This window comes from Rheinheimera gaetbuli, assembly GCF_054781935.1.
In genome coordinates, this window is record NZ_BAAGTL010000025.1 from 57,672 (window position 1) to 115,342 (window position 57,671).

Genomic DNA, 57,671 nt, shown 5'->3' on the forward strand with positions numbered 1-57,671 from the left:
GTCGAACTGCCACTGCAAGGCAATACGTTGCGCACAGTAAGCCCGGGTTAACACTGTCACAGCCGCAGGCATATTATTGCCATTTAGTACGGCATAGGTTAGTACCAGTTTACGACTTAGCTCCAGCCCAAGCCGGGTAACAACGTCTTTAATTGAATTGACTTCTCGCACTTTACGATACAGCGGGCTGTTCGCCACTTTTAGCATGCCCATTACTATACTGGGTTCATCCTGCAACGCTTCAGCCAGTTTGTTTAAATCTGGATCTGCAGCAAACAAACAACTGATAATATCAGCCAGTTTCAATGCACTGGGCTCAATTTTCTTGCCTGCTATTTCCAGTTTATCCGGGAAAAAATAGCCCTGAAACAAGCCACAACCCAAGCTTTTACAAATGGCAAACTGAGCATCGGTTTCTACCCTATCAGCCAGCCACAGCAGCCCGGGCCGGCCGTATAGCGCTTTGTGCCGTTCTGCATCTGCCAGACTGGTATGTTTCATGTCGATACGGATGATATCAGCCAGTGCAATCAGTGCCTCACTGCCAGTATCGCTACCGTTATCATCGAATAAAAACCGAAAGCCTTGTTGTTTATAGTAACCAATAGCGGCCAGCAGTTTATTTGTCTGCCGGAATGCCCCCGACAAGGCAATAATCACTTTAGTTGCATCCAGTGGCAACGCCACCTGAGACAAAACAAGCTCGGGACTAAGGCGGATAAAAAGTGCCGTTTGATACAGGGTCAGATAATCGGTAAGCTGCTGACACAACACGGCCAACGCCGCGGCATTACTGTTAGTAATAGTGAGTACGGAAGCGCCCTCTTTATTGCGATATAACAGCTCTACCGCCACCCGCTTTTTATTGGCATCAAATACCGGCTGCACAGCAAACTGCTGCTGTAAATCAATAGCGTTATTGTTTTCCACGTTCAGACGTGTCACCTCTTGTCCTTACTACTAAACGACGAGCTTAGGCCCGCCAAGATAAAAGCCACTTGTTACGCTGTCCAGCCTCACAACAAAGCATGCAAGGGCATCATAACAACATTTTTATGGCGGCATTTAGGCCAGCCAATGTTAGAGGGTACATCCGTTTTTGCATGATTCGCTCAATGATGCCAATAGAATAATAGTGCTCCCACCACGGCTGTGGTTGGGGGTTTAGCCACACTGCTTTAGGATATTGCGCCAAAAGACGCTGCAACCATACTTTGCCCGGCTGTTCGTTATAATGCTCAACACTGCCGCCCGGGTACTCAATCTCGTAAGGCCCCATAGTGGCATCACCGACAAATATCAGCTTATAGTCGCTGCCGTAGGTATGAATAATATCGTCTGTTTTAATCTGCTCGGTGTAACGACGTTTGTTGTCGCGCCATACGCCTTCATACACGCAGTTGTGAAAATAGAAAAACTCCAGGTGTTTAAATTCGGTTTTTACCGCTGCGAATAGCTTTTGGCACTGCTCGATATGATCGTCCATTGAGCCGCCAACATCAAAAAAAACCAACAACTTAATAGCGTTGTGCCGCTCGCGTACAAAGCGTAAATCCAGCCATCCGGCCTGCTCTGAGGTGGCCTGAATAGTACCGTGTAAATCCAGCTCGGTCTCTGCGCCACTGCGGGCGAATTTGCGCAGCTGTTTCAGTGCCAGTTTAATACTGCGGTTGTTAAGCTCGCTATCGGTGTCCAGATCTTTAAACTCGCGTTTATCCCACACCTTTACCGCACGGCGGGCACCACTGCCCTGCTGGCCAATACGCACGCCTTCCGGGTTATAACCATAAGCGCCAAAAGGTGAAGTACCGCCGGTGCCTATCCATTTATTGCCACCGCTATGCTTTTTTTGCTGCTCAGTCAAACGTTCAAGCAGGGTTTGCAGCAGTTTATCCAGCCCGCCTAATGCCTGCAGTTTGGCTTTGTCTTCCTCGCTGAGTTTACGCAGTACCTCCGGCACCAGCCACTCAGGCGGGATACTGGCAGCGATGTCTACCTGCGCTACCCCCTCAAAGTAATCGGCAAAGGCGCGGTCGAATTTATCATATTGGGTTTCATCTTTTACCAAACACAGCCTGGACAGCTGATAAAAGGCTTCGGTGTCGGCGAAAATCACCTGCTGTTTCAGCGCATTAAGCAAGTCCAGCAGTTCGGTAATACTGGTTTTTAAGCCGTATTTGCGCAGCGTAAAAAAGAAATCAATTAGCATGTGCCGGCTCCGCAGTATTGTTGCCGCTGCGGCTCACAACACTTGCCCCGGCTCGTCACAGCAACTCGTTCGGGCTGCCGCCCTCGCTCAGACACTCTGTGCCGACCGAAACAAGGTTCTGATCCTTCGCTGGCATGATTGCCAAAGTCGACCCCGGCGAACAAAGCACATACTGACGACATATTTCAGCGCCCTTGCCTTTTCGCCAAAAAAGCCAGTTTTTCTACCAGGGCGACATCCTGCTCGTTTTTAAGCAAGGCACCAAACATCGGCATTAACCCGCCTTTCTGCTGCTTATCGGTTAATACCTCAGCGGGAATATCTTCAGCCAGCAATAACTTTAACCAGTCGAGCAGCTCTGACGTGGACGGCTTTTTCTTTAAGCCCGGCAGCTCGCGCAGCTCAAAAAACACCTCTAACGCCGTGCTTAACAGCTGCTGCTGAATATGCGGGTAATGCACCGCGACAATAGCGCGCAAGGTATCGGCATCCGGAAAACGGATATAGTGAAAAAAACAGCGGCGTAAAAAGGCATCCGGTAGCTCTTTTTCATTATTTGAGGTAATGATCACAATTGGCCGCTCAACCGCGCTTATCTGCTCGCCGGTTTCGTGCACGTAAAACGCCATCCGATCCAGTTCGTGCAGCAAATCGTTGGGGAATTCAATATCAGCTTTGTCTATTTCATCAATCAGTAGCACCGGGCGTTTAACCGCGGTGAACGCCTGCCACAACTTACCCGGCCGGATATAGTTATTAATGTTGTGCACCTTATCGCTGCCCAGCTGGCTGTCGCGCAGGCGGGACACTGCATCGTACTCGTACAAGCCATGCTGCGCCTTGGTGGTCGACTTTATGTGCCATTGAATAAGCTCAGTACCCAAGCTTGCCGCCAACTCTTCGGCCAGCCGTGTTTTACCAGTGCCCGGCTCGCCTTTTATCAGTAGCGGTTTTTCCAGCGTTACCGCAGCATTTACCGCTAATGCCAGTTCATCAGACACGATATAGTTATCGGTGCTTATAAAGGCCATAAGTCCCCTCTATGTTTAGTGTTTAAACCCAGCGCTCTTGTGGTGAAACGTAATATCTTATAGCCAAATGCTACTTTAATTTTTGCCACGCCAGCGTATTCTTATAACCAATTTATCATTTACGGAGTTTTTTTATGGCAAACGTCTATGCTGACAACTCATTGTCTATCGGTCGTACCCCGCTGGTCAAATTAAACCGCACCATTGAAGGCGGCGCTAACGTCTACGCCAAAATTGAAGCGCGTAACCCCAGCTTCAGCGTAAAGTGCCGATTGGGCGCTGCGCTGATATGGGATGCCGAGAAAAAAGGTACCTTAACGGCAGACAAAGAAATTGTCGAGCCTACCTCGGGCAATACCGGTATCGCTTTGGCGTTCGTTGCTGCCAGCCGTGGTTATAAACTCACGTTGACTATGCCAGCTACCATGAGCTTAGAGCGGCGCAAGCTGTTAAAAGCTTTAGGCGCCAATTTAGTGCTGACCGAAGGCCCTAAGGGTATGAAAGGCGCAATTGAAAAAGCTAAAGAAATTCAGGCGTCTTACCCTGATAAATACTTAATTTTGGGCCAGTTCGAAAACCCGGCTAACCCGCAAATTCACTTTGACACCACCGGGCCGGAAATTTTTAATGATTTAGACGGTAAAGTGGATATTTTTGTCGCTGGTGTCGGCACCGGCGGCACTATCACCGGTGTTAGCCGCTATCTGAAAAACGAGAAGAAGCTGGCACTGTTAAGCGTAGCGGTAGAACCGGCAGAGTCTCCAGTGATCACTCAGGCCAAAGCCGGTGAAGAAATAAAACCCGGCCCGCATAAAATTCAGGGCATTGGTGCCGGTTTTATTCCGGGCAACCTCGACTTAGCCCTGGTGGATGAAGTGGAACGTGTCACCAGCGAAGAAGCTATCGCCGGCGCTCACCGTTTAATGCGCGAAGAAGGTATTCTGGCCGGTATTTCATCTGGTGCAGCCCTGGTGGCAGCCCAGCGCTTAGCATTAAAGCCTGAAAATGCCGGCAAAAACATTGTGGTTATTCTGGCCAGTGCTGCAGAACGTTATTTAACCAGCCCACTGTTCGCAGAAGTTTTTACTGAACAAGAATTGCAAGCTTAATCAAATAGTTAAAAATTGTATTCAGGGCTGCTTTTGCAGCCCTTTACTTTACAGCTGAAAAAAAAAGCGCCACACTATTCGCACATGTCCTTTGTGAACGCCGCTGTTATGAAATTTATCTGCTTATTGTTACTGCCGCTGTTACTGCTGGGCTGCGCTGAAGACAAACCCGCAGTCAATGCGCAATGGGGTACGCCCGAATACAACGCCAGCCAGTTCTTTCATGCCTTGTACAATGAAAAAGATCTCGAAAAAGCCAAGCAGATGAGTACGGCAAAATATGCTGATTTAATGGAATCCTATGGCAGCGTGCGTCAGGTTGGCAGAACCCTGATGAACATGTCGTTTGATACTGTGGAAATTCGCATTAACCGCAGTGGTGGTAATTTGCGTGAACAATATGGTGACATGGCAGAAATCGCTATTTTACTTACCGGCGTCCACGACGGTAAACAAATTGACGAGCTTCGTAATGTACAGATGGTAAAGCAAAACGGCCGTTGGCTGGTACATATGGTTAAAGTAGATAAATTCAGCAGCAGTGCCCGCTGAATTTACGACTAATTTAACGTTAAACGTTTAGCGTTTAAAAAACGCGGCGATACGTTGCTGACAAGCATCACCACTTAGCAGCCGCTGAAATTGCACCAGCTCAGATGCTATCGTTTGCAGCGTTAGCTCGTTACTATGGCGTTTTAACAAGGCCCGGCTGCTTTGCACTGCATCAGCGGGTAATGCCGCAAGTTTTGTCGCCTTATCGCGTGCCAGTTCAAACAAAGTGCTGCTGTCCACCACCTGATTTACCATGCCCATTTGCAGTGCCTCCGCCGCGCCAAAGGCTTCGCCCAACAGCAAATATTGTGCAGCACGCTGATAACCAACAAGTTGCGGTAACAATATACTGGAGCCAGCCTCCGGGCATAAACCCAATTGGCTAAAGGGCAGCTGAAAGCGGGCATTGTCTGCAGCATACACCAGATCGCAATGAAGTAAGGCGGTAGTGCCAATGCCAATAGCCAACCCCGCTACCGCCGCTACCAGAGGTTTATTAAACTGCGCCAGTTGATACAAAAATTGCACAGTGGGATGCTCGCTGTTTAACTCGCCTGCGCCGAGAAAATCCTGTAAATCATTACCAGCACTAAAGCAATCAACACTGCCGTGCAGCATCACCACATTAATACAGTTATCTTCAGCCGCTTGTGCCAGCGCAGCAGTCAACTGACGGTACATCTGCTGATTTAAGGCGTTCTTTTTCTCTGGCCGGTTAAGGCCCAGCTCAAGTACTGCGCCCTGTTGTTGCACTAATAAATCTGCCATACAAAACCTCAGTTAAACTACTTGCCCGCAGCCAGACCTTCACGACGCGGATCAGCAGCGCCGGTTAACGCGTCGCTGGACAGCATAATGGCATGCAAACCGCTATTTAAATCCTGCAACTGCACCTTGTAACCCATGTCCTCCAGAATCGGGGCCTGTTGTGCCAGTGCAGTACCCTTTTCCAGTGCCAGATAGTCATTGCGATGGGTAATACGCGGTAAATTCAATGCTTGTTGTACATCCATTTTCCAATCTAAAATGGCAACTATACTTTGCGCCACATAGTTAATAATGCGGCTGCCACCTGGCGAACCGATAACCAGCAGCAACTTACCTTGTGCATCAAACACCATCATTGGTGCCATAGAAGAACGGGGCCGCTTGTTGGCCTCAACCCGGTTGGCAACCAAGTGGCCATTGTGTACAGGCGTTAAACTAAAGTCGGTCAGTTGATTGTTCAGTACAAAACCGCCCACCATCAGGCCCGAGCCAAATACGTTTTCAATACTACTGGTCATACTCACGGCATTGCCATCGGCATCAACAATAGAAAAATGGCTGGTATTAGGTAGCTCCGGTGACGCAGCGGGTATTAAGGCTGGAGCCCCCTGCGGTACACCGGCAACCACCGGCGCGCCGGCCTTGGTTAAATCAATTAAAGCTGCACGCGAAGCCAGGTAGTCCGGGGCTAACATTCCGCTAACCGGTACCTGTACAAAAGCCGGATCAGCCAAATAAAGCTGACGATCGGCAAACGCCAGTTTGGCAGCCTGGGCCAGCAAATGCGTAGCTTGCACACTGCCCGGGGCAACTTTATCCAGATCAAACTGCTGCAATATACCCAGTATTTGCAGTACCGCAATACCACCGGAGCTTGGTGGTGCCATACCGCACACCCGATAAACCCGATAAGTGATACACACTGCATCACGTTGCACCACCCGATACGAGGCCAGGTCATCCATTGTCATAGCGCCCGGGTTAACCGGTGCACTTTGCACCCGCTCGCTAATGGCTTTGGCAAGTTCGCCCTTATAAAAGGCATCTGGCCCTTTACTGGCGATGGCGGCTAAAGTTTCGGCATAAGCCGGGTTCTTTAGCTGTTGCCCCTCGACTACCGGCTTACCGGCAGGAAAAAAATACTGCTTAGATTCGTAGAATTGCGATATGCCTTTATTCCAGCCCATTGCCAGCTGACGCGCTGTACGGCTGGACACATTAAACCCCTGCTCGGCGGCTTTAATGGTATCGCTAAACAGCTCGGCCCAGGCCAACTTACCATGCTGCTGATGCGCGCTATGTAACATAGCCACAACACCGGGTACACCAACCGATTTGCCGCCAACATACGCATCACGCCAGTTCATGACGTCGCCGTTGTGACTAAACAACAGGCCATCAGCAGCTTCAGGAGCGGTTTCCCGGCCATCAAAGCCGCTTAACTGTTGCTGTTTTGCCTGCCAATGCAACATAAAGGCACCGCCACCGATGCCTGAGCTTTGCGGTTCAACCAAGCCCAGCATCAGTTGTACCGCAATAGCAGCATCAACCGCACTACCACCTTTAGCTAAAACGTTGAGCCCGGCCTGCGTCGCCATTGGATGCGCAGCCGATACCATATAGTTTTTTGCCGTTACCAACTGCTGCTGGTAAATACCGGTTGCGGCTTCAGGCTCACGGGTTTCTTGTTGCGCCCAAAGCGAAGTACTCGATAGCGTGACTAAGGCTGCGATAAAAAGCGTAAGCGGCAAGCGTAAAGCAAATGAGCGCATAACTACGGCGTTCCTGTTAAACCACAAACTGACACCCTACCCAGATAGCCAGCTAAGATCAATATCAACTGGCAGCAATACTGCACGTCGGCCAGCAAAATATGCTTGACGTTAGCGCACGGATGGTTTTGCATAGGGCCTTTGTTTTTTACAGGCTAAGCCGTTAATGTTACTGCGCCGCTTTCATCTGCCTTATTTATTCCTCGCACTACTACTGGTATTGCTATTCTTGTTGCCTGACACTGTGCAGCAGGCGCTGCAGTATCAACGTGATGCTATCAGAAATGGTCAGTTATGGCGTTTGCTCAGCGGCCATCTGCTACACAGCAACCATTGGCACTTAACAATGAATCTGGCAGGCTTGCTGTTGGCTATGTTACTGCATAGCCATTACTATCAGGCGGTAAAACTTTATAGCCAGTTGGCACTAAGTGTCGTGCTTATCAGCCTGGCCTTGTATTGTTTCTCTGCCAATATTGTGGTCTATGTCGGGCTATCCGGTTTGTTGCACAGCATGTTAACCCTGGGGGCACTGCGAGATATTCAACTGAAAATGACCACCGGCTGGTTATTGCTGGCAGGGTTAATTGTTAAGGTGGGCTGGGAGCAGTGGCAAGGCCCGGATCAGCAACTGGCCAAGCTGATTAATGCCAATGTTGCCACTGATGCACATTTATATGGTGTTATCACCGGTTTGGTTGTTGCCGCACTGGCACGGCTAATGCGGCTCAGCTCAGAAAAAAAATAACCAGGCAACCAGGCTGGCGGCCAAACAATAGTAAAGCATAGGTAGCAGCGTATAGCGGATTATCTCGCCTTCACGCCCATTGAGGCCGACCACGCTGGCCGCAGCCACCACATTTACCACACAGATCATGTTGCCGGCATTGGCGCCCAGCATTTGCAACGCCAACACCAGTTGCGAGCTTAAACCCGCATCTGCTGCCATCGCCTGTTGAAAACTGGCAAACATCAGGTTCGAAAAAGTAGCCGAGCCGGCAATAAAGGAGCCAAGCGCACCAACCAACGGTGCCATTAATAGCCACATATTACTTAATTGCATTGCCGCCAACTCTGCCAGTGCCATTGGCATAGCCTTCAGGCCAGTATCATTAACGCCAGATTGCAAAAAAACCCTCACCATTGGCACCGACGCACACAGTGCCACTACCGAGGGCCATAACATCTGGCTACTCTGACGCAACGCGACGCCCAGGTGCTGTAAGTTACCGCGCTGGATTAGCAGCGCCAAAAATGCCGTCAGCACAAATAAAGACCCGGGCAAATACAGCGGCATAACCGTTACCGAGATGGCCGAGCCAAAAATATCAGCCCAAACCATACTGACACTTTGCAGCAAGGCTTTAAACGGCAGGTCAGGGATCCGGCTTAGCACCAGCAATAATGCCACGATAAGATAAGGCGACCATGCACACAGTAAACCGAATGGCTGCGGGCGGCACTGCACTGCCGCTGTGCTATCTGGCTCAAAAGCCGCAGGCAATAAAATGCCCCGCTTGGCCAGGCTGCAAACAATAACCAGCCCGCTAAGCGCTCCCAGCACAGACGGGAACTCCGGCCCCAGTAACACCGCCACAATATAGGCCGGCACGGTAAACGCCAACCCACTTAGCAGGGCAAAAGGTGCGATGGCAAAGCCTGAGCGCCAACTGGGGTTGGCAGCAAAAAATTTGCAGTACATCAACACCATTATTAGCGGTAATAGGGAAGCCACAACAATATCAATGCTGATTGCCGTTATCGCAATCTGCGATAACTCCGCCACACTGATACCCGCTGCGCCCTGTGCCAGGCCAACCAACACCGGTGTGCCGACAGCGCCAAAAGACACCGCACTAGAATCAGCTATAAGCGCCAGCACTACAGCACTAAGCGGGCTAAAGCCCAACGCTACCAACAGCGGCGCCGCTATCGCCGCCGGGGTGCCGAAACCGGCCGCCCCCTCTAAAAAACTACCAAATAACCAGGCAATAATAATCAGTTGCACACGTTTATCGTTACTTACCTGGCTAAAACCCTGTTTAATAACCTCAATGGCACCGGTTTGCTGTAATACTTTTAGCAGCAAGATGGCGCCAAACACAATCCAGACAATTGTCAGCGCAATTACCACCCCTTCTGCCATTGCCGCGGCAAGCTGTTGCAACGGCATCTGCCACACCAGATAAGCCAGTAAAACAGTACACACCAAGCTAAGTGGCATGGCCTGCCGGGCAGGTAAGCGCAGCAGTACCAGCAAAACAAACACACTAAGCAGTGGCATTAACGCTGTAAAAAGTTGTAGCAGGCTCACATTGGCTCCACTGGTCAGCACTAATTAAACACGTTTAGTATGGCTTAGCGCCAAGCTATAGCTTCCGTTAAAAGCTGGCATTAAAACGGCGCAGGCACAGTAAACTCCAGCACCTCACGACTTAGCGGATGAACAAAGCGGATATACTCAGCGTGCAATAACAAACGGCTGCTTTTTGCCGCGATATCAGCAGGTGCATATAATGTATCACCTAACATAACATGCCCCAGTGCCAGCATATGCACCCGCAGCTGATGTGACCGACCGGTTACCGGCTCCAGTTTAAGCCGGCTTTGATCTGTGGCTGCATCATAGCGTTGCAACTGGTAGCGGGTTTGCGACGGTTTACCTGTCTGCTGGCATACCTTGTACAACGGTGGCTGCTCCGGATCTGCCGCCAGCGGCAGATTAACCTCACCCCGGGTATTAGCCAGCTTGCCATTGACAACGGCAATATAATGCTTGTGCACTGTTCTGGCTTGAAACTGCTTGCTGATATCAGATAACACGCGTTTAGTCAGCGGCAGGATCACTAAGCCCGAAGTATCGTAATCCAGCCGGTGGACTACTTCAGCAAACGGAAACTCACGCTGCACCCGGCGAATAAGGCAATCCTGATTCTGCGGATGGCGCCCGGGCACAGTTAGCAGCTTCGCTGGCTTATTCACTACCAGTAATACATCATCTTGATAAACCAGCTGATAGGGCTCACTGGTCGCTGGCAATATGGCCAGTTCGTCAGTGCTGTTACTGTTGCTCATAGGGCTCTCCGTAGTGTTAACGGCTGTCATTATGCCGCAAAAGCGCTTCGTCTGCAGGCAAAAATCGGCTAAGCTTGCCGTCTTTATCACTGGCCGGTTTTATCATGCAGCCCTCTTTTATTTACCAGCCGCCGACCCAGCCACTGGATATTCTGTATCAGGATAAAGATGTGCTGGTGCTAAATAAACCCAGTGGTTTGTTGACCAACCCGGGGCGTGGCGCGCATTTAGCCGATAGTCTGCTTAGCCGGGTGCAATGTGCGTTTCCGTTAGCGCAATTAGTTCACCGGCTGGATTTAGCCACCTCAGGTGTGGTAGCCATTGCACTGCGGCGCAAAGCAGAAGCGGCTCTAAAACAGCAGTTTGCCCAGCGCCTGGTCAAAAAACGCTATTTGGCGCTGGTATGGGGTACGCTGGCCAAAACCAGCGGAATTGTCGATGTGCCACTTATCGCAGATAGCACAAACCCACCACGACAAAAACTCTGCTTTGAAACCGGTAAAGCTGCCATTACCCATTATCGCTTGCTACAGCAACTGCCCGACCGCGCGCTGGTTGAACTGCTGCCTGTTACCGGCCGTTCGCATCAATTGCGCATGCATATGTTGCACTTAGGCCACCCAATACTAGGTGACGCGTTTTATGCCCATCCAACTGCATTGGCAGCTGCCCCCAGACTATTACTGCACGCAGCAACGCTGCAGTTTTTCCAGCCTTACAGCGGTGAAGTGTTGTGTTTTAATGCCGATACCGACTTTGTTACTGCCGATGGTCAGTTAAAAGCGCTATAAAAAACGCCTCGTATATTGAGGCGTTTTTAGCATTACGCTAAGCGTTACAAGTGCTGCTCAAACAATTTGTAAATACGGCGGTATTCATCCAGCCAACTGCTTGGCTGGCGGAAGCCATGCGGCTCTACCGGGTAAATTGCCGTTTCAAAGTTTATATTTTCCTGCTCAATTAAGCGCTGCACCAAACGCACCACATCCTGAAAAAACACATTGTCATCCACCATAGGTGCATTAATCAGCAGTGGCTTTTTCAGGCCCTGGGTAAAATAAATGGGTGAGCTGCGCTCATAGGCAATTGGGTCAATGGCGGGCGTGTTCAGAATGTTAGACGTGTACGGCTGGTTGTAATAAGCCCAATCACTCACCGGACGCAGTGCCGCACCGGCCTGGAATAAATCCGGCTGGGTAAACAGCGCCATAAAGGTCATAAAGCCACCGTAAGAGCCGCCGTAGGTACCAATGCGGTTGCGATCGACATTGGCATTGGCAACCAGCCAGTTGACACCGTCAGCTAAGTCTTCAATTTCCGGTGTGCCCATACGCCGGTAAATAGCCGTGCGCCAGTCACGGCCATAGCCTTTTGATGCACGGTAATCCATATCCATTACCACATAGCCTTGCTGCGTTAACAGGTTATGAAAGAAAAACTCGCGGAAATAAACCGACCAGCCCAAATCGCTGTTTTGCAGATAGCCGGCACCGTGGTTAAAAATAACTGCACGGCGTTTTTCACCCTGCTGATAATCCGCCGGGTAATATACTTTGGCAAATACCGGCTGCTTACCATGGCTGGACGGCACGGCCACAATTTTCGGTGCCTGAAGTGGCAACTGTTTAAACTGCTCTGAAATGGTATCGGTTAAACGTGTTACGGCAGCATCAGGCTTGGCTTCTGCTACATACAGCTCGTTTGGCAGCAGGTTCGTCGAGAAATTTAACAACAGTTTTTGCTCATCCGGCGACAAAGTAAAGCTGGTACTGCCACCGAGATTAGTCAGCTGTTCGGTCTTACCGCTTTGCAACACTGCGCGGTATACCTCATAGTTACCCGGGTGATTTACGTTGGCCTGGAAATAAATGTAGCTGTCATCGCGCGTCAGTACCGGGCTGCTTACCTCAAAAGTGCCATTGGTTAGCTTTTTGGCTTTACCCTTTAGCGGCTTAACATAAAGATGTGCATAGCCAGACTCTTCTGACAGGTAATACAGGCTATCGCTGTTGTTTAACCAGCCAAAGTCGTTAAAAGCATAATTAACCCAGGCTTTATCGTGCAGACGATGTTGGGGAACCAGCTTTTTTTGCTTAAAGTCGACAGTCGCAATCCAGCGATCTTTGTTGTCCAGCGCCTTTAACATCAGCGCGACCTGCTCACCACTGTTGTGCCAACGCATTGCGCTTTGCGCCCAATACCAGTCGTTCATCAGGCCAATATCGCGGATCACTTTTTCGCTTTTATACTTTTCGCCGCGGGCTTTGGCGTTTTCTGCCTTTACCTCGGCCAGTACATCTTCGTTATAACCCGGTAAACTGCTGTAGCTCAGCTCAGTGCTGCTACCGTCGTTCAGATCAAGCAGCAGGATGCGCTGTGGCGCTGGTGTTGCATCATTTACACGTGAGCGAACCGGCTGTGCGGCGATATCGCCATTCGCAGTGATGTAATTGGGCATAATGTCTTTATCATTACGCTTGCTGGCTTTGCGCACCGACACCAACAGGTAATCGGCTTTTGGTGACAGACTAGCAGACACTATCTGCTGCTCTTTACCCAGATAAAATGCTTTTGGCGCCAGGCTGATATTTTGTTGTTGCAGTTGCTGACGTGCCTGATACCGCTCAGTCGCATTGCGCTGTTCCAGTGCAATAAACTCGATCAGTTTATGCTGTTCCTGTGCCAGATAGCCCTTTGGTTGTGCTGGCGCTTTGGGCGCGTCAGAAAGCTTCAGACTGGCCAGCTCTGTCCGTTGACTGTCTTGTAAAGACTGCGCATAAAAGGTCCAGCCCTCGCGATATACGATACGGCCATCACGTAAAAACTGAGGTTCACTCTGACGCTCGTTATCGCGGGTAAGTTGTGTCACTTTGCCACTGGCAATCTCACGGACATAAATGTCGCCCTCAAATACATACGCCTGCAAAGTGCGGCTGTTATTAAATACCGCATCGTCAGCACCAATGTTGTGCAGTTCAGCCAGTGCTACCGCATCGCCATTGCCACTGCCGGTCAACGGCCTGACAAACCAGTCACGTAACTCACTGCCCTCACGCTTGCGCTGATAGTAAATCTGGCTTGAATCAGCAGACCAGTGTGCCGACTCGCTTTGGCGTCCCAGCCAGTCGGGGTGCGCCATTATTTGTTCCATTGTCAGCGTAATGCTAGTGTCTGCCTGAAATACCGCAGGCACACTTACAACACTAGTCTGATAGGTTTGAGGTTCGCTGTTTTTTGCCTGCGCCGGGCTTATAAGTAAGGCGCACAAAGCAGCGCAAAGCACGGTGTGTCGATTGTTTGTCATAACACGCTTCTTGTAGTAATAAAAGACGCCCTGTTATACAAAGCCTATGCACTTAACGCAACCCGGATAAATGCAGATGCGGCTGACAGCAAAGCAGATAAGATTAATTGGCATAAAAAACCGGCTGGTGTCAGCCGGTGCAAAATAGCTTAGTCGTTGAAATACCGACCCGCTATGGAGAAGATGAAGAACAGTGTCGAATTGGCGCTTACGCAGCAACAGCAGCGCCAATTTCAACCAAACGGTGACGGGCCGCGGCTAGCGCTGACTGCTGCGCTTCAGCCCCCATGTTCAAGCCTTCGGCGTAAACAAAGTGCAGATCTTTTAAACCGACAAAGTTTAAAAAGGTCTGCAAAAACGGCGTTTGGCTGTCCATAGTCGTGCCCTGGTACACACCACCGCGAGTAGCAAAGATCACCACTGGTTTGTCTTCCAGTAGGCCAACCGGGCCTTGCTCAGTGTATTTAAAGGTAATGCCGGCGCGGGCAACACGGTCCAGTAAGGCTTTTAATTGCGACGGCACACCAAAGTTGTACATAGGTACGCCTATAACGATAACGTCAGCAGCGGTAATCCGGGCAATAACACCATCTGAAATCGCCGCTAACTGCTGTTGCTCGGCACTGCGCTGCTCAGCAGGTGTCATCCATGCTGCTATCTCGGTCATGGCCAAATGCGGCACGGGTGTTTCGTTAAGATCCAGGCTATCAACAGTAAAGCTGTCAGCCGGCAACTGTGCCAAAAATTGCTGGGTCAACTGAGCTGAATGGCCTTTATCACCGTTAATAGAACTGTTAATCACTAAAATCTGTTTCATAGCAAGCTCCCAAATAAGATGACATCATGTTACAGCAATTTTTTAGCAAGAAAATAAGATAAAAACGCACTTACCTTTCTATTTTTTGTTAAAAGCATAATGAACCAACTTTAATACGGCTGCGTAAAAGTTGAAACAGGCTAATGGCAGCGATAAATCACCGCGGGAAAGGTAAACATGTTGAACTCAGCCGGTATAGCAAGGCATGATGGCGGTAACACGCCATCACGGGAAACTACAGCAATAATGTCTACTTCGGAAAACACCAGTAGCCAATGGGAAGATACCCTTACGTTCGTTGCAGTGCAGCGTGACCAGCAAGCCTATGCCGAATTATTTAGCCACTTTGCTCCCAGACTAAAAGCGTTTGGCATGAAAATGTTTGGTAATGAGCAGCAAGCACTAGAAATGGTGCAGGATACTATGCTCAATGTATGGAAAAAAGCGGCTTTGTTCGATGCGACACGTGGCTGTGCATCGACCTGGATTTTTACCATTGCACGCAATGTTAGATTTGACATGCTGCGGAAAAAACAAAGCCGCAAAGACGATATTTGTGCAGACGATCTGTGGCTTGACGGTGAATATCCTGAAACTGAAGCAGACGACAGCTCAGCAGTGTGGGATAACCATTTATTGATGGATAAACTGCTGCCCCACTTCGATAAGCTGCCACCGGCACAGCGCGAAGTAATTGAAAAAGTGTACATGCAGGAAAAGTCACACCAGGAAGTATCAGACGAATTGGCTATACCACTGGGCACGGTAAAATCGCGGCTACGGTTGGCGCTGGACAGATTAAGAGAGGCATTAGATGGCGCACGCAATTAAATTTCATCCCGGTATGTCATTGCTGGAGCAGTTTGCCGAAGGTACTTTATCAGCCGACGTTGCACTGGCAGTATCTGCGCACATCGACTTGTGCCCGCACTGCCAACGGTTAAACCGCGACATTACCGCTGACCTTGCCTGCCAGTTGCAGCAGTCGTCTGCCAAAGCCGACGTTGCCGATTGGCAGGATATGATAGCATCTATCGTAGCGCAGCCACAGTTGCAGAAATCAACGCTGACGGCAGCTGAATTGGCACAACCAATCAGAATTAACCAGCGCGAGTTTGTTGTGCCGCGTGCCTTGCAACGGCTGGCAGCCGAGCATGGCAAATGGTTACAGTTAGGCGGCATAGCGACCGCTAAATTACCGGCAGGCGCAGAACACCATGTGTCTTTACTATACATTGATAAAGACACCGAAGTACCACAACATACCCATTTGGGACTGGAAATGACGTTAGTGTTGGCCGGAAAAATTGTCGACGAAAATGGCGAGTATGTTGCCGGTGATTTGCTTATTAACTCACCTGATGACACCCATACACCGCGCACCATGGCGAACGAAGATTGTCTTTGTTTGTCGGTGTTAAGTGCACCGCTGCAGTTTAAGAAAGGTTTAACGCGGTTGTTAAATCCGCTACAGCACTTTTTTTACTAGGTTATTGGTTACAAGCATTTATCGCAGGAAGTACTCAGCGCCGCTTTTAGCGGCGCCTTTTTTATGTTGCATTTATTAACGTAACAACGCCGTGCCACCCTTCAGATTGTAAACCTGCGTATAGCCCAGCCGGCCAAGCACTTTGCACGCCATCAAACTGCGGTTGCCTGAGCGGCAAACCAGCAGTAATGCCTGCTCTGCATGCAACTGCTGCGAGATCAGCGCATCGGCCAGTTTAGACAGGGGTACTTCAAGCACTGGCCACTGTTGTGGCAAATAGCCAGATAAGGCGCCGGCACTTTGCTCATGCGGCTCACGAACGTCTACTACCAGAGTGTCTGGGTGAGTGGTTAAAAATGTCGTCAACTGCTCCGTTGAAATGACATCAGTAGCATCTGATAAACTTACCTCAACCAGGCCACAATAATGGCTGCTGGCCTGTTGTAATGCGATAGCTTGCTGCTGCAGCTGATGCTGCCACTGCGCTTCAGGCTTTTGCTGTAATAAGGCATTTACCGCCGGCTGCTCAGCGGCAGTAAGCGCCAAAGTAGTGAAAAAACGCTGGGCGTAGTCGTGACTGGACAGCAGTAAAGTATCTGGCTGGATTTGCTGTTGTAACGCACGGATACTATTGGCCAGATCGGCCAAATTGCCGCCGGTTAAATCGGTACGCCCAACACCGCCGGGCAAAATTAAGTCACCGCAAAATACCGCTAATAACTGCTGGTGTTTGTGCAGCATCAGGCTAACGGCTTCTGGTGTATGCCCTGGCGTATTTAGACGGCTAAAACGATATGGCCCCAGCGTAATTGCTGTCTGGTTTTCTGGCCAGCCAAGGTTGTCACAATGCCGGTCTATACCACGGCTGTCTGCGCTGGTCTCCGCCAACAACGTAAGTAGCTCAGCGCGAGCTGACTGGTGATCCTGATGTAAATGGGTATCCAGTATTGCACTCAGTTGCAAACCCTGGCCCTGAATAATATTGGCTATGCGCCCGGCCAACGGTAATACCGGATCGATTACCAGCGCCTGACGGCTATCGGGACAAATTAGTACATAGCTACATAACGCTTCATGTTTTAATTGTAATAAACCGCGGGCATGAATTTCCAGTGTCGGTGTGGCATCAGTTAATACCAGGCAGTGTTTACATACCACTGCAGACAAAGCAGCAATAGCGTTGCAAGCCCGGTCGCATTCTGCTTGCGTCATTGCCGGACCAAACGACAGACGAATGGCCCCTTGCGAGCGCCAGCTTTCCAGCCCCATGGCATCCAAAACAAAACTACTGGGCACTTTTGAGCTGCAGGCAGAGCCTGAGCTGACACGAATACCGGCAGCATCAAACAAGTCCATAATGTCTTTGCTGTAAAAATCGGGCACGGCAAAATTTATCGTAGTTGGCACCACATAAGGTACATCACTATTCAACACCATCGCCGGAAATACCTGACGCAGTGCAGCAATAAGTTGCTGCCGGTAATGCCATAGCGTTGCTTCGGGTTGAAAAGCTGAGCCGGATGTTTTAGCTAACTCATTAAACACTGCATGCAAAGCGGCTATACCCGGCAGGTTTTCAGTGCCTGAGCGCAAACCGCTCTCCTGGCCACCGCCGGCAATAAACGGCTGGTAGGGTGCGCCTTTACGCACATACAAAAAACCAATGCCCTTAGGCGCATAAAGCTTGTGGCCACTAAACGGCGCAAAATCGATGCTGGTAGCAGCAATGTTCAGCGTCATTTTACCCAGCGCCTGCACGCAATCGACCATCCAATAAACGGCAGGATTTATAGAGCGGATTAACTGTTCCAGCGCTAGCAAGTCTTGTTTTACACCGGTTTCGTTATTAGCGGCCATGGTACAAATCATGGCGGTATTCGGCAGCTTTTGCTGAATAAACTGCTGGTCCAGTAAGCCGTTTTTATCTACCGGTATTGCCAGCACGGTGGCATTTAATTGCAGTACCTTGTTCCAGTGTTTCAGGCTTTCCGGTACTGCTTTGTGCTCGGTAGCGCCATACAGTAATAAAGTTTCAGGCCCGCTGAGACCACGCTCACGGCTGGCTATCAGTGCCGACACTATTGAAGATTGAATGCCTTCAGTGGCGCCAGAGGTAAAAATAATATCGCCGCTGCTGGCACCGATCAGGCGCCGTGCTAAAGCACGGGTAGATTCAAGCTCTGCTTTGGCTTTAATGCCGGTGGCATGGCTGCTACTGGGATTACCAAACCCCTGTTGCATGCAGTGCATTGCTGCGTGTGCGGCAACCGGTAATACCGGCGTTGTCGCATTATTATCGAGATAAACCTCACCTTGCAGCTGAAAAGACATGCCTGGCTCCTTATAACCAAAAAGAATATATTATTCCCTGCAATAATAGCCCGACTAAAGCACTAAGCTCAACCCCGAAAGGCTATTGAAAAAAAACCGCCCACAGGCGGTTTCTCTCAGACTTATTCAACCAAATCTTTCGGGATCTGCGGTCGTAGCTCAGACCAGACAATTCCACTTTCTTTACCGTATTTGCGCACGGCAAACACCACCTCATCAAATTTGCCGTTTTCAGCATACAGCTTGATCTGGTGGTAATACTTACGCGCCAGTTCACGTGCCTGTGGGTGTGAGAAATAAAAACGGGCAATTTTATTATACAAACCACGAAAGCCGTTTAAAATCAGCACATAAATACGGTTTTCTGAGTATCTTGCCAGCTCATGGTTCAGGTTGTAATCAAACTCAGCATAGGCTTCGGGCGTATCGTCCAGTGCCTCGGCACCGGCAAACAGCTCTATTACCTGCTGCGCATGGTTTTTTATCGCGCCACGGATATAAATAGCGCTAATGTTAGTTCGGGCTGACAATAAATCATCTACCAGTTTTGGCATTTGATCTTCGTCCAGCCGCGCCAGTGTTTCTAAAATATTTAAGCCCGAGGTTTCCCAGAAGTTATTTACTTTAGTTGGTTTGCCGTGCTGAATAGTTAACCAGCCATCACGTGCCAACCGTTGTAATACTTCACGCAAGGTGGTGCGGGTTACACCAATCAATTCAGACAGTTCACGCTCTGCCGGCAGAATAGAGCCTGGGGCAAATTTGCCATTCCAGATAGAGTCGACAATGTATTCTTCGGCAAACCCGGCCGGGCTTTGCGCTTTAATCAGATTGGTCATGCGGATCTGTCCGTCTTTTTGTTCATAAATTTGCACTGATTGTACCAGAGCGCGAACAGTTAACAAGCCACAGCCCGAAAATTGCCTGTTTGTGGTGCACCGATTGTACATTGTCAGCAAATACCGTAGATTAACGGCGGCTTATCATAAAATTCCCGTCAGAAGGATAAAAAATGCTACAAAAAATGAAAGCGTTATCAATGCAGCGCTGGGGTTGGTTGCTGGTGATGCTATCTTGTGTTGGGTTACTGGCTACAGCGTTGTATTTTCAGTACGGGCTTAACATGCAACCCTGCATTAAGTGTATTAATGTGCGTGCTGCCTTTGCCGCAATATTACTGGCATCGCTGATTGGCCTTCTTGCTCCGGGCAATGCCATTGTCCGGCTGTTAGCTCTGGTTGCAATGTTGGCAGCAGCTATTGGCGGCATACTGCAAGCACAGGAGCTACTTAATATTGAGCAATTGCTGGCTGAGGGTGGTTTTTTCAGCTGTTCGTTATTTGCCGAATTTCCCAGTTGGCTGCCGCTTGATAAATGGCTACCGGCAATATTCGAACCTACTGGCAGTTGCGGTGATACCAGCTGGCAGTTGTTAGGTAAAAGTATGGCATTCTGGAGTGCGGTAGCGCTGTACTGCTATGCCGCAGTAGCAGCCGTTTTATTACTGGCACAATTTGCCCGTATCAGTACCAACCCGTATCGGGACTAGTACCGTTTAAACAACACCGGCCATGGCCGGTGTTGTTTTATCAGCCTCAGGCTAAATAAGGGTAGTCGGTATAGCCTTCTGCGCCGCTGCTATAAAACAGTTCAGGCCTGGCAGTATTTAGCACTGCATCAGCGGCTAAACGCTGCACCAAATCAGGGTTAGCAATAAAGGGCACACCAAATGCTACTGCATCGGCGTTGCCGCCTGCCAGTGCTTTAGTCGCTGTGGCTTTATCGAACTTTTCGTTGGCAATATATACACCGCCAAACTGGCGCTTTAATTGTGGCCCCAGGCTATCGCCACCTTCTGCCTCGCGGGCGCAAATAAACGCAATACCGCGTTTACCCAGCTCAGTGGCAACATAACCAAAGGTATCGGCACGCTCTGAGTCGCCCATGCTATGCGCATCAGCACGCGGGGCTAAATGCATACCTACACGGCCAGCGCCCCACACCGATACTGCTGCATCGGTGACTTCCAGCATTAAGCGGGCACGGTTTTCAATACTGCCGCCATAGTTGTCAGTACGTTTGTTAGTGCTGTCCTGCAAGAATTGATCGAGTAAATAGCCATTAGCGCCATGAATTTCTACGCCGTCAAAACCGGCTTTTTTGGCGTTTTCGGCACCCTTGCGGTACGCCTCTACAATGCCGGCAATTTCATCAGTTTGCAGCGCACGCGGCGTAACAAAAGGTTTTTTCGGCCGCATTAAACTAACATGGCCATCCGCTGCAATTGCACTGGGCGCTACCGGTAACTGGCCAGCTAAGTAGTGCGGGTCTGAAATACGGCCAACATGCCACAGCTGCAGCATAATTTTACCACCGGCCTGGTGCACCGCGTCGGTTATTTTGTGCCAGCCGGCTACTTGCTCGTCAGACCAAATACCCGGTGTATCGGGGTAGCCCACGCCCATCGGTGTTACCGATGTAGCCTCAGTTAAAATAAGGCCTGCGCTGGCACGCTGCACATAATATTCGGCCATCAGTTCGTTTGGCACCCGGCCCGCGCTGGCACGGCAGCGGGTTAATGGCGCCATAATAATGCGGTTTGACAGCTGTAGATCGCCGACTTGTATCGGGTCGAATAAGGTTGGCATAAATTTTCCTGAATTCAGTGTTAAGATTTACTGCTCAGCAGTCTGTAGGCTATCGCAGCAAGTTCTGCGGCTGAAACCTATATATGTACCAGATGGTACAATAACAAGCACCACAAAAAAATAATTGCGATTAATAGCAAAAACTGGCCTGATTACGCCACCTTTTCGTTTTGTGATCCCTTATGCAGCGCTACCAGCTAGATAAAGTAAGCAGCAAAAACTGGCTTACGGCCACAGAGGCAGAGCAGATCATCGCGTTAATTGCTGCCAGCTTTAATGGCGTAGACAGCCGGCAGTATTTTAATCGCTATTTTGCTAATCCAAGGCATTACCAGCGGCGCGTAAGGCTGTTTTATCAGGGAGATCAGTTGGTGGGCTATTGTTTACTGACTTTTGTCAAAGAAACCGATAACAGCATAATAATCGGCGCATCAGCCGCCTTTATGCCAGGTTATCGTGGCAATAACAGTACCTTTGCGTTTTCTTTTTTGCAGGCAATTCACACCTGGCTGCGACATCTTAAGCATAAGGTATATTACCTCGATACCATGCTAAGCCCGGCAATGTACCGGGCGATGGGCAAAAAAGTCGCCTTTATCTACCCCAACCCCGGCATGAGCAAAGCAGATATTGCTATGTATCAAGCTCTGGTACCCAACGCCAAACCCAGCCCCTGGCAAAACCTTAACTGTTTAAAAACCGTTGGCCGCGCCAGCAATTACAGCGCAGAAGACATCAGCCGGTTAAAAGCCAGCAACAAAGCCGAAATTGCCTTTTACTGCCAGCTAAACCCCCACTTCGCCCAAGGCACAGCGCTATTGGTGTTAATACCGGTAAACCTAAAGCAACTGCTATGTACCGGCTGGAAATGGCTAAAGGGATTGGTTGTCGGCATCCACCGATAATATCTTAATCAATGGATACCGCATGAGGTGAAATATCTTTACTGATTTGCTCACCACTTTGCTGCTCGGCCAGTTTAAGGTCTTATATCGCCTGAAAATTAAGCCAGCTTTGGGCATCGCCGCCAAAATAGCGAGCCAGACGCAGTGCCGTGTCAGCAGTAACACCGCGTTTTTCACGCACTATTTCATTGATCCGTGCCGCTTTTACCCGTAGCGCCTGTGCCAGAGCATTGTCACTCATATTTAGTGGTAACAAATAATCTTCATGCAATACTTCACCAGAGTGTACTGCGCGCATGCTGTTTTTAAACATAACTCCCCCGTTAGTGATAATCGACAATTTGAGTACAAATTATTTAACGTCAAGATAAGGTAAGTTGTTTTTGCTACATAAGTTCTTAAACATTTGTAGCAAACCAGACTGTTGCAACAATCTGTTTGGTAACAATACACTTTGGCTGTTTCCTCTACCGTTAATAGCAGTGCGGCTCAAATTTTGAAGTTTAATGCCTTTCTCGCCATCATCGCTGCATTTGGGCACATGCCTAATTCTTAACTCCTCGCCAGGAACCTGAGGGTCACCAGGAACCTGAGGGTCAGGTCTTGCTTTTTGACTTTCAGCATGGATGGCAAAAGGCAAGACCTGACCCTAATGGCTTTCTGTGACCCTAATGGCTTTCTGACCCTAATGGCTTTCGGCTTCAGGCTCATACCAAATGCCGTATTTGTCGCCTTGCCATTTTAGCATTGAGTAAAAGTAGGCTACTGCCAGCATGATAAGGCCACCGGCTAAAGCCGCTTCATTTACCAGCCCAAAGCAGCAAAAAATAAAACCAGCACAATGCGACATGATTTCTGCCCGCTTTGCTGTTTTGCGCTGTGGTCGCACTTGCAGCAGGTTTAACCAAAACCATATTTTTAAAAATAGCGGTAACCTTTGCCAATCATCGTTGTGTTTATCAATCATAAATGTCTCCTGGTTCAGTGTTGTCACATCAACATCAAGAGCGGCAGCGAGACATTTTAACGATTCGACACTGGCGTTATGGCCGCTCTCAATGCGCTGGATAGTGCGGACATTAAGCCCGGACATTTGCGCCAATTGTTCCTGAGAGATATGTCGGCTAAGACGCAGTTGTTTTAAAATCATTGAGTTGCTCCTGTGCTCCTGAACCAGCAGCATGGGTTATTTTTTTGCCTGTCAGGTACGTAAAGCACCCGACTTTTAGCCGACAGCAACGACTTTTCGTACTAACGCTTTTCCATCAAAAAATTGGTTAGCACCGAGCCGCGCACGTCTTTTTGCTGCTGCCTGACTACGGTAAAACCATAATGCTCGAAAAACGGTTTAGCAGTAAGGCTGACGTCGGCGTAAAAGCATGTTACACCAAAACGTTTGCCGGTTTTAAGCAGGTGTTTCATCAACGCTTTGCCCACGCCTTTGCCCTGATACGCATGGTGGCAAAAGAAAAAGTCGATATAACCATCATTTTGCACGTCGGCAAAGCCAACGATAGTGTCGTTATCCAGCGCGACAAAGGGCTCACTTTCCTGCATGCGCATTACCCAGGCGTTTTCATCATATTGCGCCGGCGCCCAGGCATTACGTTGCTGTTGGGTGTAATCGCGCTGGTTAACGTTATGTACAGTGTTGTAGAACAGCTCGCGCAGTAGCGGCTCTTCACCGGGTTGATAAGGTCGAATGTGGTACATAGCTCACCTATTTTGCATGCTGTATTAAACGTATGCAGCACTATAAACAACAAAGCCCCGCAGTGCAGGGCTTTGTTCACGAACAGCGTCGCTATTACAGAATAGCTAACAGCTCAACGTCAAACACTAGCGTGCTAAACGGCGCAATAGCATTACCAGCACCGCGCTCGCCGTAGGCCAGGTTGTGTGGAATGTATAAACGTAATTTGCTGCCCGGCGCCATTAACTGCAGCGCTTCTGTCCAACCAGCGATAACACCGGATACCGGGAATTCTGCCGGTTCGCCACGCTGATAAGAAGAATCAAACACGGTGCCGTCAATTAAGGTACCGTGGTAGTGCGTACGTACAGTTGAATCGCGTGATGGTTTTTCACCTTCTGCCGCAACCAGTACTTCGTACTGCAGGCCTGAAGCGGTTACGGTAACTTCTGCGCGCTTGGCGTTTTCCGCCAGGAAGGCTTCACCGGCACCGGCTAATAATTCGGCTTTTTCGGCTTGCTCGGCTTGCATACGCTCGCTTATCACACCGAAAGCGGCACGGATTTGCTCGTCAGTTACTTCTGGAGCCTGCTCGGTAAAGGCGGCAATAACACCCGCCGCTACGGCGTCGATATCTAAGCCGTCAAACGGGTTGTCGGCCAATTGCTGGCCCATTTGTAAACCAATACCATAGCTGGCGTGTTGTTCAAGCGTTGTATATTTTGACATGAGTTCCACTTATGCAGGAAAAGCCTGACGGCTTTAGGTTAAAAGTGCGCTTATGGTAGCGCATAAGCGCGCGAATGTCTTGCCGTCAGGCCGGCAGTTGCTGCAGGCGCTGCCAGATGGCATTAACGTGTTGTTGGTCTTGCTCGCTTAGCTCGCCATTGGCAATAGCCTGATTTAGGGTGTCATTAACCTGCTGTATCACAGCGGCGGCAGAAAAAGGCTCGGCAGCCACTTCTAAGGTACCCACCGCCAAATCGAAGTGGCCACGCAGGTAACCCGAGGCAAATAACTCGTCGTCACTGGCTACCGGAACTAAGGCATCAAACAAATTGGCTGCCGCGTCGATAAACTGCTCTACTGTTACTACTGCTGTCATATTAAATTTCATCCTCGTAGCCTAAGCGGTACATCACATAGTCGTTGTAACCAGTCAGGATATTAATTAAGCCGGTAAGTTGTTGATCTAACTTGGCATCTCCGGTGTCTGCCAACAATGGCCGGCCATCCAGTTGCTGCAACTTGGCTTTGCTGGCAATAAGCAAAATATTGTCACGGCCAATAGCACGGATCACTGCCGGCGATAACTGCTGATTACCACGGCCAAACACATGACCCTGGCCACCAATTAACGTGATGATAAGTTTACTGGGGTAGCCCTGCACCAGTTCGAGCAGCTGCGCAGCGGTAACGTCTTTTGCGATAAGCTCGCCATTTTCTATGACATCAACACCAAGCAAGGTATTGTCCAGCCCCAGCTCACTCATCACCGCCGCTACGGTAGAGCCCGAGCCCATCACATAGCGCACGTTGTCTTCCAACTGTGCAGCAACGTAAGCGGCCAAATCAGCCAGTACCAGCTCTTCAGACTCGCGCCCGCCCATTTTTACACTTTGCACATAACGCAGTTGTGCAGGTATGCGCATTTCACCAAAGCGGCGCGCTTTGACTACGCCATCACGAAACGCCTGCTCGTCAATATCCATGACTGGCGCCTCGCTTAGCGATACCAGCTCGCCAGCCACCAGTTTAGCTACCAGCTTACCGGCAGCCTGCGGTGATATAGCATAAACGCCAGAGTGAATTTTTACCCCGGCCGGAATGCCCAGCACCGTGGTTTGCTCGCCCAGCGCAGCACAAATGTTGCGTGCGGTGCCATCGCCACCGGCAAACAATAATAAATCTACGCTGTTTTCGGCCAGCAGTTTGGCGGCAGCTTCAGTGTCTTGTGCTGTTGACGGCGCTGCAGCTGCGCTATACACCACCTGATACTGCAAGCCCAACTCTGCACAAGCACTCTCGCCCATGGCTCCGGCTGCGGTAAAGACTTCAAACTGGCCGCGCTGCGCCAGAAGTTCTGACAACGCTGTTTTGGCGCGATTTATTGCCTGCGGCGTGGCGCCAAGTGCCAGCGCTTGCTCAGCCTGGCCATCCGAGCCTTTTAAGCCCACACTGCCGCCTAAACCGGCCAGTGGATTAATAATCAGCCCCAACCGAAACAGATTCGCCATATTGCTATACCTTCAGCAGACAAAAAAATGGCCGCTATTGTAAAGCCTTCACCCGCCCTTGACTACCGGGCAATGTTAGTGCCAATAACGTTGCTGCAAGTGCCAATAAAGCTGCGGCATAAAATGTTGCAGTAGCGCCAGCGCCATCCTGCCATAGCAAGCCAGAGCAGTAAGCACCTATGGCCCCGCCGCCACCAAAAATGACACCGGCATATAATGCCTGGCCCCGGCTGCGCAGGTTTTTTGGGAAAAACTGCTGAATAAACTGCATGGCGCAGCTGTGAGCAATAGCGAAGCTGCCCGCATGCAACAGCATACTAAAACAGAGTAACCAGACATTGTCTGCCACTGTGGCCATCAACAACCAGCGCAATACCGTTAAGCCGTAACATAAACCCAGTAACTGGCGGTAACTGCGATTGCGCATTAAGCTGCCGGCAAAATAAAAAGCGACAATTTCTGCTGCAACGGCCAGGCTGATAAACAAGCCAGTCTGGCTGCCGCTATAGCCCAGATCGCGACTGTATAGGGTAAAAAAACCATAAAACGGCGCAAAGCTCATTTGCAATAGCAACGCCGCCAACATAAAACGCAGCAGTACACTGTTTTTTAATAACCGGCTAAAAGGCACAGCGTCACTGCTAAGCTCATTGCTTACCGTCACCTTCGGCAGTAAAAACAGGCTGGCTAACAACAAGAGTAAAAACAACAGTGCGGATACGGGCAAAAATTCACTGCCGTAGCGCTCAAACAACCAGCCACCCAGCATTACCAGCACGATGTAGCCAACACTGCCTGCTGTACGAATACGACCATAAGCACGGCTGTCATCATTAACAAAGGCAAAGGTCGCCACTTCAAGCTGCGGCAAAATGGCCGTCCAAAAAAAGCTAAATAACGTAAAACCTGCCAGCAGTGGCCAAAAACCAAAGTCGGCAAAGCTACTGAGCCAGCCGATAGCAGCCAGGGTTGCGCCAATGCGCATAACGGCGTGAGGCTTGCCACTGCGCTCTGCTATTAGCGCCCATGCAGAGGGGCCAACAATGCGGCTGGCGGTAACAATGGCCAGCAACAGGCCAATGTCAGCAGAATTAAGCCCTCGGCCATCGAGAAACAGGCCAAAATACGGCACAAAGATGCCTAGTACGCCAAAATAAGTAAAATAAGCCAGCACTAAGGCTGGCCGGGTAGACATAAGACTCATAGTAGCGGTTATGCTCTGCCATTGCGGGCAATATCAGGCGTGGTTACCTGTACATGCATATTTTGTGCGCGGTGGCGCAGGTAATGGTCCATCAGCACTATTGCCAGCATAGCTTCAGCAATAGGCACTGCACGAATACCGACACAGGGGTCGTGCCGGCCTTTGGTGACAATATCCACTACTTCGCCGCGGGTGTTAATACTCTTACCTGCGATGCTAATGCTGGAGGTGGGTTTTAGCGCCATACTGACCAGTAAATCCTGGCCAGACGATATACCGCCTAACACACCACCGGCATGGTTTGCACTAAAGCCCTGTGGAGTAAGCTCGTCGCGGTGCGTGGAGCCCCGTTGCTCTACCACAGCAAAGCCGTCGCCAATTTCAACAGCTTTTACCGCGTTAATGCTCATCATGGCATGAGCAATATCGGCATCCAGCCTGTCAAACACCGGCTCGCCCCAACCTACAGGCATATTGCTGGCCACCACATTAACGCGTGCGCCAACTGAGTCACCGTCTTTTTTCAATTGGCGCATGTAATCATCAAGCGCGTCCAGCTTAGACGGGTCCGGGCAAAAAAACGGGTTGTTGTGCACCTCATCCCAGCTGACTAACTCCGCCTTCACCGGGCCAAGTTGTGCTAAATAACCACGAATTTCAATACCACATTGTTCACGCAGGTATTTTTTTGCAATGGCACCAGCGGCAACCCGCACTGCCGTTTCACGTGCCGACGAGCGGCCACCGCCGCGATAATCCCGAATACCAAATTTATGCCAGTAGGTGTAATCAGCATGGCCCGGGCGAAATTGCTCTTTAATGTTGGAGTAATCCTGTGAGCGCTGATCGGTGTTTTCAATCAACAGGCCAATACTGGCACCGGTGGTGGTATCTTCAAACACCCCAGACAGAATTTTTACTGCATCTTCTTCGCGCCGTGCCGTGGTGTAACGCGATGTACCGGGTTTGCGCCGGTCTAAATCCAGCTGTAAATCTTCAGCCGTCAATTGCATACCCGGCGGACACCCATCGACAATGCCGCCAATGGCCGGGCCGTGGCTTTCGCCAAATGTGGTTACTTTAAATAACTGTCCAATGCTATTACCAGCCATCGCTACTCCTAAAACTGCTTAGTCTTTGAATAAATGCTGGCAACGCTCCAGCTCGGCTTTAGTGATGGCAAACACGCCCAAACCACCATGCGTAAACTCCAGCCAGTCAAAGTTAACTTGCGGAAAATCCTGCTGCAATTGCACCATGCTGTTACCTACTTCACACACCAGCACTCCGCCTTCAGTTAAATGCACCGCTGCCTGGCGTAAAATGCGCCGGGTTAGCGCCAGGCCATCATTACCAGATGCCAGTCCCAGCTCCGGTTCATGGCGGTATTCGTCTGGTAAATCGGCCATATCTTCGGCATCAACATAAGGTGGATTAGTTACTATCAGGTCATATTGAGTGCCTGCCAGCGCGTCGTAGCCGTCGGATAAAATAGGAAACACCCGCTGCTCCAGGCCATGGCTTTCTATATTTAATTGCGCCACCTCTAAGGCATCCGGGCTAATGTCCACCGCATCCACCTCGGCGTCATCAAAGGCATAGGCACAAGCAATAGCAATACAGCCTGAACCAGTACATAAATCGAGAATATGTGCCGGCGCTCTGCCCGCTAACTGACGGCTAAACTTATCGGCAATTAACTCGGCAATTGGCGAACGTGGCACCAGCACCCTTTCATCGACATAAAACGGCAGACCGGCAAAATAGGCCTGGTTTGTTAAATATGCTGCAGGTATACGCTGCTCGATACGTTGTTGCAGCACACTGATAAAATGCTGCCTCTCAGCCCGGGTCAGGCGCACTGCAAACAGCTTTTCATCTGCCATTTGCGGCAAATGCAACACAAAACTAAGCAAGCCAGCCGCTTCATCCCAGGGGTTATCGGTGCCGTGCCCCAGATAAACATGAGCCTGGTGCATGCAGCTGACGGCAAAGCGCAGCCAATCGTGCACAGTTAAAAGTTCGGCGACTGCGTCGCTAATAAGTTCAGGGGTAAACAGCAATTCGCCAGTGTTTGACATGATGGATGCAAGCTCTTTTTGTAATAACCAGTCAGTTTGAGTAGACTTGCGCCATGAAACGAAAAGCCAGCATTAAAACCGGCATTAGTGCCGAAGACAGCCAACTGTTTCGCGAGTCGATAACGGGCGCCAAGCCTATTGCGCAGGACAAGATACCGCCAGTTGTCGCCCCCCGCAAGCAAAAAAGACGTACAGACGTCTCAATAAAGCCGCTTGATGAAAATTTATTCTGGTTCTCTGACGAGTTTGAAGGTTTTGTCAGCGACAGTAGCACATTAAGCTGGTTACAATCTGGCGACGACCCGCACTTGCCCGGCCGTTTGCGACGCGGCGAGTTTCAGCCGCAAGTGGTGCTGGACTTACATGGCATGACCACTCAGCATGCTAAAACTGAACTGGCTGCTTTGCTGGCGTATTGCCATAAACAACAATTTAACTGTGCTTGTGTAGTGCATGGTAAGGGCTTGGGTATACTGGCAAAAAAGGTGCCGAACTGGTTAATTCAACATCCAAACGTTCGCGCTTTTCACACCGCCCCTAAAAGCTGGGGCAAACATGGCGCTTTGCTGTTGTTACTAAAAACCGACGATCCGGATACGTACACCCTGCGCTGAAGCGGTATTACACACTAATTAAAGCCAGTTCCTGCGGAGATAAACGCTCAAGCAAGCGGCCTGCGCTTTGTGGCCGATAGTCAATGCAGGCTAACTGAGCTGTACTAAAAACAGGTGCATTACCCGGCATAGTAAAAGCTTCAACCAGAAAACTCACCAATGGCATATGCGATACCAGCAGCACGCGGGCATCGGGGTTTTCACTAACACGGGCGTCAAAATAACTTTTAAACATCGCTGCATCACCGTCCGGCACCAGTTCAGGTACTATTTCGAACTGGCTGAACGGTGCTTGTTTAGCTAACATCAACTCTGCAGTCTGGCTCGCTCGCAGATAAGGGCTTGCCCAAATCCAGTCAAACGCGGCATAGTGTTGCTGTAACCACAGCGCCATCTGGTTTACTTCCTGCTGACCGCGGGCGGTAAGCTGACGTTGACTGTCCAGCGAAGACAAAGGCTCAGCTTCGCCATGACGCATGATAACGAGATTGACCATTAATATGACACCATACTGCTCGGGGTTCCCTGTTAACTTACGCGTGGCAGATAACAAAACGCCGGGTAAAAAATTGTGCGCTATGATAATGAAAGTTGGCGCTAAGCGTAACTGCCAATAACGCATAACACATAACCTGTTTATTACTTATCGCTATGACAGCGTTACAGTAGCGTCGAAACACTGCGACCGACAAGGATAACCGGATTGAAAAACAGCCAGATATTGCAAAGCCCTAACGACCCGCGCCAGTACCGCTACCTGACACTGGCAAATGGACTACGGCTGCTGCTGGTGCAGCAAAGTGACAGCGACAAAAGTGCCGCAGCACTGACGGTAAATGTCGGCCACTTTGACGACCCGGCAGAGCATGAGGGGTTGGCGCATTTTCTTGAGCATATGCTGTTTTTAGGCTCTGGCCGATATCCGGTAGCCGGCGATTACCAGCATTTTATCAATCATCATGGCGGTAGCCACAATGCCTGGACCGGCACTGAACACAGCAGCTTTTATTTCGATATCGATGATGCGTTTTTTGCTGAAGCACTGTGCCGTTTTGCAGACATGTTTATCCAGCCACTGTTTAGCAGCGATTACGTTGAAAAAGAACGCCATGCTATAGAAGCAGAATTTTCACTGAAATTAAAAGATGACGGCCGGCGCATTTATCAGGTGCACAAAGAGAGTATTAATCCGGCGCACCCGTTCGCTAAATTTTCAGTGGGAAACTTAACCACGTTGGCCGACACCGGACAAGCAACATTACAGCAAGCATTAAAAACGTTTTTTCAGCAACAATACAGCGCCAGTCGCATGACACTAACACTTGTTTCTGCCAGGCCATTGCCAGAACAAGTGTTGCTGGCAGAACAATACTTTGCCGGCATCAGCGCCCATTTACCGGCCAAGCCACCTTTATCCGTACCATTGTATTTACCGGAACATCAAGGCATTGCACTGCATATCCAGCCACACCGCGACAGCCGCAAACTGGTGGTCAGTTTTGCCATGCCAGACATCCAGCGCTGGTACAGGCATAAACTCATTAGTTTTATTGCCCATTTGCTAGGTGATGAAGGCGATGGCTCCTTGCTGTGTTATCTGAAACAACTGGGGCTGGTGAATCAACTCAGTGCCGGCGGTGGTATTGATGGTAGCAACTACAAAGATTTTACTGTTGCATTTGAACTTACCGACAGCGGAATACAGCAGCGTGAAACTATTTTACAGGCTTTATTTAGTGCTATTGCCATGCTAAAGCAGCAACCACTGCCACAACAGTTGTTTGCTGAACGGCAAAAGCTATTACATTGGGCTTATTTGTACCAGGAGCCGTCTACCGCCTTACAAACAGCTAATCATTTGTCGGTTAGTATGCAGCATTACCCGCCCTGCGACGTGATTTTTGGTGACTACCGGATGGAGCTACCGGATGAGCAGTTATATCAGCAGGTTTTGGGTTACTTTAACAGCGGCAATATGCGACTGATGATAATTTCACCAGATGCACCGGCAGAGCAACAAGCCCGTTGGTATCATACGCCTTACAGTATTGAGCAACTGCCCGCTACATTATTGACCAGCCTGGCGCAGCAATCGGTTAACGGCGCAATAAGGTTGCCACAAAGTAACCCTTATCTACAAGGCAATGTCAGCCTGCTAAACGAGCAAACGCATAATCACGAGCCCCAACTGTATTACAAAGATCAGGGTCTGAGCCTGTGGTATAAAGCGGATACCGAATTCGCCTCCCCCAAAGGCCATTGTTTTGTCCAGTTAAGCTTGCCACACAGTATTAAATGCTGCGCCAATATGGCAGCTACCCGACTATGGGTTGAGTTGTTTCTCGACAATATTAACCAGCAATTTTATCCGGCCACCACTGTTGGTCTGGTGTATCAGGCCCATGTGCAGCAGCAAGGCATTAGTATGCATACCAGTGGCCTTTGCAACAATCAGTTGCAGTTGCTGGACGATTTACTGCAGCAAATGCCAGCGCAGACATTCAGTAGCGAGCGCTTTAACGAACTGAAAACCCAATTATGCCGGCACTGGCGCAATAGCAGTAAAAATAAACCGGTAGCACGTTTATTCAGCCAGCTATCTGCACTATTGCAGCCACATAATCCGGACATTGAGCAACTTGCAGATGAACTGGCGCAATTGAGTTTTGCTGATTTTGTGCTGTTTCACCATCAATTATGGCAGCAGGTGCACATTGAAGCCCTGATGCTGGGTAATTGGCAACCGCAGCAAGCCAAACAGCTACAGCATATTTTGCAGCAATTGCAGCACAAATTTATGTCAACGGCCGGCAGACCTGCGATCCCGAAATTAACTATCCGTCAGCTGGGCCCGGTATGGCTGCAACAAAATGTCGAGCATAACGATCATGCACTGGTAATATACCTGCCAGCCAAGTCGGCAACGGTTGACAATACTGCGCTGTTCATGTTGGCTAACCATCTGTTATCACCCGAGTACTTCCATCAGTTGCGCACGGAGCAGCAACTGGGCTACTTAGTAGGTACCGGCTATGTGCCGGTCAATATGCTGCCGGGTGTGGCGTTTTACGTACAATCCCCTAATACAGACTGTGCCATGCTATATCAAGCCACAGTAATGTTTTTCCGTGCGTTTTTAGCCGACACCGAAGCCCTTACAGCCAACGAATTTATAGAGATGAAACAAGGGTTGCTGGCACAACTACAAGAACGGGACAACAGTTTAGGCGCCCGCGCCAAGCGCTTTTGGCTGGCTATTGGCCAGCAGGATACCCGTTTTGACCTGACACAACGTTTAATTAGTGCATTGCAACAACTTGAACTAACGCAGTTTGTGCAGTTTTTACATCAATTGTTAAGGCCGGATTGTGATGCCATTTTTCTTGCTACCGCAGCACCTGAACAAGATAGCCACTTAGCAGTACAAACAGCGGAGGAAATACGCCAGCAACTGCGGCTAATGCAAAATGGCTTTGACAGTACCGATAAAGTTTTATAACGTAGGTTTTCCCGAAACTGACTAGCAGTCATAAGTGTCAATAAAACAAAAAAAAATTATAATAATCAGTGTTTTTTTACTTGGTATTTTGCCATTTAGTTTGTCGGCATTTAGCTGGAGCCATGTTGAACCCTATACCCTGAGCCTGGTATTACTATGCTCATTTGCTGCCCTTATGCTGGCACATATCAGTATTGTAAAAATGCGCCGCTACCAGCTGAAACTGGAGCAAAGTGAAGAACGCTTGCGGTTATCTCTTTGGGGCAGCGGTGATGAATTATGGGACTGGAAAATCACCAGCAATGAGCTATACCGTTCCAGTTCCTGGCTAAACCCGGTAGAGTTGCAACCGAAAACTGCCGATTTTCCACCAAACCGTCAACAAATACATCCTCAGGATCTGGACAGAGTCAGTGCGCTGCTGCAAGAACACTTTAATGGCAGAACGGCATATTTTGAAGCAACATACCGTATTAAAACTGCTGATGACAGCTGGACCTGGGTGCTGGACCGCGGTAAAGCCGTCGCATTTGGCTCTGATGGCAAACCCAGCAGAATGACCGGCACCTTAAAAAATATCAATCAACTTAAACAAACCGAAGAGCAACTGCAGCTGTTTGCCCGCTGCTTACATAATATTTCCGACGCGGTTATAATTTGTGACACTGACTTTGTTATTCTTGATGTTAACCCGTCGTTTAGTCAGATCACCGGTAAAGCACGGCAGCAGGTATTAAAACAACGCTTCGAATTAAGTCTATACCCCAGCCGCTTTATGTATGATATTCGCCAGCAGCTAAGCCAGATTGGCAGTTGGAAAGGCGAGATCCAGGAGCAACGGCCAAATGGTGAGCTGTACCAGGCTGAATTGGCAATTGACCAGATCAAAGACGAACAAGGCCATGTCAGCCAATATGTCGCGGTATTTTCCGATATCACAGAGCGCAAACTGCGCGAAGCAGAGCTTAGCCGATTAGCCAATAGCGACACGCTAACCGGCTTACCTAACCGTGCCGTCTTTATGCAGAAGCTGGGAGATTTAGTCCGCCACCAAAATGAACATGCGTTACTGGTGTTTGACTTGGATAACTTTAAAAAAATTAATGACTCACTAGGCCACGAGCTCGGTGACAGCTTGCTGTGTAAACTGGCAGAGCGTTTAACCAATCATACGAACTATCGCGACAAACTATACCGCTTAGGTGGTGACGAATTTGCGTTGCTGCTGGACCAAACCAATGATTTAGCCTTTATCACCACGCTGGCCAAAGAACTGTTAGGCCAGATAAACCAGCCGATACAGGTCAATCAACACGACTTGGCCATTACCAGTAGCATTGGCATAGTATTGTTTCCTGATGACGGTGCAGACCCACAAGCACTGCTGCGTAACGCTGACACCGCCATGTATCACGCCAAAAGTCAGGGAGCTAACCGTTATTTGTTTTTCAATGATTCGATGAACAAACAAGCGGTAAAGCGACTACAAATTGAAAACTTAATCCGCTATGGCCTGAAAGAAGACTATTTTGTGGTGTATTACCAACCTAAAATGGATATTGCCAGTGGCCACCTGGTAGGTATGGAAGCGCTGGTGCGTTTTATTACGCCAAAAGGTGGCTTAGTCAGCCCGGCCAGTTTTATTCCGGTAGCCGAAGAAACCGGGCAAATTATTGAGATTGGTGAAGTCGTGCTACGCAAGGCCTGTCTTGATGTGAAAACCTGGATAGATCAGGGGCTGTTTCATGGCCGGGTGGCGGTTAACTTATCGTCACGCCAGTTTAGCCTGCCGTTTTTGTGTGAGCTTATAGACGATACACTACAACAAACCGAACTGCCCTCTTACCACCTTGAGCTTGAGATCACCGAAGGTACTGTGATGCAATCACCACCGCAGGCGATTGAAACGATGAAAAAGCTGCGCGCGCGCGGCATCCACCTGGCGATGGATGATTTTGGTACTGGTTATTCTTCACTGGCCTATTTAAAGCAGTTTCCGCTTAATACCCTGAAAATAGACAAGGCCTTTATTGACGATATGAGTAATGCCAGAGGCCGTAATATGGTCGATACCATTATGACCATTGCGCATAACCTTAACCTCACCGTAGTGGCTGAAGGCGTAGAGCAACAGGAACAGCTGGATATGCTACGTAAATTGCGCTGCGATGTATTACAGGGCTATTATTACAGTAAGCCGCTAAGCGCAGCTGAATTTGGTCAGTTCCTGCTACAACAAAAACAGCAACGCGCTAAACTAAACGCCGTGCCAATACGCTGAAACAGGGCATTGCATATAGAAAAAAGCCCCAGAAACGGGGCTTTTAGCATCAATCAGAGTCGGTTTCGACGTAGGAAAAATCATCACTGCCATCGGCAATACGTTTCTTGCCAAAAACCGTATGAAATTTGCGCTTCTCAGCAAGGCGCTGTTTGTATTTAAGCCAGGTTTTTTCGTATACGGTAGCGGCTTCAGCCTCACCTTTACATACCTGAACAAAGCGTGTTTCTTCATCATTTACCGGCGCACGACTACCTTGCTCCAGCTCCTGCATTGCCACCCCATGTTTCTCCAGCACATTACCTTCTGCCAGAGTAAAACGCCCCGACCGGGTAAATCCTTTCGGAAAATTACGGTCGTCGAAAAAGCGACGGGTAGCGACAAAACTTTGCTGCATCACTTTTTTCCTCTAATCTCGTTGAATATCAAGCCAGCCTGTTTAAACTGTGCGGAGTATGGTTAACAAAAACAGCGCAGTAAAACAAATATTTTTTATCGACACCATAAAATAACTACAGGATTAAATTTGGATACCGAACTACTTAAAACCTTTATCGAAGTTCAGCGCACCCGACATTTTGGTAGAGCCGCCGAAAATCTGTATCTCACGCAATCTGCCGTCAGTTTTCGTATCCGTCAGTTAGAGCAGCAGCTTGGGGTAAACCTGTTTAGTCGCTATCGCAATAATATTCAGCTTACCGCCGCCGGTGAACGCTTGTTGCCGCACGCCGAAGCCATGCTAACAGCCTTACAACGGGCCAAACAAGATGTAGCTGTTAGCACTGAACAAGCCGTGCAACTATCGATTGCCGCTACTGCCAATATCTGGGATGCTTTTTTATTGCAGGGCTTTATCAGTGTGCAACAAGCCTTACCCAACCTGTCATGGCGTGCTGAATCACTGGGGCGCGAACAAATTGCCAGGCTGGTGCTGGAGCGACATCTTGATTTAGCCGTGTTATTTGATGCGCCCAAAGTGGAAGAAATGCAGATTGATAAGCTGGGCGATATTCAATTGCTGCCAGTTACCACGCACAGCGGCAATACTGTCCAAAGTGCCATGCGTAAGCAATATATTCTGGTAGATTGGGGCACAGCATTTGAAATTCAGCATGCCAGACACTTTCCAGATCTGCCACCGCCGCAATTACGCACGGGTAGCGCCCGTATTGCGCTGGAGCTAATGCAGCAAGGGGGAGGCTCAGCTTACCTGCCACAAACCATGGTAAAGCCATTGCTGGACGATGCCAGCCTGCATTTAATAACCGATGCACCGATAATGCAGCGGGAGTTGTTCGCGGTGTCACTGCCAAAAGCGGCACACCGGGTAAAAATTGCTGACATTATTAGCCAGCTACGGGCATTACTATCAGGAAATAAATGAATGAGGTTTAGTTTAGGTGTTTTGCCTTAGGGGCGAAACCAAACCGTATTGCCGCCTTGTACTTTGCGTAACAACAGGCGCTTATGGCTGTTAAACAGCGGGATTAGCAAGGGCCCGCTAATCAGGGCTGCAGCCGCCCAACGTAGCGCTGTCATGCCACTTCGCAGCGCAGCAATATAAACACCAACAGCAGTTAACAACCATAACAGTGGTAACACTAACACCCGACACTCCAAATACGGCCAACAACAAGGCCTGCAATTATATCGCCTGTTAGCCAGGTATACTGTTAACTTTTGGTTGAATTTTATGCATTGACATCATTGTGCCCCGCCAGCCGCTTACTACAGCTGCCGGGGCTTTATGATATCGCGGTTACGGATAAAATTTTTGTTGTTGCTCAGCCATTTTTACCAGCAGCGCTGCCGGGGCAAAACGGCTACCAAACCGGCTTTCCAAGTTACGCAACTGTGCCAGCAAGTTGGCCGCGCCAAGTTGATCAATGTAACGGAATGGACCGCCTAAAAACGGCGGGAAACCAATGCCAAAGATAGCACCGATGTCACCGTCCCGGGCCGAGGCAATAATGCCCTCTTCCAGCGTGCGCACTGCTTCATTCAGCATTTGTGCCATACAACGGCTACTAATTTCATCACTGTTCAGCCGTGGTGCTGGCGTCACGCCCAGTACGCTGTAGACCGTTTCATCAACCAGCTTTTTGCCTTTTTTGGCGTTTTTGCCGTACAGGTAAAAGCCTTTGGCGCTTTTCTTGCCTTTGCGACCATCCGCCAGCAATTTATCAAAGGCAGCGGGTGCAACAAAGCGCTCGCCCAACTCTGTCGCCAGAATAGGCGAAATTTTTGCGCCCACATCAATACCGACTTCATCAAGCAAGGTTACCGGCCCCACCGGAAAGCCAAATTTGACTAATGCTTTGTCAATTTTTTCTACCGGCTCGCCTTCCAGCAAAATATTCGCCGCTTCATTCATATACAGTGCCAGTATACGGTTAACATAAAAACCGGCACCGTCTTTTACCACTATCGGCGTTTTACCTTGCTTGCGGGCAAAGGCCACTGTGGTAGCGATAGTCTCTGCTGACGTTTTATCATGCGCTATCACTTCGACCAGTGGCATTTTATCCACCGGCGAGAAGTAATGCAGGCCAATAACATTTTGTGGCCGCGCTGCCTTGGCGGCAATTTGTGCTATAGGCAAAGAGCTGGTATTGCTGGCAAAAATAGTCTGCTCTGAGCAATGCTGTTCAATATCAGCCACCATTTGCTGTTTTAACGCCAAATCTTCAAACACGGCCTCGATAACGATATCCGCATCGTGAAAACCACTATAATCGGTACTGCCGGTCATCAGTAATAACTGCTTTTGCATTTCAGCCTTACTGATAAAACGCCGTTTAAACTTTTTCTCCAGCAACGAATAACTGTATTTCAGCGCATTGCTGATGCCCTGCTGATTAATATCTTTGATCCGAACCGGTATGCCTGCTTTGGTCGCGGTAACATTAGCAATACCGCCGCCCATTAAACCACCACCTAACACCGCCGCCTTGCGCACTTTATTTGGTTTGGTATCACCTGCGCCACTTTCTTTTTTCATTTGCGTGGTAGCAAAAAACAAACTGCGCAGCGCCGCCGACTCTTTTGTCATACACAACTGGCCAAAGGCTTTCGCTTCCGCAGCCAAACCGGCCGGCATACCGCTATCAATACCGGTTTTAATGACATCAAGTATTTTAAGTGGTGCCGGATAGTTGCCTTGTGTTTGTTTCAGCGTTTGTTTACGCGCCTGATTAAACAATACATTACGGCCAAACGGCGTACGCTCCAGCACTTTGCCTACCAGGTTAAGCTTAACTTTCTCGCGCTGAGGTTTGCCTTTTAAAGCCCGTTTCACGGCCGCATCCAGCAAAATACTCACCGGGACGACTTCGTCTACCAAACCGGCTTTTTTTGCCTGAACTGCACGCAGCTGCTTGCCGGTTAAAATCATATCCAGCGCTTTTTGCAGGCCAACTAAACGCGGTAAGCGCTGAGTGCCGCCACTGCCGGGCAGCAAGCCCAATTGCACTTCCGGCAGGCCCAGCACAGTTTTATTATCTGTGGTTGCCACCCGGGCATGACAGGCCATAGCCAGCTCTAAGCCTCCGCCTAAACAAGGGCCATGAATAGCCGCGACCAATGGAATAGTCAACTGCTCCAGTTGGTCAAACATTTGCTGGCCCATGCGGCCAATAGCTTCGGCTTCTTCTGCCGTTTTGCAGCCGTCCAGCATCGAAATATCGGCACCGGCAATAAAGGAGTCTGGCTTGCCGCTGATAAACACCAGACCTTTTAACTGGGTATTAGCTTTAATATCAGCCAACAAGGCACTAATTTCATCGGCAAACGCCGCTTTTAATACGTTCATCGACTCGCCAGCGATATCCATCGTGATAACGCCAATCTGATCATCGCGAACCTGCAGGCTAAAACTGTTGCTTGTTGTCATTATTCTGTCTCCACTATCATCGCAGCACCCAAACCACCTGCCGCGCAAGCCGTGGTTAAACCAATACCGCCACCGCGGCGTTTCAGTTCGTTTAACGTTTGTACAATAAGGCGGGTACCGGTAGCAGCAAACGGATGGCCATACGCCAACGAGCCCCCTTGCACATTAAACTTAGCCATATCAATATCACCGATGGCATTGGCACGGCCTAGTTTTTCTGCAGCAAATTTTTTACTGGCAAACATTTTCATATTCGCCAGCGTTTGGGCAGCAAAGGCTTCATGCATTTCAATCAGCGTCAGGTCGTTAAGCGACATACCGGCACGATCCAGCGCTATAGGTGTGGCATAAGATGGCCCCATTAACATGTCGTCGTACACGTCAATAGCTGCAAACGCATAACTGCGTATATAGCCCAGTGGCGCATAGCCCAGTGCTTTAGCCCGGCTTTCTGTCATCATTAATACCACTGAAGCACCATCAGTGAGTGGTGTCGCGTTAGCCGCCGTAACCGTACCGTGCACCCGGTCAAATACCGGCTTCAATTTAGCGTACGACTCCAGCTTCGAATCCTGGCGGATGTTGTTATCCATTTCCAGAAACCGCGAATAAGGCTCAACATGCGCTGTCATAACCTCTTGCTGCATCACGCCACTTTGCCAGGCCTGCGCAGCCAGAGTGTGTGAGCGATGCGCCAGCGCATCCTGATCAGCACGGCTAATGCCATGGCTTTTGGCCATTTGCTCGGCAGTGTCGCCCATCGATAAGCCAGTGCTATATTCGGCCACAGCCGGCGGCACCGGTAACAAGTCTTTTAACCCCAACCGGCGAAAAATGGCCAGCTTCTGGCCAAAAGTACGGGCTTTGTTTAAATCAACCAACGCACGGGCCAGTTTTTTGCTGACGCCAATGGGTAATACTGAGCTGGAATCTGCCCCACCGGCAATCCCCACCTGAGTAATACCCGCCATCATTGACTCGGCAACGTTGACCACTGACTGAAAACTGGTGGCGCAAGCCCGGGTGACGCTGTAGGCGTCTGTATGCACGTTCATACCGGTGCCCAGCACAATTTCACGGGCAATATTCGGTGCTTCTGGCATTTGCACTACCTGGCCATACACCACTTGTTCAATTAGTTTCGCATCCAGCTCACTGCGGATCAGCAGCTCATTCACCACCAGCTTGCCCAAATCCAGCGCTGACACACCATGAAATTCAGTAGCTTGCTTTGCAAACGGCGTGCGCAAGCCAGAAACTATCGCGATACGATCGCCCTGGCGGGTGGTTAGGTTAATTGGCGAGCTCATAGTGTTCCTCTTGTTATCAAAATTACAGGTCTGACCTGTATTATTGTGCCCGATTGTAACGACAGTCGCTGAAAATTAAAACACTTGTTTTAATGCAAACGGAACCATATTTAGGTTATAACGTCTTAGCCTAGCCCGTTTTAACCGCTATTGGCGATAAAACAATCAATAAAACCAGATAATTAAGATTGAATATATTATGGTAAATGCATTCTCCGGCTTAAAAGCCTATCTAGACAGCCAGGTATTGGGCCAAACAGATTTAACCGAAGGTATTCTGTTGGCATTATTGGCAAACGGTCACTTATTAGTAGAAGGGCCACCTGGCTTGGCAAAAACCCGCGCAGTAAATGCGTTAGCGCAGGGTGTTGAAGGTCAGTTTCATCGTATTCAGTTTACGCCGGATCTGTTGCCGGCAGATTTAACCGGTACCGACATCTACCGGCCGGAAACAGGCCAATTTGAATTTCAATCCGGGCCTTTATTCCATCATATTATTCTGGCCGATGAAATTAACCGGGCCCCGGCCAAGGTGCAATCTGCGCTGCTTGAAGCGATGGCTGAAAAGCAGGTAACCGTTGGCCGTAAAACCTACCCGTTACCAGAGCTATTTTTAGTTATGGCGACACAAAACCCGTTAGAGCAAGAAGGCACTTACCCGCTGCCAGAAGCCCAGCTCGACCGTTTTTTACTGCATTTAAAAGTAGATTACCCGAATGCGGCAACTGAACTGGCGATATTGCAGCTTACCCGTAACGAAGCCTTAAGTGGCGCTCAGACGCAAGTTACGCCAATAAGCCAGGCCGATATTTTTGCTGCGCGCAAGGCTATTTTACAAATTCATCTGGCCGATAGTCTGCAGCATTATATAGTGGCGCTGATTATGGCGACGCGTGATGCTGCAAGCTACAGCAGCAAACTGGCCAGTTGGATTGGTTATGGTGCCAGCCCACGCGCTACCATAGCGCTGGAACGCTGCGCCCGCGCCAAAGCCTGGCTACAAGGCCGTGATTTTGTCACCCCTGATGATATTCAGGCAGTATTTCATAATGTGCTGCGTCACCGGTTAATCCTGACATACGCCGCAGAAGCGGAAGGGGTCAGCAGCGATGACGTATTAGACGAAATCTTGCGTCTGGTGCCTGCGGCCTGATATGAGCCAGATAGTGTTACCTCAGCAATGGCTGGCACAAAATGGTACTAATGCAACCGATATCGGTTTGACCGAACTGCTCTGGTATCAGCGTTATACCAAGGTGCTGGACCTGACACCACGTATGGCCATTCACAGCAAACTGGCAGGGACTTATCTTGCCAAAAGTAAAGGCCGTGGCATGGAGTTTGACGAGGTGCGCCATTACCAAAATGGTGATGATGTGCGCACTATCGACTGGCGCGTTACTGCCCGCACAGGCAAGGTACATACCAAGCTGTTTCGCGAAGAGAAAGAGCGGCCTGTGTTTATCCTCACCGATCTTGGCGACAGCATGCGCTTTGGCAGTAGTTTGTTGTTTAAATCGGTGCAGGCAGCACACCTGGCGGCACTGATTGCCTGGCATGTGAAGCAGCGTGGAGACAAACTAGGCGGTCTGGTGTTTAGCGCCAATCAGCATATTGAACTTAAACCACAAAGCCGCAGCCATGGCGTCTTGAGGTATTTTCATGCACTGACCCAAGTGCATCAACAAGCCACTGGCCAACGCGGCCTGACGCTGGACAACGCCCTTAGCCAGTTAAGACGTCTGGTACGCCCGGGTAGTCTGGTATACGTGTTGTCCGATTTCAGTCAGTTTAGCGAAGACGGTCTGCGCCATATCCGCGCAATTAGCCAGCATAATGAAGTCACCTGCTGCCCGGTGACCGATCCACTGGAGCAAGCTCTGCCCGCGAACAGCAGCGGTCTAGCAGCTGTCAGTGACGGCGCAAATACCGGTTATATTGAACTTGGCAACCACAGCATACAACAGCGTTACAGCAGTGCGCAGCAACAGTTACAGGCCCTTTTAAAACAGCAATTGAGTCAGCTAGGCTGCAAATGGCTGCCAATAACCGCAGCAGAGCCTGTGCTTAGCCAGTTAGAGAGAAAAACCTATGGCTGACACCCATTCACCACTACAGCAACTTGCTGATATCAGTGAGCCCGCCTGGCAGGCCAGTATGGCCTTGCCACCAATAGCCTGGCTAGCCCTAGTGGCACTGTGTACAGCATTGCTATACCTTGTATGGCGGCAATACCGGCGCTGGCACTTTTTTGCTGCCAAACGCCACGCTTTGGCCCTATTAACCAAGCTGGCAGATCAACCGGATGGTGCCGCTCAGATTAACCAATTGCTCAAACGTGTACTGCAACACTACCAAAAAGCACATCCGGCACTGTCATTGCCAATTACGCAGTGGCAGTCCTGGCTGCTGGCCACACACAACGCAACGCTACCCGATCTCAGTTTACTACTCTACAGCGCCACACCAGATTACGCCGCCAGCCGACAGTTTTACCTTTTTGCTGAAGGTTGGTTGCGCCGTTATAACGGCAATGCCCCCATTGGCGGTGCCTCTGCAGAACATACAACAGGGGGCAAGCATGATTGAATTTGGTTACCCCTGGCTGGCGTTAGCCATACTGCTGCCACTGATATTGAGGGCTCGTCGTCAACGCGGTTCAGATACCGCACTTAAATTACCCGCGTTGGCAAAGCTGGCAAGCAGCACAAACCATACATCCGGCCGTCGCTTTGGCTTGCGTTCTTTGCTGTCCAGCCTGCTCTGGCTGACCCTGGTAGCGGCAGCCATGCAACCACGCTGGTTGGGCGAACCGGTGACGTTACCCCAACAAGGCCGCGATCTGATGTTGGCGCTGGATTTATCCGGCTCGATGGAAATTACAGATATGCAACTGCAGGGCCAGAGTATTAACCGGCTTGATGCGGTAAAACTGGTGGTCAGTGATTTTATCCGCCGTCGGCAGGGCGATCGTATCGGGCTGATTTTGTTTGCTGACGCGGCCTATCAGCAAACACCGCTGACGTTTGATTTAATCACTGTGCAAAAAATGCTCGACGACAGCGTATTGCGCCTGGTTGGCACCCGCACCGCGATTGGCGAAGCAATAGGCCTGGCGGTAAAACGGCTGAATACTTATGAAAGCAGTAACAAGGTACTGATTTTGCTTAGTGACGGCGCCAACACTGCCGGTAACATTCAACCGCTGGAGGCGCTGCAACTGGCAAAAGCGGCTGGGGTTAAAATTCATACCGTTGGGGTCGGTGCCGAGCAAATGGTACAACAAAGCGTATTTGGCCGGCGTACAGTGAACCCGTCACAAGATCTGGATGAACGTTTACTGACCCAACTGGCTGAGGATACCGGCGGCCGTTATTTTCGTGCCCGAGATTTAAACGAGCTAAATCAGATCTATCAGTTAATAGATCAGTTAGAGCCCATAGAACGTGACACCGTAACATACCGGCCACAGCGCAGTTTATTGCACTGGCCGCTGGCACTGGCATTGTTATTGTCTTTTACTTTGGCGGCTTTAAATATTAATTGGCGTGGGATAGTTAAACATGTTGTCTGATCTGCATCTACTCAGGCCCTGGTGGTTAATGGCGTTATTGCCAGCCCTTTTGCTGGCAATATTGTTGTATCGCTATCGCCATCAGCATAGCCCGTGGCACAGCCTTATTGCTGTGCATTTGCAACCAGTATTGTTAGGAGGGCAACAGCTATTAAAACGCCAACCGTTCGCGCTGCCAGCGATACTGTTGTGCTGGTTTATTAGCGTATTAGCCCTGGCCGGCCCAAGCTGGCAAAAACTACCGCAACCGGCCTTTGCATTGAAAAAAGCCACAGTACTGGTACTTGATTTATCGATGTCAATGCGTGCTACCGATATGGTGCCAGATCGTCTGGCGCAGCAGCACTTTAATGCTTTAGACTTTACCAACGAGCTGGCAGAGGGGGAGCTTGCACTGCTGGCTTTTGCCGGCGATGGTTTTGTTATTTCGCCACTGACGCCTGATCACAACAACATCCGCTTATTGATCCCGGATTTAAAACCAGAGATTATGCCAGTGCAAGGTTCTAACTTACTGGCAGCTTTAGAGCAAGCGGGAAAGCTGTTGCAGCAAGCCGGCTATCCGCGTGGTGACGTCGTAGTATTTACCGATGGTTTTGACCGCCACAGCTATGGCGACATCCAGGATTTACTGAACAACTGGCCGCATCGGCTGTCAATTTTAGCATTTGGCTCAGCCGACGGTGCCCCGGTTCAGCAAGAAAACGGTGAATTGCTGAAAAATGCTCAGGGGGCAGTCGTGATCCCCAAAGTACCACTGACACAGCTGGCAACGCTGGCTCGAAGCAGTGGTGGTGTATTTCAAGCAGCGACCGCAGGCGGCGATAATTTAACCAACATTTTGGCATTACCTGCACTGTCGCCGCTAGGTCAGGCGGATAGCAGCAAACAGATCCAGGGCGATCAGTGGTTTGACAGCGGCATTTATCTGGTATGGTTATTACTGCCGCTGGTGTTGTTGCAACGCAAATATAGCCCTTTACTTGCACTAAGTTGCCTGATGTTAGTCCCCCGCCCTGCTGCTGCAATAGAATGGCGTGACCTGTGGCAAACCAGACAGCAACAAGCCCAGCAAGACTATAGCTCAGGTGATTTCTCCAGCGCTCAACGCAAATTTACCGATCCGCTATGGCAAGGTAACGCCGCTTACCGGCAGGGCGATTACCAGGATGCCGAACAGGCATTTCGTCAGGCAGTAACAGAGGGTGCTGGCGATGTGTCTGCCTGGCATAATTTGGGTAATAGCCTGGCACAGCAGCAACGCTATCAAGAGGCGTTAGAAGCGTATCAGCAGGCGTTGCAGTATGATGCTGATTTTAGCCCAGCACAGCAAAATGCCGGGCTAATGCAGCAGCTATTACAACAGCAACAGCAGCAAGATAACCAGCAGCAAAAACAGCAGCAACAGAACGCCGACCAGCAACAGCAAGATGACCAGCAGCAAGCACAAAACAGTGACGACGCACAGCAACAAGGCGACACCAATCAAGCTGCAGATGCCGACCAGACAGCTGGTAATGCGGAGCAACAACAAGATGCAGCAGAACAGCAACAGCAGCAAGAGCCCCAGCAGACTGCTGCCGCTGAACACGCTGATAAGCAAGACCCTAAGCCTGAGAAAACAGCAGAGCAGCAACAAGCAGTGCATGAAGCCTGGCCTGATGCGACGCCAGAACAGCAGCAACAATTAGAAAATTTACTGCGTAAAGTGCAGGATGACCCCGCGTTACTGCTGCGCAACAAGATGTATTTAGAGTATTTAAAACGGCTGCCAACAGGAGTGGATGAACAATGGTAAGAGCTTTGCTGTTAGTCACTGCAGTTATACTTGGCCTGTCACTGAGTACACCAGGTTATGCAATGTCGTCACTGACGGCCAGAGTAGATAAAAACCCGGCGTTACAAGGAGAGGCAGTTACGCTGGAGGTTGTTGCTGACAAACGTTTAGCTGCAGACGCTATTAATTTTAGGGTGCTGGAGAGCGACTTCACCGTGATGGTGCCGTCAGTTAGCAGCAGCACACAAATTATTAATGGCCAATCCAGTCAAAGCACCAGCTGGAAGGTGGTATTACTGCCCAAAAGAACTGGCGAACTCACTATTCCTGCGTTTAATGTACAGGGTTTTACCACTGATGCTATTACGCTTAAGGTACTGGAAGAGCAAGTAAATACTGCAGCAACGTCAAACACCGAGCTATTTTTACGCGCAGAAATTGAGCAAAACCAACTGTATGTGCAACAACTTACCTATTATCAGGTCAGTATCTTTTTTAATGGTGACTTACAACGTGGCTCGCTGTCAGAGCCTGTCATAGAGGGTGCCAGCGTGACACAGGTTGGCCAGGATGTAGAAGGCAGTGAACTGGTAAATGGTATCCGTTATCGCACCATTACCCGGCGCTACGCCATCACACCGCAGCGTAGTGGTAACTTTACCATTAATGCGCCCACCTTCAGTGGTGAAATGATCGATCGTGACAGCGCACGTTACAACTATTTTGCCCGCACTAAGCCTGTAGTGCAGCAAGGCCAGGCCGTTGATATCAGCGTTAGTGCCATACCTGACAACTTTCCCGGCAACTGGCTGGTTGCCGGGCTGGTAACCTTGACAGAAGAGTGGAGCCCGGATATCACCGAGCTGAAACAGGGAGAGCCGGTAACGCGGATTATTACCTTATCGGCAGTAGATGTAGCCGAAAACCAACTGCCAGAAATAAACCAGGGCTTTCCACAAGGTTTGCGCCTGTATCAGGAGCAACCTCAAGCCAGAAGCGCACAGCGTAATGGCCGCCTGGTTGCACAGAAAGTATTTACCACCGCCGTAATTGCCAACAAAGCCGGCGAACTTGAGCTGCCAGAGCTGACGCTGCCGTGGTGGAACAGCCAGACCAACCAGCTGGAATATGCCCGTCTGCCTGCCCGGCGTCTAACGGTTAACGCCAGTGCCGCTGCTGCGCCTGCAATAGCAAAGAACGCTGCAGACACAGCGCTGCAACAAACAGCTACCGTTGGCGAACCAATATCAGCGGCTAAATGGCAATGGAACCACTTAAGCAGCCTGCTATTGGCACTATGGTGCGCCAGCGGCGTGGTATTTTATCTGTTGTGGCAGCTTAAAACACCAAAGCAAACTGCAGCGCCAGTGCCAAGCCGGGTTAAGTTTGATAACAGCAAACTTAAAGCTGCCTGTCAGCATAACGATGCTACAGCGGCTAAAGCCGAATTGCTGCGATTTGCCCATCAACAACAAGACAAACGTTGTTACTCTTTGTCCGAGCTGACTGCACTGCTACCAGACGCCGACTTACAACAACAGCTGCAACAACTGAACGCGGCGTTATATAACCCGGCGGTTGAGCGCTGGCAAGGTGATGCGCTTTGGCAAAGCTGGCAGAGTTATCAGCAACAGCAACAAAAAAACCAACCTGGGGTCAAGCTTGCGGCTTTGTACCCTCATAGCCGTTAATAACTGCATTTACCATACTTTGGCCACGGCTTGCCGCGCTTTACTGGCAAGCCTGGCTGCAAGTTGTTAGCATGTAAGCCGTTACGCGCACCTGATCTTGTATCAGGTATTTTTTTACGCTGTGTTTTGGTTAGGCAAGCATTAACCAAAGCTCAGCTTGGGCCATAAGGAGAAACTGTTTTGGAAACAGGCACACTTATTTCGCTAGGATTATACTTTTTAGCCATGCTGGGCATAGGCTTGTACGGTTACAAAACCTCAACTGATGATATGTCAGGTTATATGCTTGGTGGCCGCAAACTTAGCCCATCGGTCACTGCGCTGTCGGCGGGTGCGTCAGATATGAGCGGCTGGATGCTGATGGGTGTGCCCGGTGCCATGTATTTATCTGGCATTAGCAGCAGCTGGATAGCCATTGGTTTATTGATTGGTGCCTACATTAACTACATTATTGTGGCACCTAGGCTGAGGGTTTACACCGAAGTTGCTAATGACTCCATCACCCTGCCCGATTACTTTGAAAACCGCTTTGCCGATAAAACCCGTTTACTGCGCATTGTTTCATCAGTTGTTATCGTGATTTTTTTTACTCTGTATACGTCATCAGGTGTCGTTGGCGGCGGGAAGCTGTTTGAAAGCTCTTTTGGTTTAAGTTACGAGTTAGGCCTGTATGTTACAGCCGGCGTGGTAGTGGCCTATACCTTGTTTGGTGGTTTCCTGGCCGTAAGCATCACCGACTTTGTGCAGGGCTGCATTATGTTTGTCGCTCTGATACTGGTGCCGGTTGTTGCGTTAGATCATCTCGGTGGCATCAGCTCAGTGTTTACCCAGGTCAGCAGCATCAACCCCAGCTTCAGCAATATGCTCATCGATGCCAACACAGGTCAGGCACTCACTGTGCTTGGTATTATTTCCCTGTTGTCCTGGGGACTGGGTTATTTTGGCCAGCCACATATCATCGTACGCTTTATGGCCATTCGCTCGGTAAAAGATATAAAAACGGCGCGCCGTATCGGTATCAGCTGGATGCTGATAACCTTACTGGGTGCCGTAATGACCGGCTTAGTTGGCATCGCTTATGTTGCTAACACTAAGATGACGCTAAGCGATCCGGAAACCATCTTTATCGTATTTTCACAGTTCTTGTTTCACCCGCTGATTTCAGGCTTTTTGCTAGCTGCCATATTAGCGGCAATAATGAGCACTATATCTTCACAATTGCTGGTGACCTCAAGCTCGCTGACTGAAGATTTTTATAAAACCTTTGTAAAACGCGACGCCAGCCAAAGCGAACTGGTATTGGTAGGCCGGCTGTCAGTACTGGCGGTAGCACTTGTTGCGATTGTGCTGGCCTATGACAGGGAGAGTTCAATTCTAACGCTGGTTAGCAATGCCTGGGCTGGTTTTGGCGCGGCCTTTGGCCCGCTGGTAGTACTAAGCCTGTACTGGAAACGTATGACCTTTGCCGGTGCGCTCGCTGGCATCCTCAGTGGTGCGGCTACGGTGCTGTTTTGGATATATGCCCCGGTGCTGGCTGAGGGCGCAGCGCTCAGTAGCCTGGTATATGAAATTCTGCCAGGGGTTATTGTAAGCACACTCAGCATCATAGTTGTAAGTAAGTTGACAACAACACCGGCACCACAGGTAACAGATCTGTTTGTTAAAATGCAGCAACAGCTAAAACAGTCTTAGCACCTGATACAAACACGGCTGAGCAGCAAAATTTTGCATGCTCTGGCCGTGGTTATTTGCTAGATTATTGGTCTGGGGTTCTTTAGTGAGATAAGCCTTTTATGTATTTTTATGCTGCACGTCAGCCAATTTTGGATCGCAACAAAGAACTGTATGCCTATGAGCTGTTATTTCGTGATGGTTTGGAAAATGCGTTTCCAAATATCGATGGTGACGAAGCCACGTCCCGTATGATTGAAGGTAGCCAGTTCTCTTACGGCCTGGATGACTTTTTGGGCGACAAGCCTGGTTTTATTAACTTTACTCTTGAGACACTGCAGAAAAACTACCCCAGCATGCTACCGAAAGAACAGGTGGTGGTAGAGATACTGGAAACGGTGCAACCAGGCAAGCGTCTTCTGGCGTTATGCCAACAATTAAAACAACAAGGTTACGTACTGGCATTGGATGACTACATTCATCAGCCGGTGTGGCGTCACTTTTATCCCTTTATCGACATTATTAAAATTGATTTCCGCTCAACATCGACCGATACCATTCTTCAGGTTAAAGCAGCCATAACTGACTTTGCGCATATTAAACTGCTGGCAGAAAAAGTTGAAACTAACGAAGAGTTCCAGCTGGCAATGAACATGGGCTTTAGTTATTTTCAGGGTTATTTTTTCTCTAAACCGGAAATGATGCAAAGTAAAGCCTTGTCACCTGCGCAAATGACATTAGCAGAATTGTTGTATGAAACGTCCAAATCAGATATGGATCTCGGTAAAATTACTGAAGTATTTCAACGCGATGTCCACTTATCGTATAAATTACTCCGTTATAGTAACTCTGCTATCTTTAAACGCCGCGCTGAAATAGAAACCATTAAACAAGCGTTGGTAGTGTTGGGCCAGGCTGAACTGAAAAAATTTCTGTCATTGTTATTTACCGCACAAATCAGCAGCGATAAACCGGCAGAACTAATGCGAATGTCAATGACCCGCGCCCGCTTTGCCGAAGGCCTGGCACAATTGCAAGGTAAAGTTGATACCGCCAAAGCATTTCTTACCGGTTTAATGTCGCTGATGGACGCAATTTTGGATGAACCCATTGACAGTGTCATGAGCAAACTGCCGCTGGCAAAAGAAATTAAAGAAGCGCTGGTCGAAAAACAAGGCATTCTGGCAGACTATATGCAGCTAATACAATTTTACGAGACCGGAAACTGGCAGAGTGCAAATGAGGTTATTGCTAGTATGCAGCTGCCCGCAGAGCAAGTACCAGACGCTTACCACACCGCAATACAATGGACTAACGAGCAAATGAAAGCGTTAGGTGATTAAGCCCGGCGCTGAAAACACCGGGCGGTCAACAACAAGCGATTAGTTAAAACTCAGATACGGACTAATTTTAGCCGCTAATTTATCACCAATACCCTTTACCTGAGTTAAATCAGCTTTACTTTGGATTGGACCATGTTGAGCAATATGGTCCAGCACCGCCTGAGCTTTCTTTTTGCCTAAGCCTGGAATAGCATCCAGTTGCTCAAGTGTTGCCGTATTTATTGACACTTTTTCTAACGCCGTATCCATTTTACTGATTTGGCTGCTAGCTTTCGGATCGGCAAAAGCCAAATTTGTGCCTAATGCCAACATAGTCATGAATATGACGAAAAAGACATGCTTCATAATGTTTTTCCTTAAAAAAGTTTTCTCGTTCCCTGATGACTGCCCAACAAGCTGCTTGTTTGTTTTGGGTTGGCGGGATAACCATAATACAAGCATTACTATCGGTACTGAGAGCCTTAATTGCCAACAAGATAAACTTAGTCAAAAAATTCTTTTTTGCAAAAAAAATGCAACTATTTTGCAATAAATATCACAATGTGATGTTCAGCATTAATTAAGGCTCATCAGCCTACTCTGCTTGCATCTGATAATTAATCCGCTGTAATACATTATGCAGATGACAGTTTTGTCCGTTCAGATTGATGCTTTGCAAAATGTCCGGTAAATTACCGCAACGCTAACTGGAGAGAACGATGCCAGCGTTACGAATACTTATACTCAGCAGCTTGCTACTAACATGTAGCATGGCACAGGCACGAAACAATGACGCCGGTAAGGTTGTTAGCCGCGAACAAGCGGCAGCCTTGGCTCAACAGCACTATCCGGGCAAAATTGTCAAAGTTCAGCAGCAGCAACAGTATTATCGGATAAGAGTACTGCAGTCTGATGGCCGTGTGGTCACGGTATTAGTTGATGGCCAGACAGGCCAGATTAAAAGGGATGGAAAGTAATGCGTTTACTGGTAGTAGAAGATGAAAACTTGCTGGCACAGCAAATTAAAGAACAACTAATGCAGCAACAGTTCAGCGTTGATGTTGCCACCGACGGTGACGATGGCTGGTTTAAGTTGTCAGAGTATCCCTATGATCTGGCCATTATAGATATTGGCCTGCCAAAAATGGACGGCCTGAGTGTAATACGTAAAGCCCGTCAGGCCGGTATCAAAACACCTATTATCATTCTGACTGCCCGTGGTAGCTGGCAGGAAAAAGTTGAAGGCCTGGATGCCGGAGCAGACGACTACCTTACCAAGCCTTTTCACAGTGAAGAACTTTTAGCACGCTGCAATGCACTAATACGCCGCGCTGCCGGGCAGCCGGAACCTACACTCAGTGCCGGCCCGGTATCCCTAAATAGCCGGACGCAGCAAGTATGGTGTCAGGATGAGGAAGTGAGTCTGACAGCATACGAATATAAAGTGCTGGAATATTTTATGCTGAATCCAAACAAGGTTATTTCAAAAACAGAGCTGACTGAGCACATCTATGACCAGGACTTTGATCTGGACAGCAATGTGATTGAAGTATTTGTGTTACGACTGCGTAAGAAGCTCGACCCCACTGGTGAACTTAAACCGATCGAGACTTTACGTGGCCGGGGTTACCGTTTTACCCTGACTGTAAGCTGATATGACATTGTCGCTTAAACTACGGCAGCTACTAGTCAGTGTATTTATTTTACTGTTTTTGCTGCCGGCATCTTTTGTTGCCATTGATCAGGCATTTTATACCCAGCTGCTGAGTAATACTGAGCAAAAACTTGAAGTTCATTCATACGCCATTCTGTCTGAATTAGCCGTTAGCAGTGATAAAGTTGAGCTGACCAATAACGCTTTGGCGCCGGATTTTTATCGGCCTGACTCAGGCCTCAGTGCTTATATAACTCATCAACAGGATATCGTTTGGCAAAGCGACTCATCACTTAACCAGGGCTTTAATCCGCAATCAGATAACCTCACACCAGGAGAGCACATATTCCGCCCGGTATTGCAGGCAAATCAGGTGTTCTGGGTGCTGTCTATTTCACTGTTATTTGACGCCGAGGATTACACCCGGCCGCTTAGTATCCACGTTGTGCAATCAGATGAGCGACTATTGGCGCCGCAGCGTGCTTTTCGCACCACGCTGCTGCGCTGGTTTATTGGCATCGGTTTAGGTTTATTGCTCATTATGCTACTGGCCTACTATTGGACCACCAAGCCCTTATCAAGGCTGGATCAGGAAATACGTAAAGTCGAAAGCGGTAGCCAGGACCAGCTGCAAGGCCAATATCCAGCCGAGCTCAAAATAATAAAAGAAGATTTAAATTTACTCTTAAGCAACCAAAACCGACAAAAACAACGCTATCGCCACCACCTGAGCGACTTAGCCCACGCACTGAAAACACCGGTAGCAGTATTAAATACCTCAGCTCTTAGTCAGCAACCAGAGCTTAAAGAGCAATTAGACCGCATTACCGCAATGATAGAACACCAATTAAAACGCGCTGCCAGTTCCGGTCAGGACGTATGGAAAAAGCAAATTATGCTACTACCATCGTTACTAAAGCTGGTGTCTGCGCTGAGTAAAATTTATCGTAGTAAAAATGTTATCATCGACGTAAATTGTGCAGAAGATGCCGTTTTTCGTGGTGATGAAACTGACTTGATGGAAATTCTCGGTAATTTACTGGATAACGCCTGCAAAGCATGCCAGCAACAGGTGCAAGTCTCTGTGATCAGTAAGACTGACTCCCTGCAGCTATGTATCGAAGACGACGGGCCTGGTGTTCCACAGCATAAGCGGCAATATCTGTTTGAGCGCGGAACCCGTCTTGATACCTACCAGGAAGGGCATGGCGTTGGCTTATCTATCGTATCTGAACTGGTAACCTCGTACAGTGGCAGCCTAACACTGGATGATAGCGATCTGGGTGGCGCCCGCTTCACCGTGCGTTTTAGCTAAACAATACCCGCTGATCCTCTGTGCCCGCCAGGCCGTAGTGTTAAAGCTTATAACTAAACAGGAAACCTTCAATGCAACTTAATAACCCTGCGATTATCCGGATCAAAAACCTGCGATTGCGCACCTTCATTGGTATTAAAGAAGAAGAAATTAATAACAAACAAGACGTGGTGATCAATGCCACAATTCATTACAGCGCTCAGGATGCCGCCAACAGTGATGATATGGATAATGCCCTGAACTACCGTACTATTACTAAAAAAATCATAGCCATGGTAGAGCAACAGCGTTTTTCGCTGCTGGAAAAGTTGACTGCGGAGGTTCTGGCTATTGCTGCTGAGCACCCGTCTGTACGTTATGCCGAAGTAGAAATTGATAAACCTCATGCCCTGCGTTTTGCTGACTCGGTATCATTAATGCTGTCGGTAAACAAATAGCTCTATACTGAGTATTGTCATTGTGGGCAAACGGTTGCAACTATGAATATTTTACTTACAGGTGGTACAGGCCTTATCGGCTCCGGCCTGGTCAGGTTATGGCAAGCACAACATCAATTGTGGGTGTTGTCACGGGACCCGGCAAAAGTTCATGCCATGTTTGGCACAGATGTACACGCTATATCTCAGCTGTCAGAAGTTGATTTTAATCAGCTTGATGCTGTAGTTAATCTCGCTGGTGAGCCTATAGCCGGTAAGCGCTGGACTAGACAGCAAAAAGAGCGACTATGCCACAGCCGCTGGCATATTACCGAGCAACTGGTTAGTGCGATAAAAGCCGCAACATCACCGCCGGCCATATTGCTTAGCGGCTCAGCAGTTGGTGTTTACGGCCGACAGGCATCTGTGCTGGTTACCGAAGACTACACACACCCTCACGCTGAGTTTTCCCGGCAGCTTTGCCAGCGCTGGGAAGATATTGCCTGTCAGGCCTCTAGTGACGTTACCAGGGTGTGTATTATACGCACCGGGATAGTGTTAGCTAACAAGGGTGGCGCACTGAAAAAAATGTTGCCCGCGTTCAAACTGGGTTTAGGCGGCAGGATTGGGCATGGCGAGCAGTATATGTCGTGGGTGCATATAAGCGACATGCTTAACATTTTTGATTTTATGTTGCACCACCCCACTCTAAGCGGCATTTTTAATGCTACTGCACCCAATCCGGTAACAAATGCTGAGTTCAGCCTGACACTGGCGCAAGTGTTAAAGCGTCCGGCATTATTGCCAATGCCTGCTGTTGTATTGCAATTGCTGCTAGGTGAGATGGCTGACTTACTTCTTACCGGCCAAAGAGTGTTACCTGCCAATCTGATAAAAGCCGGTTACAGTTTTCGCTATGAAAATTTGCAACCGGCGTTATCTTCGTTACTTGATTAACTCTGAAGTACCCGGCGCATTAATTGTGCGCCGGGTATTTGCAGCAAGCGGCGTAGCTGCCACCAACCCAGCAGTGTAACCAACACCACGCCGAGCGTTGGCCCCAACCACCACAAGGTATAGTGTGGTGAAAATGGCAATTCAAATACCCGTTGTTGCACAATAAGCAACATTGACTCAGCCAGTATGGTGGCAAATAAGCCAGCCATTGCGCCTAGTAAGGCAAATTCAAGCAGCATGGCATTGCGTAAAAACGGATAACGAGCGCCCAAAGTACGTAAAATTGCCAACTCCTGCTCACGTTGCTCCAGTGTCGCTTGCACCTGTGCCACCAGCACTAACACCGCAGCACAGCAAATTATCAGTAAGATAAAACTCAGCGCCACGCTGACTTGAGCAATAATGTCATTTACCTGTTTAATAATACTATCGACACTGATCACCGATACTGTCGGCAGTAAACGCGCTAATTGATTTAGCAGCAGCTGACGCTCTGCATCCAAATAGAATGCGTTGATATAGGTAGCCGGAAAATCAGCCAGTATGTCAGCACTTAGGATCATATAAAAATTCGGTTGCAGACTGTTCCAATCTACGGTGCGGATACTGCTTACTTTGGCATTAATAGCCTGTCCACCGATAGAAAATGCCAGATTGTCGCCCAGTTTAACCTGTAAGCGTTCAGCTATTTCCTGCTCAACTGACACTTCAGCCCGGCTGTCTTGACTAAACCAGTTACCAGACAACAACTGATTGTTATCCGGCAGCTCGGTAAGCCAGGTTAAATTTAGCTCACGCCCGACACCAACCCGCTGCTCAGTGCGATCTTCTTTACTGGCATCCTGCAACAACTGCTCATTGTTTATTGACGTAAGCCGGCCACGAACAACCGGATAATATTGCCCTAAAGTCAATTTCTGCTCACTGGCAAAATTATTCAGCGTGTTGCGCTGCTCGGCGCTAATATTCACCAGAAACTGATTCGGCGCACCAGCAGGGATCTGCTGTTGCCACTGACTAATAAGCTCTGCGCGTAAAAAATACAGCAATAACGCCAGAAAAATTGCCAGACTAAAAGTAATCAGCTGAAAGCTGTTTGCCCATATGCGCCGGCGTAAATTAGCCAACGCCAGACGCCGGGCACTACTTTGGCCAGCGGCGACGGGCTTAGCTACTTTAAGCAGCAAAGAAGCCGCAGCCACTAAGACAGCGGCAAATATCGCACACAAGGCAAATAATCCCAGACTCAGAACCAGTTCACCGCTGAACAACCACATTAGTCCCCAGATCGCTGTTGCGCCAAATAATAGCTGAAACTTATCAATACGGCCTTGCGCAGCAGGCTGCTTTAATACTTCAATAGCCGGGGTTTGTGACAAACGCCACATTGGCCTGGCTGCAAATAACGCCGCACAAATAACGCAAGTCAAACTGCCAAGCCATAACGGCCTCCAGCTAAATTCCGGTCTGTAGTCAGCCAGATACAGTCCTATGCCCCACTGCGCTACATTAATGGCAACCTGGCCGGCCACTATGCCAAGCAACAGACTAAACATCACCACCAGCAACAAATGTGAACCATACAGTAACCGTATCTGACGCTGAGTTGACCCTAACGCCTTAATTACCGCTACCGCCTGAGTATGACGTTGGCTATAGCGATTTGCGGCCACAGCAGCCGCACACGCTGCTAAGACAATACCGAGCAAGCCTGCCAGCAGTAAAAACCGCTCTGCCCGCTCTATTGCGCTACCAATGGCACTTTCGCGGTCCATTTTCTGCCAACGCTGATGCACCGTCAGCTTAGGCGTCAGCAGCTGCTCAAACTGCGACAGCATTGGCTGTTCACCGGCAAACAAATAACGATAACCGATACGACTTCCAGGTTGAACTACCTGCGTGGCAGCCACATCGTCCAGATGCATTAATACCCGCGGCGAACCACCAAACACACTCAGCGGTGCGTCAGGCTCGTTCACAATAACACCGGCAACAGTAAATTGTGCCATGCCCAGTTCAATGTCATCGCCAAGCTGCACATTTAATAAATCGAATAATCGGGCTTCAAAGAATACCTGCCCACGGCTAAGTGGCACGCCGGCGCCAATACCCGGACGCTGTGCAGCCTGCAATAATAACTGTCCACGCAGCGGATAATCGCTGCTAACCGCTTTTATCGTTGCCAATTGCATCTGCTCTTTGGCAAACAGCATAGAATCAAACTGCATTTGCTGCGCGGTTTTCAACCCCAACTGCTGAGCCTGAGATATGATCTCAACATCAAAAGCCTGGCTGGAGCGTAACACCATATCAGCGGCGTTAAATTGCGCACTGCGTTGCATCAGAGCCGTTTTAACACCCTCGGTAATACCCGTTAAGCTGACAACAGAAACAACGGCCAGAAATAATGCAAAAGCAATGACCCAGAGTTCACCACGACCAAGCTCACGCCAGAACAAACGCCAGGCAATTT

General features: G+C 49.3%; 54 protein-coding genes and 1 pseudogene (3 of these 55 running past the window's edge). 25 read left to right on the top strand and 30 right to left on the bottom strand.

The features are described 5' to 3' along the window. The 3 genes from ACYVIC_RS15395 to ACYVIC_RS15405 form a co-directional block, all read right to left on the bottom strand. On the bottom strand, positions 1-945 hold the 5' portion of the coding sequence (locus ACYVIC_RS15395; RefSeq protein ID WP_460861392.1) for an EAL and HDOD domain-containing protein. It extends 285 nt beyond the left edge of the window; the window shows 945 of its 1,230 coding nt (coding positions 1-945); it begins with the start codon at positions 943-945; its stop codon lies off the left edge, out of view. A 94-nt stretch (positions 946-1,039) separates the two neighbouring features. Further along, positions 1,040-2,209: a vWA domain-containing protein gene (locus tag ACYVIC_RS15400; protein ID WP_460861394.1), complete on the bottom strand. Its 1,170-nt coding sequence runs from the start codon at positions 2,207-2,209 to the stop codon at positions 1,040-1,042. A 185-nt stretch (positions 2,210-2,394) separates the two neighbouring features. Next, a complete protein-coding gene (locus ACYVIC_RS15405; protein WP_460861396.1) occupies positions 2,395-3,240 on the bottom strand; it encodes an AAA family ATPase in 846 nt (281 codons plus the stop codon). Between the two features lie 134 nt (positions 3,241-3,374). On the opposite strand from ACYVIC_RS15405, the gene cysK reads away from it, so the two are divergent. After that, positions 3,375-4,349, top strand: coding sequence for a cysteine synthase A (cysK, locus tag ACYVIC_RS15410; RefSeq protein ID WP_460861398.1), 975 nt, complete (start codon positions 3,375-3,377; stop codon positions 4,347-4,349). A 108-nt stretch (positions 4,350-4,457) separates the two neighbouring features. Further along, on the top strand, positions 4,458-4,901 hold the full coding sequence (locus tag ACYVIC_RS15415) for a hypothetical protein (RefSeq protein WP_460861400.1): 444 nt from the start codon (positions 4,458-4,460) through the stop codon (positions 4,899-4,901). A 27-nt stretch (positions 4,902-4,928) separates the two neighbouring features. Here ACYVIC_RS15415 and ACYVIC_RS15420 read toward each other — a convergent pair whose 3' ends face one another. Both ACYVIC_RS15420 and ggt read right to left on the bottom strand, forming a co-directional pair. Beyond that, on the bottom strand, positions 4,929-5,669 hold the full coding sequence (locus tag ACYVIC_RS15420) for an enoyl-CoA hydratase-related protein (RefSeq protein ID WP_460861402.1): 741 nt from the start codon (positions 5,667-5,669) through the stop codon (positions 4,929-4,931). 17 nt (positions 5,670-5,686) lie between these two features. Beyond that, positions 5,687-7,441 (bottom strand): gamma-glutamyltransferase, encoded by a 1,755-nt coding sequence (gene ggt, locus ACYVIC_RS15425; RefSeq protein WP_460861403.1) that lies wholly within the window; start codon positions 7,439-7,441, stop codon positions 5,687-5,689. A 166-nt stretch (positions 7,442-7,607) separates the two neighbouring features. Between ggt and rrtA the strand changes: the two genes are divergently transcribed. Beyond that, a complete protein-coding gene (rrtA, locus tag ACYVIC_RS15430) occupies positions 7,608-8,189 on the top strand; it encodes a rhombosortase (RefSeq protein ID WP_460861405.1) in 582 nt (193 codons plus the stop codon). Here rrtA and ACYVIC_RS15435 read toward each other — a convergent pair. Both ACYVIC_RS15435 and ACYVIC_RS15440 read right to left on the bottom strand, forming a co-directional pair. Continuing rightward, positions 8,175-9,755: an L-lactate permease gene (locus ACYVIC_RS15435; RefSeq protein WP_460861407.1), complete on the bottom strand. Its 1,581-nt coding sequence runs from the start codon at positions 9,753-9,755 to the stop codon at positions 8,175-8,177. The genes rrtA and ACYVIC_RS15435 overlap by 15 nt on opposite strands. Before the next feature lie 80 nt (positions 9,756-9,835). Beyond that, complete coding sequence (locus ACYVIC_RS15440; protein WP_460861409.1) at positions 9,836-10,516, bottom strand: RluA family pseudouridine synthase; 681 nt, start codon at positions 10,514-10,516, stop codon at positions 9,836-9,838. Positions 10,517-10,620: 104 nt separating this feature from the next. On the opposite strand from ACYVIC_RS15440, the gene ACYVIC_RS15445 reads away from it, so the two are divergent. Next, the gene (locus tag ACYVIC_RS15445) at positions 10,621-11,307 is read left to right on the top strand and encodes a pseudouridine synthase (protein WP_460861410.1); all 687 of its coding nucleotides are present in this window, start codon (positions 10,621-10,623) and stop codon (positions 11,305-11,307) included. 44 nt (positions 11,308-11,351) lie between these two features. Here ACYVIC_RS15445 and ACYVIC_RS15450 read toward each other — a convergent pair whose 3' ends face one another. Beyond that, the gene (locus ACYVIC_RS15450; RefSeq protein WP_460861412.1) at positions 11,352-13,820 is read right to left on the bottom strand and encodes a S9 family peptidase; all 2,469 of its coding nucleotides are present in this window, start codon (positions 13,818-13,820) and stop codon (positions 11,352-11,354) included. Positions 13,821-14,028: 208 nt separating this feature from the next. Continuing rightward, complete coding sequence (locus ACYVIC_RS15455) at positions 14,029-14,637, bottom strand: FMN-dependent NADH-azoreductase (RefSeq protein ID WP_460861414.1); 609 nt, start codon at positions 14,635-14,637, stop codon at positions 14,029-14,031. A gap of 177 nt (positions 14,638-14,814) precedes the next feature. Here ACYVIC_RS15455 and ACYVIC_RS15460 point away from each other — a divergent pair, with 177 nt between their 5' ends. Continuing rightward, a complete protein-coding gene (locus tag ACYVIC_RS15460; protein ID WP_460861415.1) occupies positions 14,815-15,468 on the top strand; it encodes a sigma-70 family RNA polymerase sigma factor in 654 nt (217 codons plus the stop codon). Then, positions 15,452-16,126 carry a ChrR family anti-sigma-E factor gene (locus tag ACYVIC_RS15465; protein ID WP_460861417.1) on the top strand — a complete coding sequence of 225 codons (675 nt, stop codon included), beginning with the start codon at positions 15,452-15,454 and terminating at the stop codon, positions 16,124-16,126. The genes ACYVIC_RS15460 and ACYVIC_RS15465 overlap by 17 nt, the downstream gene beginning before the upstream one ends. A gap of 75 nt (positions 16,127-16,201) precedes the next feature. Here the strand turns inward: ACYVIC_RS15465 and ACYVIC_RS15470 are convergent, their stop codons facing one another. Together ACYVIC_RS15470 and fadR are read right to left on the bottom strand one after the other, a co-directional pair. Then, positions 16,202-18,457: an aminotransferase class V-fold PLP-dependent enzyme gene (locus tag ACYVIC_RS15470; protein ID WP_460861419.1), complete on the bottom strand. Its 2,256-nt coding sequence runs from the start codon at positions 18,455-18,457 to the stop codon at positions 16,202-16,204. 122 nt (positions 18,458-18,579) lie between these two features. After that, positions 18,580-19,332 (bottom strand): fatty acid metabolism transcriptional regulator FadR, encoded by a 753-nt coding sequence (fadR, locus tag ACYVIC_RS15475; RefSeq protein ID WP_460861420.1) that lies wholly within the window; start codon positions 19,330-19,332, stop codon positions 18,580-18,582. Between the two features lie 137 nt (positions 19,333-19,469). On the opposite strand from fadR, the gene dsbB reads away from it, so the two are divergent. After that, on the top strand, positions 19,470-20,006 hold the full coding sequence (dsbB, locus tag ACYVIC_RS15480; RefSeq protein WP_460861422.1) for a disulfide bond formation protein DsbB: 537 nt from the start codon (positions 19,470-19,472) through the stop codon (positions 20,004-20,006). A 46-nt stretch (positions 20,007-20,052) separates the two neighbouring features. Here the strand turns inward: dsbB and ACYVIC_RS15485 are convergent, their stop codons facing one another. Beyond that, complete coding sequence (locus ACYVIC_RS15485) at positions 20,053-21,105, bottom strand: alkene reductase (protein WP_460861423.1); 1,053 nt, start codon at positions 21,103-21,105, stop codon at positions 20,053-20,055. A 182-nt stretch (positions 21,106-21,287) separates the two neighbouring features. Here ACYVIC_RS15485 and ACYVIC_RS15490 point away from each other — a divergent pair, with 182 nt between their 5' ends. After that, a complete protein-coding gene (locus tag ACYVIC_RS15490) occupies positions 21,288-22,010 on the top strand; it encodes a hypothetical protein (protein WP_460861424.1) in 723 nt (240 codons plus the stop codon). Between the two features lie 4 nt (positions 22,011-22,014). Here the strand turns inward: ACYVIC_RS15490 and ACYVIC_RS15495 are convergent. The 10 genes and pseudogenes from ACYVIC_RS15495 to prmB form a co-directional block, all read right to left on the bottom strand. Continuing rightward, a pseudogene (locus ACYVIC_RS15495) lies at positions 22,015-22,323 on the bottom strand (HigA family addiction module antitoxin). Between the two features lie 39 nt (positions 22,324-22,362). Further along, positions 22,363-22,650 carry a hypothetical protein gene (locus tag ACYVIC_RS15500; protein ID WP_460861426.1) on the bottom strand — a complete coding sequence of 96 codons (288 nt, stop codon included), beginning with the start codon at positions 22,648-22,650 and terminating at the stop codon, positions 22,363-22,365. A gap of 45 nt (positions 22,651-22,695) precedes the next feature. Further along, positions 22,696-23,160 (bottom strand): helix-turn-helix domain-containing protein, encoded by a 465-nt coding sequence (locus ACYVIC_RS15505; protein ID WP_460861428.1) that lies wholly within the window; start codon positions 23,158-23,160, stop codon positions 22,696-22,698. A gap of 101 nt (positions 23,161-23,261) precedes the next feature. Next, complete coding sequence (locus ACYVIC_RS15510) at positions 23,262-23,723, bottom strand: GNAT family N-acetyltransferase (RefSeq protein ID WP_460861430.1); 462 nt, start codon at positions 23,721-23,723, stop codon at positions 23,262-23,264. 94 nt (positions 23,724-23,817) lie between these two features. Further along, complete coding sequence (locus tag ACYVIC_RS15515; RefSeq protein ID WP_460861431.1) at positions 23,818-24,432, bottom strand: FKBP-type peptidyl-prolyl cis-trans isomerase; 615 nt, start codon at positions 24,430-24,432, stop codon at positions 23,818-23,820. A gap of 85 nt (positions 24,433-24,517) precedes the next feature. After that, entirely contained in the window at positions 24,518-24,808 is a 291-nt protein-coding gene (locus tag ACYVIC_RS15520; RefSeq protein WP_460861433.1) for a YfcL family protein, read from the bottom strand. Position 24,809: 1 nt separating this feature from the next. Next, the gene (locus ACYVIC_RS15525) at positions 24,810-25,940 is read right to left on the bottom strand and encodes an ATP-NAD kinase family protein (RefSeq protein WP_460861435.1); all 1,131 of its coding nucleotides are present in this window, start codon (positions 25,938-25,940) and stop codon (positions 24,810-24,812) included. A 34-nt stretch (positions 25,941-25,974) separates the two neighbouring features. Beyond that, positions 25,975-27,144: an MFS transporter gene (locus tag ACYVIC_RS15530; protein WP_460861436.1), complete on the bottom strand. Its 1,170-nt coding sequence runs from the start codon at positions 27,142-27,144 to the stop codon at positions 25,975-25,977. A gap of 8 nt (positions 27,145-27,152) precedes the next feature. Further along, the gene (gene aroC / locus ACYVIC_RS15535) at positions 27,153-28,256 is read right to left on the bottom strand and encodes a chorismate synthase (RefSeq protein WP_460861437.1); all 1,104 of its coding nucleotides are present in this window, start codon (positions 28,254-28,256) and stop codon (positions 27,153-27,155) included. Between the two features lie 18 nt (positions 28,257-28,274). Further along, positions 28,275-29,225, bottom strand: coding sequence for a 50S ribosomal protein L3 N(5)-glutamine methyltransferase (gene prmB / locus ACYVIC_RS15540; RefSeq protein WP_460861439.1), 951 nt, complete (start codon positions 29,223-29,225; stop codon positions 28,275-28,277). 53 nt (positions 29,226-29,278) lie between these two features. Here prmB and smrB point away from each other — a divergent pair, with 53 nt between their 5' ends. Beyond that, on the top strand, positions 29,279-29,839 hold the full coding sequence (gene smrB / locus ACYVIC_RS15545; RefSeq protein ID WP_460861440.1) for an endonuclease SmrB: 561 nt from the start codon (positions 29,279-29,281) through the stop codon (positions 29,837-29,839). A 7-nt stretch (positions 29,840-29,846) separates the two neighbouring features. Here the strand turns inward: smrB and sixA are convergent, their stop codons facing one another. After that, positions 29,847-30,461 carry a phosphohistidine phosphatase SixA gene (gene sixA / locus ACYVIC_RS15550; protein WP_460861442.1) on the bottom strand — a complete coding sequence of 205 codons (615 nt, stop codon included), beginning with the start codon at positions 30,459-30,461 and terminating at the stop codon, positions 29,847-29,849. A gap of 81 nt (positions 30,462-30,542) precedes the next feature. On the opposite strand from sixA, the gene ACYVIC_RS15555 reads away from it, so the two are divergent. Together ACYVIC_RS15555 and ACYVIC_RS15560 are read left to right on the top strand one after the other, a co-directional pair. Then, a complete protein-coding gene (locus ACYVIC_RS15555; protein ID WP_460861443.1) occupies positions 30,543-33,338 on the top strand; it encodes an insulinase family protein in 2,796 nt (931 codons plus the stop codon). Between the two features lie 34 nt (positions 33,339-33,372). After that, complete coding sequence (locus ACYVIC_RS15560; RefSeq protein WP_460861444.1) at positions 33,373-35,619, top strand: putative bifunctional diguanylate cyclase/phosphodiesterase; 2,247 nt, start codon at positions 33,373-33,375, stop codon at positions 35,617-35,619. A gap of 49 nt (positions 35,620-35,668) precedes the next feature. Here ACYVIC_RS15560 and ACYVIC_RS15565 read toward each other — a convergent pair whose 3' ends face one another. Further along, positions 35,669-36,016, bottom strand: coding sequence for a MaoP family protein (locus ACYVIC_RS15565; protein WP_460861446.1), 348 nt, complete (start codon positions 36,014-36,016; stop codon positions 35,669-35,671). 129 nt (positions 36,017-36,145) lie between these two features. Here ACYVIC_RS15565 and hdfR point away from each other — a divergent pair, with 129 nt between their 5' ends. Then, positions 36,146-37,003, top strand: coding sequence for an HTH-type transcriptional regulator HdfR (gene hdfR, locus ACYVIC_RS15570; RefSeq protein ID WP_460861447.1), 858 nt, complete (start codon positions 36,146-36,148; stop codon positions 37,001-37,003). A 26-nt stretch (positions 37,004-37,029) separates the two neighbouring features. Here hdfR and ACYVIC_RS15575 read toward each other — a convergent pair whose 3' ends face one another. From ACYVIC_RS15575 to fadI, 3 genes are all read right to left on the bottom strand, one after another. After that, positions 37,030-37,227 carry a hypothetical protein gene (locus ACYVIC_RS15575; protein WP_460861448.1) on the bottom strand — a complete coding sequence of 66 codons (198 nt, stop codon included), beginning with the start codon at positions 37,225-37,227 and terminating at the stop codon, positions 37,030-37,032. Between the two features lie 151 nt (positions 37,228-37,378). Continuing rightward, positions 37,379-39,511 (bottom strand): fatty acid oxidation complex subunit alpha FadJ, encoded by a 2,133-nt coding sequence (gene fadJ / locus ACYVIC_RS15580; RefSeq protein WP_460861450.1) that lies wholly within the window; start codon positions 39,509-39,511, stop codon positions 37,379-37,381. Further along, a complete protein-coding gene (gene fadI / locus ACYVIC_RS15585; RefSeq protein ID WP_460861453.1) occupies positions 39,511-40,821 on the bottom strand; it encodes an acetyl-CoA C-acyltransferase FadI in 1,311 nt (436 codons plus the stop codon). The genes fadJ and fadI overlap by 1 nt, the downstream gene beginning before the upstream one ends. A gap of 199 nt (positions 40,822-41,020) precedes the next feature. On the opposite strand from fadI, the gene ACYVIC_RS15590 reads away from it, so the two are divergent. The 8 genes from ACYVIC_RS15590 to ACYVIC_RS15625 all read left to right on the top strand — a co-directional run bounded on the left by ACYVIC_RS15590 (position 41,021) and on the right by ACYVIC_RS15625 (position 50,877). Further along, positions 41,021-41,974: an AAA family ATPase gene (locus ACYVIC_RS15590; RefSeq protein ID WP_460861454.1), complete on the top strand. Its 954-nt coding sequence runs from the start codon at positions 41,021-41,023 to the stop codon at positions 41,972-41,974. Between the two features lies 1 nt (position 41,975). After that, positions 41,976-42,920 (top strand): DUF58 domain-containing protein, encoded by a 945-nt coding sequence (locus ACYVIC_RS15595; RefSeq protein WP_460861456.1) that lies wholly within the window; start codon positions 41,976-41,978, stop codon positions 42,918-42,920. Next, on the top strand, positions 42,913-43,410 hold the full coding sequence (locus ACYVIC_RS15600; RefSeq protein WP_460861457.1) for a DUF4381 domain-containing protein: 498 nt from the start codon (positions 42,913-42,915) through the stop codon (positions 43,408-43,410). The genes ACYVIC_RS15595 and ACYVIC_RS15600 overlap by 8 nt, the downstream gene beginning before the upstream one ends. Next, on the top strand, positions 43,403-44,395 hold the full coding sequence (locus ACYVIC_RS15605) for a vWA domain-containing protein (protein WP_460861458.1): 993 nt from the start codon (positions 43,403-43,405) through the stop codon (positions 44,393-44,395). Before ACYVIC_RS15600 ends, ACYVIC_RS15605 begins: the two co-directional genes overlap by 8 nt. Continuing rightward, a complete protein-coding gene (locus ACYVIC_RS15610; RefSeq protein ID WP_460861460.1) occupies positions 44,385-46,193 on the top strand; it encodes a vWA domain-containing protein in 1,809 nt (602 codons plus the stop codon). Before ACYVIC_RS15605 ends, ACYVIC_RS15610 begins: the two co-directional genes overlap by 11 nt. Before the next feature lie 62 nt (positions 46,194-46,255). After that, positions 46,256-47,863 (top strand): BatD family protein, encoded by a 1,608-nt coding sequence (locus ACYVIC_RS15615; protein WP_460861461.1) that lies wholly within the window; start codon positions 46,256-46,258, stop codon positions 47,861-47,863. 225 nt (positions 47,864-48,088) lie between these two features. Further along, positions 48,089-49,555: a sodium/proline symporter PutP gene (gene putP / locus ACYVIC_RS15620; protein ID WP_460861680.1), complete on the top strand. Its 1,467-nt coding sequence runs from the start codon at positions 48,089-48,091 to the stop codon at positions 49,553-49,555. A gap of 101 nt (positions 49,556-49,656) precedes the next feature. Beyond that, the gene (locus tag ACYVIC_RS15625; RefSeq protein ID WP_460861463.1) at positions 49,657-50,877 is read left to right on the top strand and encodes an EAL and HDOD domain-containing protein; all 1,221 of its coding nucleotides are present in this window, start codon (positions 49,657-49,659) and stop codon (positions 50,875-50,877) included. 39 nt (positions 50,878-50,916) lie between these two features. Here ACYVIC_RS15625 and ACYVIC_RS15630 read toward each other — a convergent pair whose 3' ends face one another. Continuing rightward, a complete protein-coding gene (locus ACYVIC_RS15630; RefSeq protein ID WP_460861464.1) occupies positions 50,917-51,222 on the bottom strand; it encodes a ComEA family DNA-binding protein in 306 nt (101 codons plus the stop codon). Positions 51,223-51,575: 353 nt separating this feature from the next. Here ACYVIC_RS15630 and ACYVIC_RS15635 point away from each other — a divergent pair, with 353 nt between their 5' ends. The 5 genes from ACYVIC_RS15635 (at position 51,576) to ACYVIC_RS15655 (ending at position 55,198) form a co-directional block, all read left to right on the top strand. Beyond that, a complete protein-coding gene (locus ACYVIC_RS15635) occupies positions 51,576-51,833 on the top strand; it encodes a PepSY domain-containing protein (protein WP_460861466.1) in 258 nt (85 codons plus the stop codon). Then, a complete protein-coding gene (locus tag ACYVIC_RS15640; RefSeq protein WP_460861468.1) occupies positions 51,833-52,510 on the top strand; it encodes a response regulator transcription factor in 678 nt (225 codons plus the stop codon). The genes ACYVIC_RS15635 and ACYVIC_RS15640 overlap by 1 nt, the downstream gene beginning before the upstream one ends. A 1-nt stretch (position 52,511) precedes the next feature. Beyond that, on the top strand, positions 52,512-53,825 hold the full coding sequence (locus ACYVIC_RS15645; RefSeq protein ID WP_460861470.1) for an ATP-binding protein: 1,314 nt from the start codon (positions 52,512-52,514) through the stop codon (positions 53,823-53,825). Between the two features lie 71 nt (positions 53,826-53,896). Next, complete coding sequence (gene folX / locus ACYVIC_RS15650; protein ID WP_460861471.1) at positions 53,897-54,262, top strand: dihydroneopterin triphosphate 2'-epimerase; 366 nt, start codon at positions 53,897-53,899, stop codon at positions 54,260-54,262. A gap of 42 nt (positions 54,263-54,304) precedes the next feature. After that, complete coding sequence (locus ACYVIC_RS15655) at positions 54,305-55,198, top strand: TIGR01777 family oxidoreductase (protein ID WP_460861472.1); 894 nt, start codon at positions 54,305-54,307, stop codon at positions 55,196-55,198. Here the strand turns inward: ACYVIC_RS15655 and ACYVIC_RS15660 are convergent. Continuing rightward, positions 55,195-57,671, bottom strand: the 3' portion of a protein-coding gene (locus tag ACYVIC_RS15660; RefSeq protein WP_460861474.1) for an ABC transporter permease. Its footprint extends 10 nt past the window's final position; 2,477 of the gene's 2,487 nt are visible here — the last part of the coding sequence; its start codon lies off the right edge, out of view — the gene reads right to left on this strand; the stop codon is at positions 55,195-55,197. The two genes, ACYVIC_RS15655 and ACYVIC_RS15660, sit on opposite strands and share 4 nt — an antisense overlap. Then, position 57,671, bottom strand: partial view of an ABC transporter ATP-binding protein gene (locus ACYVIC_RS15665; RefSeq protein WP_460861475.1) — a 1-nt sliver only. 707 nt of this gene lie beyond the right edge of the window; only 1 of the gene's 708 nt is visible here; its start codon lies off the right edge, out of view; only part of the stop codon is in view: it crosses the right edge, with 1 base visible at position 57,671. Before ACYVIC_RS15665 ends, ACYVIC_RS15660 begins: the two co-directional genes overlap by 11 nt.

Bases quoted from the DNA above. Each gene is read 5' to 3' on its own strand.
- ACYVIC_RS15595 (WP_460861456.1), top strand. From the start codon at position 41,976: ATGAGCCAGATAGTGTTACCTCAGCAATGGCTGGCACAAAATGGTACT.
- ACYVIC_RS15605 (WP_460861458.1), top strand. From the start codon at position 43,403: ATGATTGAATTTGGTTACCCCTGGCTGGCGTTAGCCATACTGCTGCCA.
- fadI (WP_460861453.1), bottom strand. From the start codon at position 40,821: ATGAGCTCGCCAATTAACCTAACCACCCGCCAGGGCGATCGTATCGCG.
- ACYVIC_RS15455 (WP_460861414.1), bottom strand. From the start codon at position 14,637: ATGAAACAGATTTTAGTGATTAACAGTTCTATTAACGGTGATAAAGGC.
- ACYVIC_RS15470 (WP_460861419.1), bottom strand. From the start codon at position 18,457: ATGTCTTTTCAGCTGCAAGGTGAGGTTTATCTCGATAATAATGCGACA.
- ACYVIC_RS15530 (WP_460861436.1), bottom strand. From the start codon at position 27,144: ATGAGTCTTATGTCTACCCGGCCAGCCTTAGTGCTGGCTTATTTTACT.
- rrtA (WP_460861405.1), top strand. From the start codon at position 7,608: ATGTTACTGCGCCGCTTTCATCTGCCTTATTTATTCCTCGCACTACTA.
- fadJ (WP_460861450.1), bottom strand. From the start codon at position 39,511: ATGACAACAAGCAACAGTTTTAGCCTGCAGGTTCGCGATGATCAGATT.
- aroC (WP_460861437.1), bottom strand. From the start codon at position 28,256: ATGGCTGGTAATAGCATTGGACAGTTATTTAAAGTAACCACATTTGGC.
- sixA (WP_460861442.1), bottom strand. From the start codon at position 30,461: ATGCGTTATTGGCAGTTACGCTTAGCGCCAACTTTCATTATCATAGCG.
- ACYVIC_RS15415 (WP_460861400.1), top strand. From the start codon at position 4,458: ATGAAATTTATCTGCTTATTGTTACTGCCGCTGTTACTGCTGGGCTGC.
- ACYVIC_RS15590 (WP_460861454.1), top strand. From the start codon at position 41,021: ATGGTAAATGCATTCTCCGGCTTAAAAGCCTATCTAGACAGCCAGGTA.
- ACYVIC_RS15625 (WP_460861463.1), top strand. From the start codon at position 49,657: ATGTATTTTTATGCTGCACGTCAGCCAATTTTGGATCGCAACAAAGAA.
- ACYVIC_RS15615 (WP_460861461.1), top strand. From the start codon at position 46,256: ATGTCGTCACTGACGGCCAGAGTAGATAAAAACCCGGCGTTACAAGGA.
- ACYVIC_RS15515 (WP_460861431.1), bottom strand. From the start codon at position 24,432: ATGTCAAAATATACAACGCTTGAACAACACGCCAGCTATGGTATTGGT.
- ACYVIC_RS15635 (WP_460861466.1), top strand. From the start codon at position 51,576: ATGCCAGCGTTACGAATACTTATACTCAGCAGCTTGCTACTAACATGT.
- ACYVIC_RS15505 (WP_460861428.1), bottom strand. From the start codon at position 23,160: ATGATTTTAAAACAACTGCGTCTTAGCCGACATATCTCTCAGGAACAA.
- ACYVIC_RS15490 (WP_460861424.1), top strand. From the start codon at position 21,288: ATGCAGCGCTACCAGCTAGATAAAGTAAGCAGCAAAAACTGGCTTACG.
- ACYVIC_RS15520 (WP_460861433.1), bottom strand. From the start codon at position 24,808: ATGACAGCAGTAGTAACAGTAGAGCAGTTTATCGACGCGGCAGCCAAT.
- prmB (WP_460861439.1), bottom strand. From the start codon at position 29,225: ATGTCAAACACTGGCGAATTGCTGTTTACCCCTGAACTTATTAGCGAC.
- ACYVIC_RS15485 (WP_460861423.1), bottom strand. From the start codon at position 21,105: ATGCCAACCTTATTCGACCCGATACAAGTCGGCGATCTACAGCTGTCA.
- ACYVIC_RS15610 (WP_460861460.1), top strand. From the start codon at position 44,385: ATGTTGTCTGATCTGCATCTACTCAGGCCCTGGTGGTTAATGGCGTTA.
- ACYVIC_RS15510 (WP_460861430.1), bottom strand. From the start codon at position 23,723: ATGTACCACATTCGACCTTATCAACCCGGTGAAGAGCCGCTACTGCGC.
- ACYVIC_RS15450 (WP_460861412.1), bottom strand. From the start codon at position 13,820: ATGACAAACAATCGACACACCGTGCTTTGCGCTGCTTTGTGCGCCTTA.
- ACYVIC_RS15645 (WP_460861470.1), top strand. From the start codon at position 52,512: ATGACATTGTCGCTTAAACTACGGCAGCTACTAGTCAGTGTATTTATT.
- ACYVIC_RS15630 (WP_460861464.1), bottom strand. From the start codon at position 51,222: ATGAAGCATGTCTTTTTCGTCATATTCATGACTATGTTGGCATTAGGC.
- smrB (WP_460861440.1), top strand. From the start codon at position 29,279: ATGAAACGAAAAGCCAGCATTAAAACCGGCATTAGTGCCGAAGACAGC.
- ACYVIC_RS15420 (WP_460861402.1), bottom strand. From the start codon at position 5,669: ATGGCAGATTTATTAGTGCAACAACAGGGCGCAGTACTTGAGCTGGGC.
- ACYVIC_RS15460 (WP_460861415.1), top strand. From the start codon at position 14,815: ATGTTGAACTCAGCCGGTATAGCAAGGCATGATGGCGGTAACACGCCA.
- ACYVIC_RS15465 (WP_460861417.1), top strand. From the start codon at position 15,452: ATGGCGCACGCAATTAAATTTCATCCCGGTATGTCATTGCTGGAGCAG.
- ACYVIC_RS15405 (WP_460861396.1), bottom strand. From the start codon at position 3,240: ATGGCCTTTATAAGCACCGATAACTATATCGTGTCTGATGAACTGGCA.
- ACYVIC_RS15600 (WP_460861457.1), top strand. From the start codon at position 42,913: ATGGCTGACACCCATTCACCACTACAGCAACTTGCTGATATCAGTGAG.
- ACYVIC_RS15400 (WP_460861394.1), bottom strand. From the start codon at position 2,209: ATGCTAATTGATTTCTTTTTTACGCTGCGCAAATACGGCTTAAAAACC.
- cysK (WP_460861398.1), top strand. From the start codon at position 3,375: ATGGCAAACGTCTATGCTGACAACTCATTGTCTATCGGTCGTACCCCG.
- ACYVIC_RS15445 (WP_460861410.1), top strand. From the start codon at position 10,621: ATGCAGCCCTCTTTTATTTACCAGCCGCCGACCCAGCCACTGGATATT.
- ACYVIC_RS15655 (WP_460861472.1), top strand. From the start codon at position 54,305: ATGAATATTTTACTTACAGGTGGTACAGGCCTTATCGGCTCCGGCCTG.
- putP (WP_460861680.1), top strand. From the start codon at position 48,089: ATGCTGGGCATAGGCTTGTACGGTTACAAAACCTCAACTGATGATATG.
- ACYVIC_RS15525 (WP_460861435.1), bottom strand. From the start codon at position 25,940: ATGGCGAATCTGTTTCGGTTGGGGCTGATTATTAATCCACTGGCCGGT.
- ACYVIC_RS15565 (WP_460861446.1), bottom strand. From the start codon at position 36,016: ATGCAGCAAAGTTTTGTCGCTACCCGTCGCTTTTTCGACGACCGTAAT.
- ACYVIC_RS15440 (WP_460861409.1), bottom strand. From the start codon at position 10,516: ATGAGCAACAGTAACAGCACTGACGAACTGGCCATATTGCCAGCGACC.
- ggt (WP_460861403.1), bottom strand. From the start codon at position 7,441: ATGCGCTCATTTGCTTTACGCTTGCCGCTTACGCTTTTTATCGCAGCC.
- ACYVIC_RS15640 (WP_460861468.1), top strand. From the start codon at position 51,833: ATGCGTTTACTGGTAGTAGAAGATGAAAACTTGCTGGCACAGCAAATT.
- folX (WP_460861471.1), top strand. From the start codon at position 53,897: ATGCAACTTAATAACCCTGCGATTATCCGGATCAAAAACCTGCGATTG.
- dsbB (WP_460861422.1), top strand. From the start codon at position 19,470: ATGCTACAAAAAATGAAAGCGTTATCAATGCAGCGCTGGGGTTGGTTG.